The organism is Pseudomonas glycinis, assembly GCF_054871425.1.
Genome location: NZ_JBTYHF010000004.1, coordinates 510,758 through 554,975, shown reverse-complemented (window position 1 = coordinate 554,975; position 44,218 = coordinate 510,758). Strand labels below are relative to the sequence as shown.

Annotated in this window: 45 protein-coding genes (1 of these 45 only partly in view); 18 read left to right on the top strand and 27 right to left on the bottom strand. The window is 60.3% G+C overall.

Features of this window, described 5'->3' with window-relative positions:
* Positions 1 to 188: 188 nt before the first annotated feature.
* Together hrpA and aceK are read right to left on the bottom strand one after the other, a co-directional pair.
* On the bottom strand, positions 189 to 4,100 hold the full coding sequence (gene hrpA / locus ACYSTU_RS13030; RefSeq protein WP_498999088.1) for an ATP-dependent RNA helicase HrpA: 3,912 nt from the start codon (positions 4,098 to 4,100) through the stop codon (positions 189 to 191).
* Between the two features lie 139 nt (positions 4,101 to 4,239).
* Positions 4,240 to 5,961, bottom strand: a complete 1,722-nt coding sequence (gene aceK, locus ACYSTU_RS13025) for a bifunctional isocitrate dehydrogenase kinase/phosphatase (RefSeq protein WP_498999084.1) — start codon at positions 5,959 to 5,961, stop codon at positions 4,240 to 4,242.
* A 214-nt stretch (positions 5,962 to 6,175) separates the two neighbouring features.
* On the opposite strand from aceK, the gene ACYSTU_RS13020 reads away from it, so the two are divergent.
* Positions 6,176 to 7,084, top strand: a complete 909-nt coding sequence (locus ACYSTU_RS13020) for a DMT family transporter (protein WP_498999081.1) — start codon at positions 6,176 to 6,178, stop codon at positions 7,082 to 7,084.
* Between the two features lie 111 nt (positions 7,085 to 7,195).
* Here ACYSTU_RS13020 and ACYSTU_RS13015 read toward each other — a convergent pair whose 3' ends face one another.
* Complete coding sequence (locus ACYSTU_RS13015; RefSeq protein ID WP_498999078.1) at positions 7,196 to 8,059, bottom strand: DMT family transporter; 864 nt, start codon at positions 8,057 to 8,059, stop codon at positions 7,196 to 7,198.
* 551 nt (positions 8,060 to 8,610) lie between these two features.
* Between ACYSTU_RS13015 and ACYSTU_RS13010 the strand changes: the two genes are divergently transcribed.
* Together ACYSTU_RS13010 and ACYSTU_RS13005 are read left to right on the top strand one after the other, a co-directional pair.
* Positions 8,611 to 9,033 (top strand): hypothetical protein, encoded by a 423-nt coding sequence (locus ACYSTU_RS13010; RefSeq protein WP_498999075.1) that lies wholly within the window; start codon positions 8,611 to 8,613, stop codon positions 9,031 to 9,033.
* 35 nt (positions 9,034 to 9,068) lie between these two features.
* The gene (locus tag ACYSTU_RS13005) at positions 9,069 to 9,230 is read left to right on the top strand and encodes a hypothetical protein (protein WP_498999072.1); all 162 of its coding nucleotides are present in this window, start codon (positions 9,069 to 9,071) and stop codon (positions 9,228 to 9,230) included.
* 55 nt (positions 9,231 to 9,285) lie between these two features.
* On the opposite strand, the gene ACYSTU_RS13000 is transcribed toward ACYSTU_RS13005, so the two are convergent.
* On the bottom strand, positions 9,286 to 10,224 hold the full coding sequence (locus tag ACYSTU_RS13000; protein WP_041478836.1) for an aspartyl/asparaginyl beta-hydroxylase domain-containing protein: 939 nt from the start codon (positions 10,222 to 10,224) through the stop codon (positions 9,286 to 9,288).
* A 184-nt stretch (positions 10,225 to 10,408) separates the two neighbouring features.
* Positions 10,409 to 11,383 (bottom strand): cysteine synthase A, encoded by a 975-nt coding sequence (gene cysK, locus ACYSTU_RS12995; RefSeq protein ID WP_016771214.1) that lies wholly within the window; start codon positions 11,381 to 11,383, stop codon positions 10,409 to 10,411.
* A gap of 141 nt (positions 11,384 to 11,524) precedes the next feature.
* Between cysK and ACYSTU_RS12990 the strand changes: the two genes are divergently transcribed.
* The 3 genes from ACYSTU_RS12990 (at position 11,525) to ACYSTU_RS12980 (ending at position 14,820) form a co-directional block, all read left to right on the top strand.
* A complete protein-coding gene (locus ACYSTU_RS12990) occupies positions 11,525 to 12,601 on the top strand; it encodes a DUF748 domain-containing protein (RefSeq protein ID WP_498999068.1) in 1,077 nt (358 codons plus the stop codon).
* Between the two features lie 182 nt (positions 12,602 to 12,783).
* Positions 12,784 to 13,629: an AAA family ATPase gene (locus ACYSTU_RS12985; RefSeq protein WP_007911294.1), complete on the top strand. Its 846-nt coding sequence runs from the start codon at positions 12,784 to 12,786 to the stop codon at positions 13,627 to 13,629.
* A 12-nt stretch (positions 13,630 to 13,641) separates the two neighbouring features.
* Entirely contained in the window at positions 13,642 to 14,820 is a 1,179-nt protein-coding gene (locus ACYSTU_RS12980) for a vWA domain-containing protein (protein ID WP_016771218.1), read from the top strand.
* Between the two features lie 143 nt (positions 14,821 to 14,963).
* Here the strand turns inward: ACYSTU_RS12980 and ACYSTU_RS12975 are convergent, their stop codons facing one another.
* The 4 genes from ACYSTU_RS12975 to ACYSTU_RS12960 all read right to left on the bottom strand — a co-directional run bounded on the left by ACYSTU_RS12975 (position 14,964) and on the right by ACYSTU_RS12960 (position 18,686).
* Positions 14,964 to 15,887, bottom strand: a complete 924-nt coding sequence (locus ACYSTU_RS12975) for a 5-oxoprolinase subunit C family protein (RefSeq protein ID WP_498999063.1) — start codon at positions 15,885 to 15,887, stop codon at positions 14,964 to 14,966.
* Positions 15,884 to 16,588: a 5-oxoprolinase subunit PxpB gene (pxpB, locus tag ACYSTU_RS12970; protein ID WP_123442903.1), complete on the bottom strand. Its 705-nt coding sequence runs from the start codon at positions 16,586 to 16,588 to the stop codon at positions 15,884 to 15,886. Before pxpB ends, ACYSTU_RS12975 begins: the two co-directional genes overlap by 4 nt.
* Positions 16,585 to 17,337, bottom strand: a complete 753-nt coding sequence (locus tag ACYSTU_RS12965; protein ID WP_498999059.1) for a 5-oxoprolinase subunit PxpA — start codon at positions 17,335 to 17,337, stop codon at positions 16,585 to 16,587. The genes pxpB and ACYSTU_RS12965 overlap by 4 nt, the downstream gene beginning before the upstream one ends.
* Before the next feature lie 62 nt (positions 17,338 to 17,399).
* Positions 17,400 to 18,686: an MFS transporter gene (locus ACYSTU_RS12960; RefSeq protein WP_498999057.1), complete on the bottom strand. Its 1,287-nt coding sequence runs from the start codon at positions 18,684 to 18,686 to the stop codon at positions 17,400 to 17,402.
* Positions 18,687 to 18,845: 159 nt separating this feature from the next.
* On the opposite strand from ACYSTU_RS12960, the gene ACYSTU_RS12955 reads away from it, so the two are divergent.
* Positions 18,846 to 19,760: a LysR family transcriptional regulator gene (locus ACYSTU_RS12955; RefSeq protein ID WP_071174694.1), complete on the top strand. Its 915-nt coding sequence runs from the start codon at positions 18,846 to 18,848 to the stop codon at positions 19,758 to 19,760.
* Between the two features lie 233 nt (positions 19,761 to 19,993).
* Here the strand turns inward: ACYSTU_RS12955 and ACYSTU_RS12950 are convergent, their stop codons facing one another.
* From ACYSTU_RS12950 to ACYSTU_RS12940, 3 genes are read right to left on the bottom strand one after another with little or no spacing between them, the layout of a single operon-like run.
* On the bottom strand, positions 19,994 to 20,536 hold the full coding sequence (locus ACYSTU_RS12950; RefSeq protein ID WP_024012023.1) for a DUF2937 family protein: 543 nt from the start codon (positions 20,534 to 20,536) through the stop codon (positions 19,994 to 19,996).
* A 12-nt stretch (positions 20,537 to 20,548) separates the two neighbouring features.
* Positions 20,549 to 21,325 (bottom strand): class II glutamine amidotransferase, encoded by a 777-nt coding sequence (locus ACYSTU_RS12945; RefSeq protein ID WP_024012022.1) that lies wholly within the window; start codon positions 21,323 to 21,325, stop codon positions 20,549 to 20,551.
* Positions 21,326 to 21,340: 15 nt separating this feature from the next.
* The gene (locus tag ACYSTU_RS12940) at positions 21,341 to 21,838 is read right to left on the bottom strand and encodes a hypothetical protein (RefSeq protein WP_016771225.1); all 498 of its coding nucleotides are present in this window, start codon (positions 21,836 to 21,838) and stop codon (positions 21,341 to 21,343) included.
* Positions 21,839 to 22,073: 235 nt separating this feature from the next.
* Here ACYSTU_RS12940 and ACYSTU_RS12935 point away from each other — a divergent pair, with 235 nt between their 5' ends.
* The gene (locus tag ACYSTU_RS12935) at positions 22,074 to 24,128 is read left to right on the top strand and encodes a S9 family peptidase (protein WP_498999051.1); all 2,055 of its coding nucleotides are present in this window, start codon (positions 22,074 to 22,076) and stop codon (positions 24,126 to 24,128) included.
* 236 nt (positions 24,129 to 24,364) lie between these two features.
* Positions 24,365 to 24,838: a cyclic nucleotide-binding domain-containing protein gene (locus tag ACYSTU_RS12930; protein WP_016771227.1), complete on the top strand. Its 474-nt coding sequence runs from the start codon at positions 24,365 to 24,367 to the stop codon at positions 24,836 to 24,838.
* On the opposite strand, the gene ACYSTU_RS12925 is transcribed toward ACYSTU_RS12930, so the two are convergent.
* A complete protein-coding gene (locus ACYSTU_RS12925) occupies positions 24,835 to 25,119 on the bottom strand; it encodes a hypothetical protein (RefSeq protein ID WP_016771228.1) in 285 nt (94 codons plus the stop codon). The two genes, ACYSTU_RS12930 and ACYSTU_RS12925, sit on opposite strands and share 4 nt — an antisense overlap.
* A gap of 80 nt (positions 25,120 to 25,199) precedes the next feature.
* Here ACYSTU_RS12925 and ACYSTU_RS12920 point away from each other — a divergent pair, with 80 nt between their 5' ends.
* The 4 genes from ACYSTU_RS12920 (at position 25,200) to ACYSTU_RS12905 (ending at position 27,407) form a co-directional block, all read left to right on the top strand.
* The gene (locus ACYSTU_RS12920; RefSeq protein WP_498999046.1) at positions 25,200 to 25,886 is read left to right on the top strand and encodes a spermidine synthase; all 687 of its coding nucleotides are present in this window, start codon (positions 25,200 to 25,202) and stop codon (positions 25,884 to 25,886) included.
* Positions 25,887 to 25,935: 49 nt separating this feature from the next.
* Complete coding sequence (locus ACYSTU_RS12915) at positions 25,936 to 26,307, top strand: YajD family HNH nuclease (protein ID WP_003222612.1); 372 nt, start codon at positions 25,936 to 25,938, stop codon at positions 26,305 to 26,307.
* A gap of 170 nt (positions 26,308 to 26,477) precedes the next feature.
* Entirely contained in the window at positions 26,478 to 26,948 is a 471-nt protein-coding gene (locus ACYSTU_RS12910) for an RNA methyltransferase (RefSeq protein WP_007911337.1), read from the top strand.
* An 81-nt stretch (positions 26,949 to 27,029) separates the two neighbouring features.
* Positions 27,030 to 27,407 carry a YgaP family membrane protein gene (locus ACYSTU_RS12905; RefSeq protein ID WP_016771231.1) on the top strand — a complete coding sequence of 126 codons (378 nt, stop codon included), beginning with the start codon at positions 27,030 to 27,032 and terminating at the stop codon, positions 27,405 to 27,407.
* Positions 27,408 to 27,519: 112 nt separating this feature from the next.
* Here ACYSTU_RS12905 and ACYSTU_RS12900 read toward each other — a convergent pair whose 3' ends face one another.
* The 5 genes from ACYSTU_RS12900 to ACYSTU_RS12880 form a co-directional block, all read right to left on the bottom strand.
* Positions 27,520 to 27,969, bottom strand: a complete 450-nt coding sequence (locus tag ACYSTU_RS12900) for a YcgN family cysteine cluster protein (RefSeq protein WP_016771232.1) — start codon at positions 27,967 to 27,969, stop codon at positions 27,520 to 27,522.
* A 252-nt stretch (positions 27,970 to 28,221) separates the two neighbouring features.
* Positions 28,222 to 29,154 carry a D-2-hydroxyacid dehydrogenase gene (locus ACYSTU_RS12895; protein WP_073472920.1) on the bottom strand — a complete coding sequence of 311 codons (933 nt, stop codon included), beginning with the start codon at positions 29,152 to 29,154 and terminating at the stop codon, positions 28,222 to 28,224.
* A gap of 105 nt (positions 29,155 to 29,259) precedes the next feature.
* Positions 29,260 to 29,553, bottom strand: coding sequence for a YcgL domain-containing protein (locus ACYSTU_RS12890; RefSeq protein ID WP_016771234.1), 294 nt, complete (start codon positions 29,551 to 29,553; stop codon positions 29,260 to 29,262).
* Positions 29,550 to 30,683, bottom strand: coding sequence for a ribonuclease D (gene rnd, locus ACYSTU_RS12885; RefSeq protein ID WP_024012017.1), 1,134 nt, complete (start codon positions 30,681 to 30,683; stop codon positions 29,550 to 29,552). The genes ACYSTU_RS12890 and rnd overlap by 4 nt, the downstream gene beginning before the upstream one ends.
* Before the next feature lie 163 nt (positions 30,684 to 30,846).
* Entirely contained in the window at positions 30,847 to 32,496 is a 1,650-nt protein-coding gene (locus tag ACYSTU_RS12880; protein ID WP_498999029.1) for a phosphoethanolamine transferase, read from the bottom strand.
* Between the two features lie 400 nt (positions 32,497 to 32,896).
* Between ACYSTU_RS12880 and ACYSTU_RS12875 the strand changes: the two genes are divergently transcribed.
* Together ACYSTU_RS12875 and ACYSTU_RS12870 are read left to right on the top strand one after the other, a co-directional pair.
* Positions 32,897 to 34,069, top strand: coding sequence for a cyanate transporter (locus ACYSTU_RS12875; protein WP_498999025.1), 1,173 nt, complete (start codon positions 32,897 to 32,899; stop codon positions 34,067 to 34,069).
* Between the two features lie 177 nt (positions 34,070 to 34,246).
* Complete coding sequence (locus tag ACYSTU_RS12870) at positions 34,247 to 35,182, top strand: LysR family transcriptional regulator (protein WP_024012014.1); 936 nt, start codon at positions 34,247 to 34,249, stop codon at positions 35,180 to 35,182.
* Between the two features lie 3 nt (positions 35,183 to 35,185).
* On the opposite strand, the gene ACYSTU_RS12865 is transcribed toward ACYSTU_RS12870, so the two are convergent.
* The 6 genes from ACYSTU_RS12865 to ACYSTU_RS12840 form a co-directional block, all read right to left on the bottom strand.
* A complete protein-coding gene (locus ACYSTU_RS12865) occupies positions 35,186 to 35,551 on the bottom strand; it encodes a 5-carboxymethyl-2-hydroxymuconate Delta-isomerase (protein WP_498999020.1) in 366 nt (121 codons plus the stop codon).
* A 164-nt stretch (positions 35,552 to 35,715) separates the two neighbouring features.
* On the bottom strand, positions 35,716 to 36,636 hold the full coding sequence (locus ACYSTU_RS12860) for a LysR substrate-binding domain-containing protein (RefSeq protein ID WP_123442913.1): 921 nt from the start codon (positions 36,634 to 36,636) through the stop codon (positions 35,716 to 35,718).
* Between the two features lie 88 nt (positions 36,637 to 36,724).
* Positions 36,725 to 38,830 carry a DUF6311 domain-containing protein gene (locus ACYSTU_RS12855; RefSeq protein WP_498999017.1) on the bottom strand — a complete coding sequence of 702 codons (2,106 nt, stop codon included), beginning with the start codon at positions 38,828 to 38,830 and terminating at the stop codon, positions 36,725 to 36,727.
* Entirely contained in the window at positions 38,827 to 39,213 is a 387-nt protein-coding gene (locus tag ACYSTU_RS12850; RefSeq protein WP_024012011.1) for a GtrA family protein, read from the bottom strand. Before ACYSTU_RS12850 ends, ACYSTU_RS12855 begins: the two co-directional genes overlap by 4 nt.
* Positions 39,210 to 39,920, bottom strand: a complete 711-nt coding sequence (locus ACYSTU_RS12845; protein WP_498999013.1) for a class I SAM-dependent methyltransferase — start codon at positions 39,918 to 39,920, stop codon at positions 39,210 to 39,212. The genes ACYSTU_RS12850 and ACYSTU_RS12845 overlap by 4 nt, the downstream gene beginning before the upstream one ends.
* 3 nt (positions 39,921 to 39,923) lie before the next feature.
* Entirely contained in the window at positions 39,924 to 40,889 is a 966-nt protein-coding gene (locus tag ACYSTU_RS12840; protein WP_125917771.1) for a glycosyltransferase family 2 protein, read from the bottom strand.
* A gap of 275 nt (positions 40,890 to 41,164) precedes the next feature.
* Between ACYSTU_RS12840 and ACYSTU_RS12835 the strand changes: the two genes are divergently transcribed.
* The 3 genes from ACYSTU_RS12835 to ACYSTU_RS12825 all read left to right on the top strand — a co-directional run bounded on the left by ACYSTU_RS12835 (position 41,165) and on the right by ACYSTU_RS12825 (position 42,285).
* Positions 41,165 to 41,356: a YegP family protein gene (locus ACYSTU_RS12835; protein WP_016771242.1), complete on the top strand. Its 192-nt coding sequence runs from the start codon at positions 41,165 to 41,167 to the stop codon at positions 41,354 to 41,356.
* A 133-nt stretch (positions 41,357 to 41,489) separates the two neighbouring features.
* Entirely contained in the window at positions 41,490 to 41,714 is a 225-nt protein-coding gene (locus ACYSTU_RS12830) for a hypothetical protein (protein ID WP_125917770.1), read from the top strand.
* A 49-nt stretch (positions 41,715 to 41,763) separates the two neighbouring features.
* Positions 41,764 to 42,285 (top strand): DUF4142 domain-containing protein, encoded by a 522-nt coding sequence (locus ACYSTU_RS12825; protein WP_498999001.1) that lies wholly within the window; start codon positions 41,764 to 41,766, stop codon positions 42,283 to 42,285.
* Between the two features lie 14 nt (positions 42,286 to 42,299).
* On the opposite strand, the gene ACYSTU_RS12820 is transcribed toward ACYSTU_RS12825, so the two are convergent.
* From ACYSTU_RS12820 to ACYSTU_RS12810, 3 genes are all read right to left on the bottom strand, one after another.
* Positions 42,300 to 43,277: an SDR family oxidoreductase gene (locus ACYSTU_RS12820; RefSeq protein WP_498998998.1), complete on the bottom strand. Its 978-nt coding sequence runs from the start codon at positions 43,275 to 43,277 to the stop codon at positions 42,300 to 42,302.
* 19 nt (positions 43,278 to 43,296) lie between these two features.
* On the bottom strand, positions 43,297 to 43,527 hold the full coding sequence (locus tag ACYSTU_RS12815) for a hypothetical protein (RefSeq protein WP_071174678.1): 231 nt from the start codon (positions 43,525 to 43,527) through the stop codon (positions 43,297 to 43,299).
* Positions 43,528 to 43,617: 90 nt separating this feature from the next.
* Positions 43,618 to 44,218, bottom strand: the 3' end of a protein-coding gene (locus tag ACYSTU_RS12810; protein WP_260470849.1) for a histidine kinase famiy protein. Its footprint extends 983 nt past the window's final position; 601 of the gene's 1,584 nt are visible here — the last part of the coding sequence; the start codon falls outside the window, past its right edge — the gene reads right to left on this strand; its stop codon occupies positions 43,618 to 43,620.

Sequence of the window (44,218 nt, the reverse complement as noted above, 5' to 3'; positions counted from 1 at the left end):
GGGGGATTGTGTATGGCTGCGGGTCAGGGCTCGACCTGGCTCCACTGTTTGATGATCGTTCCCACGCTCTGCGTGGGAACGATCAATGAACCGAGGTTGCAGGTTTTGGGTCGGCTTCGCCACCCAGCGGGAATAAATCCCCTCGCCACAAAGCCCGCTTCCACAGGGGGATTGTGTATGGCTGCGGGTCAGGGCTCGACCTGGCTCCACTGTTTGCTCAGGCGCTTGTCGGAGATCGGCACTTTGGTGCCCAACTGTTGAGCGAACAGCGACACGCGGTATTCCTCCAGCCACCAGCGGTACAACTCCAGCTGCGGATCACGCTTGCCTTCCTGCGCATGCTTGGCCGCGCGGGTCTGGTATTGCGCCCACAGGCCAGCGAGTTCGCCGCTCCAGACCCGATCTTTCTGCACCTGTGCGCCGAGTTTCTCGAAACGTTGCTCAACCGCTTTCAGATAACGCGGCAACTCCTTGAGCCACTGCATCGGCGTTTCGCGGACGAAACCCGGATAGACCAGATTGCCGATCTGTTGCTTGATGTCGTTGAGTGCCACTGCCTGGGCAAGATCGATCTTGCCCTTGAAGCGTTTTTGCAGACCGTGCCAGATCTTGAGAATTTCCAGAGTCAGCCGCGCAACCCGCTCGGCGTGCTCCGTCCAGTTGCCGCGTTTGCGTTCGGCCAATGCCGCCAATCCGGCGCCATCGCGGGGCAACGGGTCTTCACCTTCGAGAATGCAGCTGTCGAGGCTGGCCAGCAGAATGTCTTCGACCAGCGCATCGACCCGGCCCAGTTCGCGATACAGCAGACCCAGTTCAGTCTGCCCGGGCAACTTGCCGCGGAGGAATTTCGCCGGCTCGGCCAGTTGCTGCATGAGCAAGCGCTGCAAGGCGCGACGGTGCTGGAACTCGGCTTCGGCCGGGGTAGAGAAGCGTCCCTCCTTGACCGTGCCGCCCTCTTCCACCAGCGCCGGGTACACCGTCATCGACAAACCGGCGATCTTCTGCTGGGTCTTTTCTGCTACCGGCGCGAAGACTTTCGCCTCAACCGGTTGCTGACTTTTCGCACTCTGCGGCACCGCCAGCGCGGCCTGGCTGGCTTCGGCGAAGCGTGCGGTCAGCTCAGCCAGATCGCGGCCTTCGCCAAGGAACTTGCCCTGGCCGTCGACGATTTCCAGGTTCATGCGCAGATGGCTCTCAACCTGCTGCGCCGCTTCCGCCCACGCTTCATCGCTGACCCGCGCGCCGGTCATGCGCAGCAGCTCGCGACCGAGCGCTTGCGGCAGCGAACCTTCGGCGAAAGTCATGCGCTGCAACGCGGCCTTGATGAAGTCCGGCACCGGCACGAAGTTCTTGCGCAGGGCTTTCGGCAGGTTGCGCACGAGGGCAATGCACTTGGCCTCGATCAGCCCCGGCACCAGCCATTCCAGACGCTCCGGCGGCAACATCGGCAGCAACGGCGCCGGCACGCGCAAGGTCACGCCGTCGCGCGGGTGATTGGGCTCGAAATGATAAGTCAGCGCCAGTTCCAGATCGCCAATGTGCAACGTATCCGGGTAATCACGGGCGGTGACTTCGCTGGCCTCGCGGGCCAACACGTCTTCTTCGCGCATGATCAGCAGTTGCGGATCTTTCTGGCTGTTGACCTTGTACCAACTGTCGAAGGTCGCGGTCTGGTGGATCTCCGCCGGCAGACGCGCATCGTAGAAGGCGTAGAGGGTTTCTTCGTCGGCGAGAATGTCGCGACGGCGAGCCTTGGCCTCGAGTTCGTCGAGCTGCTCGAGCAGTTTCTGATTGGCACTCAGGCATTTGGCCCGCGACTGAATCTCGCCGCGCACCAGACCTTCGCGGATAAACAGCTCACGCGACACCATCGGATCGACCGGGCCGTAATGCACCGGGCGGCGACCGACCACGATCAGGCCGAACAGGGTGATCTGCTCGTAGGCTACGACCTGGCCGCGCTTCTTCTCCCAATGCGGCTCGAAATGGTTTTTCTTGATCAGGTGCCCAGCCAGCGGTTCGATCCAGTCGGCGTCGATCTTGGCGACCATGCGCGCGTAAAGCTTGGTGGTTTCCACCAGTTCGGCGGTCATCAGCCACTGCGGGCGCTTCTTGCCGATGCCCGACGACGGGTGAATCCAGAAGCGCCGCTGCCGCGCGCCGAGGTAATCGCCGTCTTCGGTTTTCTGGCCAATCTGGCTGAGCAAGCCGACCAGCACCGCTTTGTGCAGCTTCGGATAATCCGCCGGCTCTTTGTTCAGGCTCAGCTGCATGTCGCGGCAGATCAGGCTCAACTGACGATGAGAATCACGCCATTCGCGCAGGCGCAGGTAATTGAGGAAGTTCTTCCGGCACCAGTTACGCAGCGGGTTGGCGGTCAGCGCTTGGCGTTGTTCTTCAAAACCACGCCACAAATTGACCAGCCCGGCGAAGTCGGAATCCGGATCCTTCCATTGCGCATGGGCCTGATCCGCCGCTTGCTGACGCTCCGGCGGACGCTCGCGCGGGTCCTGAATCGACATGGCGCTGGCGACGATCAGCACTTCCTGCAAGCTGCCGAGCTTGGCCGCTTCGAGGAGCATGCGGCCCATGCGCGGGTCGACCGGCAAGCGCGCCAACTGGCGACCGAGCGGCGTCAGCTGGCTATTGCGATCTACCGCCGAAAGCTCTTGCAGCAGGTTGAAACCGTCGCTGATTGCCTTGCCGTCCGGCGGTTCGATAAACGGGAACGCGGTGATTTCGCCGAGGCGCAGATGGAGCATCTGCAGGATCACGGCGGCGAGGTTGGTGCGCAGAATTTCCGGATCGGTAAATTCCGGCCGCCCAAGGAAGTCCTCTTCGCTGTACAAACGCACGCAGATACCCGGCTCGACCCGGCCGCAACGACCTTTACGCTGATTGGCGCTGGCCTGGGAAATCGCTTCGATCGGCAAACGCTGCACCTTGGCGCGGTAGCTGTAGCGGCTGATGCGCGCGGTGCCGCTGTCAATCACATAGCGAATGCCCGGTACGGTCAGCGAGGTTTCGGCGACGTTGGTCGCCAGCACCACGCGGCGGCCCGGGTGCGACTGGAAAATCCGTTGCTGTTCAGCCGGCGACAGGCGCGCGTACAGCGGCAGGATTTCGGTGTGCTTGAGCTGGGCCTTGCGCAACATGTCGGCGGCGTCGCGAATCTCGCGCTCGCCGGGCAGGAACACCAGCACATCGCCGGGGCTGCGCCGTTCGCTGCGCTCGTAGGCGGCGATTTCGTCGAGAGTGGCGAGAATCGCCTGATCGACGGTCAGGTCGTCCTCGACCCGGTTGCCCTCTTCGTCCTGCTCCAGGGTCAGCGGCCGGTACCAAGTTTCCACCGGGAAAGTACGACCCGACACTTCGACGATCGGCGCGTCATCGAAGTGCTTGGAGAAGCGCTCCAGATCGATGGTCGCCGACGTGATGATGACCTTGAGGTCGGGACGGCGTGGCAGCAGGGTTTTCAGGTAGCCGAGGAGGAAATCGATGTTGAGGCTGCGTTCGTGGGCTTCGTCGACGATGATCGTGTCATAGCGTTCCAGATAACGATCGTTCTGGGTTTCCGCCAGCAGAATGCCGTCGGTCATCAGCTTGATCAGGGTGTTGGCATCGCTCTGATCCTCGAAGCGCACCTGATAGCCGACCAGCGCACCGAGCGGCGTGCCGAGTTCTTCGGCGACACGGCTGGCGACACTGCGCGCGGCGATCCGACGCGGCTGGGTATGGCCGATCAGACCGTGCTGGCCGCGCCCGATTTCCAGGCAGATCTTCGGCAACTGGGTGGTTTTGCCCGAACCGGTTTCGCCGGCGATGATCAGCACCTGATGTTGCTCCAGGGCCTTTTTGATCTCGTCGCGCTTGGCCGCGATCGGCAAACTGTCGTCGTAACGAATCACCGGCAGGCTCGCGCGACGCGCCAGTACCTGATCACAGGACGCCTGCATCCGCGCCACCCACTGGGCCAGTTTGGCCTCGTCGGGTTTCTTGCGCAGCTCAAGCAACTGCCGCCGCAGCCGGTGACGGTCGGCGAGCATGGCGTGATCGAGGTTTTTCAGCAGTTTGTCGATGGAGGGCGATTCGTCGGTCATCGGGTAGGCAATTCGGTCGTCTATTTATGCAGGGGGCGGATTGTCGCAGAAAAGCAGCTGCAAGCGCCAAGCTACCAGCCGCAAGTCACTGCGGCTTTCAACTTGCAGCTTGAAGCTTGCCGCTTGCAGCTGCGTCTTGTTATTCGTTATCGCGGCCCTTGCGCCGGTATGGGAAGACATCGATGACCTTCCCCGCCCGAATCGCCTCCTGCAAGCCCTTCCAGTAATCGGCGTTGTACAACTCGCCATGCAATTGATCGAACAATTTCCGCTGCCCGGCATCGGCAAACAGGAACGGCGGAAACTCCTCGGGAAACACGTCCAACGGTCCGATCGAGTACCACGGCTCGGAGGCCATTTCGTCCTCCGGCGTGCGCGGTTGCGGGATGTGGCGGAAGTTGGCTTCGGTCAGGAAGCAGATTTCGTCGTAGTCGTAAAACACCACGCGCCCGTGACGGGTGACGCCGAAGTTTTTCAGCAGCATGTCGCCGGGAAAAATATTCGCCGCCGCCAATTGCTTGATCGCCAGACCGTAATCTTCCAGCGCTTCACGTACCTGGGCGTCGTTGGCATTTTCCAGATAAAGGTTGAGTGGGGTCATCCGGCGTTCGGTCCAGCAGTGGCGAATCAGCACGGTTTCGCCTTCGACCGAAACCGTCGACGGCGCGACCTCTAGCAGTTCCTCCAGACACGCCGGATCGAACTTGCTCAGCGGAAAGCGAAAGTCGGCAAATTCCTGGGTATCGGCCATGCGCCCGACCCGATCGACGCTTTTCACCAGCCGATACTTTTCGATCACCGTGGCGCGGTCGACGTTTTTCGACGGCGAAAAGCGGTCCTTGATGATTTTGAATACGGTGTTGAAACCCGGCAGGGTGAACACGCTCATGACCATGCCGCGCACGCCCGGGGCCATGATGAACTGATCGTCAGTGTTGGCCAGGTGATTGATCAGCGCGCGGTAGAACTCCGACTTGCCGTGCTTGTAGAAGCCGATCGAGGTGTACAGCTCGGCGATGTGCTTGCCCGGCAGAATGCGTCGCAGAAAACCGATGAACTCCGCCGGCACCGGTACATCGACCATGAAATACGAGCGGGTAAACGAGAAGATGATCGATACATCGGCTTCGTCGGTGATCAACGCATCGATCTGAATGCCCCTTCCTTCGCGGTGCAACAGCGGAATCACCAGCGGCCATTGCTCATCGCGGGTGTAAATGCGTCCGACCAGATACGCGCCTTTATTGCGGTAGAGCACCGAGGAAAATAGCTCGACGCTCAGCTCCGGGTCCTTGCACACCCAGTCCGGCAGGTTCTCGCGCAATTGCGCTTCGAGCCGCAGCAAGTCGCCGGGCAGATCAGCGTAATCCTCGCTGAAGCGGTAATCGGAAAAAATACTCGCGAGCATCCCGGACAACTGGCCCTGCGGCTTGTATGTGCGGGTTTGCGCGGCGCGGGCTCGGCGCAGGCTCGGGCGTGTGGTGTGGATGAACATGCAGCCGTCACTGATCAGATCGTGGCTGAACAACCCGCAGAAAATCGAGTTGTACCAGGTTTCCGAAAGCTCATCGTCGAAGCGCAGATCGATCACACTGATGTAGGCGCTTTTCACCAGCGGCCAGCAGCTGACGTTCATCAGGGTTTCTTCGTCGAAATACTCGCGCAGGCGAGCGACGGTTTCGCCAACCTTTTCTTCGTACAGACTGATCCGCGCCGCCGAGGCGACCTGCGCCTCCTGCCAGCGCGCCTGTTCGAAGCGCTCGCGCGCGCCGTCGGTGATGCGGCGGAAATGCTCGCGGTAATCGTCGAAGCCGGCGAGGATCATCCGGGCGATCTCGGTGGCTGGCCATTGCTGCGACATAAATGAAACCTCGGCGGGAAATCGATTCGTTTGAGCTTAGTCACGGAACCGTCCGCAGGAAAAGCGCAATTTCTGCCAAAATCGATACGGGGTTGACCGTTGACGGGGTTTCTCGTGCCGATGCATCGGCAAGCAGAATTAAAAGCCCGAATAGCGGTTGCCATGATCCGGACGCTCGGCAACACTCTCGTCCCGATCAAGGAAGGAGCCCGCCGTGAGCCCTGTCGATATTTTCCGTATGTTGTCGCTGGCCGCTATCTGGGGCGCGAGTTTTCTGTTCATGCGCATCATTGCCCCGGTGATCGGCACGATCCCGACCGGGTTCTTTCGCGTGTCGATCGCGGCAGTCGGGCTGCTGGTGATCCTTGGGCTGATGCGCATCAGCTGGGACTTCAAGGGCAAGCTGAAAACCGTGATGCTGCTGGGCGTAATTAACTCGGGGATTCCGGCGACGCTGTATTCGGTGGCGGCGCAAGTATTGCCGGCCGGCTATTCGGCGATCTTCAACGCCACGACGCCGCTGATGGGCGTGTTGATTGGCGGTTTGTTCTTCAGCGAAAAGCTCACGGCGGCCAAGCTCAGCGGCGTGTTCCTCGGTCTGTTCGGCGTCGGTGTGCTGACGCGTGCCGGTCCTGTAGCCTTCGATCTGCAACTGCTGATGGGCGCGGTCGCCTGTCTGCTGGCGACCACTTGCTACGGCTTTGCCGGATTCCTCGCACGGCGCTGGCTGGATCAGGCCGGTGGGCTGGACAGCCGTTTGTCGGCATTGGGCAGCATGCTCGGGGCGACGTTGTTTTTGCTGCCGCTGTTCGCCTACAGCACCATTACCGCGCCGCCGGTCAGCTGGGGCGGCTGGCAGGTCTGGCTGTCGCTGCTCGGCCTGGGTCTGGGTTGCACGGCGTTTGCCTACATCATCTATTTCCGCCTGCTCAGCTCGATCGGCCCGGTGAAATCGATGACCGTGACCTTCATGATCCCGCCGTTCGGCGTGTTGTGGGGGGCGTTGTTGCTGGATGAGCCGTTGTCGATGGCGCACATTTATGGCGGCGTGCTGATTGCGGCGGCGTTGTGGCTGGTGTTGAAGCCGGCGGTGGTGAAGCCTGCGAAGGCGTCAGTCCGTTAGATTTGCTGCCGCAGATATTCGCGAGCAGGCTCGCTCCCACAAGAGTACCCATTTCAATGTGGGAGCGAGCCTGCTCGCGAAGGCGATGGATCAACCACCGCCTGTTTTCTGCTAACTGCTTTTTCGGAACACAAACACCAATCCGACAATAATCAGCAGCATCCCCAGCACACTCAACGCCGCCAAGCGATTACCGAAAATAAGGTAATCCATCACCGCCGTCACCGCCGGCACCAGATAGAACAGGCTGGTGACATTCACCAGATTGCCCCGCGCGATCAGTCGATACAGCAACAGCGTCGCCAGCACTGAAACCACCAGGCCCATCCATAACACCGGGACGATGAAGCCCGCGCTGTGCTCGAAGTGAAACGGCTGGAACGGTACGAACACCCCGCACAGCAACAGCCCGGCCAGGTACTGCACTGGTAGCGTACCCAATGGATTTTCGGTGATGCGCTTTTGCATGATCGAGCCGAGCGTCATGCTCGCCAGCGCCAGCAAACCGAACAGCATGCCGGCCCAGGACATTCCGGCCAGACCGATGCCCTGGTAAACCACCATGATCAGCCCGGCCAGACCCAGCGCCAGGCCGAACAGGCGGCTCGCCGAACGCTGCCGTTCCATCAAGACCACGGTGAGGATCGGCTGAACGCCCATCACAGTGGCCATCACCCCCGGCGTGACTTTGCAGTCGAGCGCCAGCAGATAAAAGATCTGATAGGCCCCGAGCAACACCAGTCCCGTGGCGATCGCGAACAGCATCGGCTTGCCGCCCTTGGGCAACTTCAATTTCAGCAACGGCGCCAGCAAGACCAGCCCGCACAGGGCGATGGCGAAGCGAATCAGCAGAAAGGCAAAGGGCGAAGCATGGGCGAGGCCCCACTTGGAGAAAATCGCCCCGCTGCTCCACAGCAGAACGAACAGGCTCGTGGACGTCGCCGCGAGCGCGGATTGTTTCGAAAGGACAAACATGAATACCACCTGTAGTCAGGCAAGAAGCCAACTCAGCCGAAGCTGAAATTCAGTAGGTTGTTCTGGCGGGCGCAGGGGTCAGCAGAAACTGCCGATCAGCCCCGAACGCCAACGCCCGGCGGCGATACGACTGCGCACACCGGCGTGCTACTGACAGGTGGAGGGTAATGACTGATCTGCACAGGCTGCCGATTCCCGCACGGCACGACGCCAGCGTTGACCGCTGAATCGACTACCGCGTTGATGAGGGATGCAGGCATGAATGCTGATCTTTATTGAGGAAATGAACGCGCGAGCCAGGCGGCTCGCGGGCTGACTATAACCAGCCCGGGACATAGATTGCAATGACTTGGGCAATGGGCCGGTAGCGACAGTGCGGCGTCGGGTGATTAGGGTAAATGGCGGTGGCAACGGATTGTCAGGAGACATGGAATGCAAGAGATCACATGCCAAGGGAACGGACGTATTTGCGGTATCAGGTTTATCGGTCAGAGGCGAGGAAGCGGGCGGGTGTTGCGACTGCGCAGATGCGATGCATTTCGGGAGCCGACATGTCTGAAGTCCGCTTTGAGCCTATTGATGCTGAAGCACTCGCAGTTTATCAGTCTTGGGACGACCCGATTTTCTCGTGGGAAGACGTCGTCGTCTGGAAAGCTCGAGAACCTCTGTCTCTGGATATCGCAATCTGGTTTGAACAAGAGCTCTGCGGGCTATGCTTCGCAAATCCCAACAATAGCCGCCAGCGGATTCGCATCGTGCGACTGGAGGGCAAACCCGGAAAGGCTCACCCGCTGAAAAACCGGATAGCCGCTTTGGCATTGCTCGCCATCGATGAATTCGCCCGAATTATTGGCAGCCAAATCATCGAAGTTCAGGAACCTATGCCGGGAGCCATTCCGGTTTATCAACTACTCGGCTTCACATTTGATGTGCAAGGTCGCCTTGTTCTACCAGTGGAGAGTGAAGTATCGTGACATCTGTTCATTTATTGACCAGCGAGGGAGGGAGTATGCGCAAAGTCGTAAGAAAATCCCCAAGCAAGAAGGAATTGCGCGTGCCGGTGGTAAAGCTTGATCGACTGGAGTTATCCGCGAATCAGCGCCGTTTTCTGCAGGTCCTTGAAAACGGAACCGACGTGAACGAGCCCGACCTGCTCGCCGGCCGTCCTTGAACCCGTCAATAAAAAACCGCTCCCAAAGAGCGGTTTTCTATTGTCTGATCCAGCCTCAACCAAACAACCAATACCCCAGCAACGTCAGCACCAACACCGCCAGCACCGGGCGCATTACCCTGTAGGCCTTGGGGTGCCGGCGCTTCCACTGCTTGACCACGCCGCTGAAACGGTCGCTGAAGTTCTTGCTCCAGGCATAAGCCTGGTTGATGCCGCCAACGCGTTCATCATCAAGATTCTGCGGCGCGGTGGCGCGGCCGAGCCAGCCGCTGATGAAGCGATTGATGCGGGTCATCAGGCGGTTGCTCAGCGGGCGTTCGATGTCACAGAACAGAATCACTCGAGTCTGAGCGGTTTCATTCTTGACCCAGTGCACGTAAGTCTCGTCGAACATCACGTCATCGCCGTCGCGCCAGGCATAGACCTGACCGTCGACGAAGATCCGGCAATCATCGGAGTTGGGTGTCGACAGGCCGAGGTGATAACGCAGGGAGCCGGCGAACGGGTCACGGTGCGGATTGAGGTGACTGCCGCCCGGCAGCAGCGCGAACATTGCGCCCTTGACGTTGGGTATGGCACTGACCAGCGCCACGGTTTTCGGGCAAAGGGCTTCGGCCGACGGCAGCGGTTTGTCGTACCACTTCAGATAGAACCGCTTCCAGCCCTTCTTGAAGAACGAACCGAAACCCGCATCGTTGTTCTTCTCGGCGGCGCGAATGTAGCCTTCGTCGAACAGGTGCATAGCTTCGTCGCGAATGGTTTCCCAGTTGTCGCGCAGTACATCCAGCTCCGGAAACTTGCTGCGATCCAGATACGGTCTGGATGGCACTGCGGAAAACAGGTACATCAATGCGTTGTACGGAGCAAACAGTGCGGAGTGGTTGACGAACTGGCGCAATACCGGCAAACGCGCCTTGCCGCGCAAATGCACATAGAGCGTGCTGCCCAGAAACAGCAACAGCACAAACGCCTTGGCGGCAAACGAAACGGTCATCAACGACTCCTTGAATAAAGACAACGCTGCGCAATGCCCTTTTCCCGGCATGGCAGCCGGCCATGATAAACACTACCGGCTCCGGGAAAAACCCGCCTGACACAAGATTCAGTGTTAAGCATTACGCAACAAAGCCTTTATTAACATGCAGCGCCTGAACCCTGGCTGACTTGAATCAACAGGCTTACTGCTGGTTCTCCTGCTCGGTAAACAGGTCACTGAACAGCATGCTCGACAGATAACGCTCGCCCGAATCCGGCAGCACCACGACGATGGTTTTGCCCTGCATCTCTGGTTTCTCCGCCAGACGCACCGCCACCGCCATGGCAGCACCGCAGGAAATCCCGCACAAAATCCCCTCTTCCTGCATCAGGCGCAAAGCCATGGCCTTGGATTCTTCATCGGTCACCTGTTCGACGCGATCGACCATCGACAGATCAAGGTTCTTCGGCACAAAACCGGCGCCAATGCCCTGAATCTTGTGCGGGCTCGGCTTGATTTCGGCACCGGCCAACGCTTGCGTAATCACTGGCGAAGACGCCGGCTCGACGGCCACCGACAGAATCGGTTTACCGGCGGTGTTCTTGATATACCGCGAGACACCAGTAATGGTTCCGCCGGTACCTACGCCAGCCACCAGCACATCCACGGCACCATCGGTGTCGTTCCAGATTTCCGGGCCGGTGGTCTTCTCATGAATTGCCGGGTTGGCCGGGTTATCGAACTGCGCCGGCATGAAGTATTTGTCGGCATCGCTGGCGACGATTTCCGCAGCTTTCTCGATGGCGCCCTTCATGCCCTTGGCCGGCTCGGTCAACACCAGTTCCGCGCCCAAGGCTTTCAGAACCTTGCGGCGCTCGATGCTCATCGACGCCGGCATGGTCAGCATCAATTTATAGCCACGCGCAGCGGCAACGAAGGCCAGACCGATACCGGTGTTACCGGAAGTCGGCTCGACAATGGTCATGCCCGGCTTGAGTCTGCCGCTGCTTTCGGCGTCCCAGATCATGTTGGCGCCGATTCGGCATTTGACCGAGTAACCGGGGTTGCGCCCCTCGATCTTGGCCAGGATGGTGACCCCGCGCGGCGCGATGCGGTTGATCTGGACCAGCGGCGTATTACCGATGGAATGGGCGTTGTCAGCGTAAATACGGCTCATGGCTGGGTCCTTATGCAGCGTTGAATTCAGCCTTCCAAGGTAAGCCCGTTGCCGATCACAGTCCAGTCGGGTCGAACGTCTGCAAACGCGCGGAGTCAATCGCTTTGAATCGTCAAGCCACACTCTTGAAGGAACAATGGCATGAAACGTCGTTACAGCTGGCCGCTCTGGACCCTGACGGGTGTCGTGGTGCTGCTGGTCGCCCTGCATTTCGCCCTGCCCTATCTGGTACGCGACTACCTCAATGACAAACTTGCGGACATGGGCGATTACCGCGGCCAGATCACCGATGTCGACCTCGCGCTGTGGCGCGGCGCATACAAAATCAACGGCCTGAAGATCGTCAAGGTCGACGGCAAAGTACCGGTGCCGTTCGTCGATGCGCCGTTGATCGATCTGTCGGTGAGCTGGCATTCGTTGTGGTACGACCATGCCGTGGTCGCGCAGGTGCAATTTCTCAACCCCGAAATCAACTTTGTCGACGGCGGCCCCAACAAACAGAACTCGCAGACCGGTCAGGGCACCGACTGGCGTGAGCAGTTGGGCAAGCTGCTGCCGATCACCCTCGATGAAGTGCAGATCAACGACGGCCGTATCACCTTCCGCAACTTCAATTCCAAGCCGCCGGTGAACATGAACGCCAGCAACGTCAACGCCAGCATCTACAACCTGACCAATGTGGTCGACAAGGAAGGCAAACGCGACGCGCGTTTTGAAGGCAAGGCGTTGCTGCTGGGCCACGCGCCGCTGGAAACCACCGCCACCTTCGATCCACTGAGCAACTTCGAAGACTTCGAATTCCGCCTGCGCGCCCGTGACATCGAGCTCAAACGCATGAACGACTTCGCCTCCGCCTACGGCAAATTCGATTTCAACGCCGGCCACGGCGATGTGGTTATCGAAGCCAAGGCAGAGAAAGCCCGACTCACCGGCTACATCAAACCCCTGCTGCGCGACGTCGATGTATTCAACTGGCAGCAAGACGTCGAAAACAAGAACAAAGGCCTGTTCCGCTCAATCTGGGAAGCGCTGGTCGGCGGCACCGAGACCGTGCTGAAAAACCAGAACAAAAACCAGTTCGCCACCCGCGTTGAACTCAGCGGCAATGTTCACCAGCAGAACGTCAACGCCTTTGAAGCGTTTCTGCAGATTTTGCGCAATGGCTTCATCCAGGCATTCAATGCGCGGTACGAACGGCCGAAGCCGGATGAGGGTTAAGTTTTGCCGTTGACAAAATATTCGGCCACCCGCCGAGACTGAGTCAACATGTGACGCTCCATTCAGAGACTGAATAAGCCGTCTGCGTTCACAGTCGACCGGCGTGCGCGTTATAGTCGGGCATCCGATTATTTCGCCCCGCCCTGCCCGTAAGGTCAGCGTTACCGTTCGAGGATTTGCAGATGAAGTTCGAAGGCACCCAGGCCTACGTCGCCACCGATGACCTGAAGCTGGCGGTCAACGCCGCCATCACCCTGGAACGGCCGCTGCTGGTCAAGGGTGAACCGGGCACCGGCAAGACCATGCTCGCCGAGCAACTGGCCGAGTCGTTCGGTGCCAAGCTGATCACCTGGCATATCAAATCCACCACCAAGGCCCATCAGGGTCTGTACGAGTACGACGCGGTCAGCCGTTTGCGCGACTCGCAGCTGGGCAATGAAAAAGTCCACGATGTGCGCAATTACCTGAAGAAAGGCAAGCTTTGGGAAGCCTTCGAGTCCGAGGAGCGGGTGATTCTGCTGATCGACGAAATCGACAAGGCCGACATCGAGTTCCCTAATGACCTGTTGCAAGAACTCGACAAGATGGAGTTCTACGTTTACGAAATCGACGAGACCATCAAGGCCAAGAAACGCCCGATCATCATCATTACCTCCAACAACGAGAAAGAGCTGCCGGACGCCTTCCTGCGCCGCTGCTTCTTCCACTACATCGCTTTCCCCGACCGCACTACCCTGCAGAAAATCGTCGATGTGCATTACCCGGACATCAAGAAGGACCTGGTCAGCGAAGCGCTCGATGTGTTCTTCGACGTGCGCAAGGTACCGGGCCTGAAGAAAAAGCCTTCGACGTCCGAGCTGGTCGACTGGCTGAAGCTGTTGATGGCCGACAACATCGGCGAAGCGGTGCTGCGCGAGCGCGATCCGACCAAAGCCATTCCGCCACTGGCAGGTGCACTGGTGAAGAACGAACAGGACGTGCAACTGCTTGAGCGCCTGGCGTTCATGAGCCGGCGCGGCACCCGCTAAGAGGCCGCTGCCATGTTGCTCAACCTGTTCAACGAAATGCGTGCAGCCAAGGTACCGGTATCGGTGCGCGAGCTGCTCGACCTGATCAACGCGCTGAAACAGCGTGTGACCTTCGCCGACATGGACGAATTTTATTACTTGTCGCGGGCGATTCTGGTGAAGGATGAGCGCCATTTCGACAAGTTCGACCGCGCGTTTGGCGCCTACTTCAATGGCCTGGAGAAACTCGACGACCACTTGCAGGCGCTGATTCCCGAAGACTGGCTGCGCAAGGAATTCGAGCGCTCGCTGAGCGACGAAGAACGCGCGCAGATCCAGTCCCTTGGCGGGCTGGACAAACTCATCGAAGAGTTCAAGAAGCGTCTGGAAGAACAGAAGGAACGCCATGCCGGCGGCAACAAGTGGATCGGCACCGGCGGCACCAGCCCGTTCGGCTCCGGCGGTTTCAACCCTGAAGGCATCCGCGTTGGCGATGCCGGCAAGCGTCAGGGCAAAGCGGTCAAGGTCTGGGATCAGCGCGAGTACAAGAACCTCGACGATTCGGTGGAACTGGGCACACGCAACATCAAGGTCGCCTTGCGTCGTCTGCGCAAGTTCGCTCGCCAGGGTGCGGCGGAAGAACTCGACATCGACGGCACCATCGACCACACCGCCAAGGACGCCGGCCTGCTGAACATCCAGATGCGCCCGGAACGGCGCAACACGGTGAAGCTGCTGCTGTTGTTCGACATCGGCGGCTCGATGGACGCGCACGTGAAGATCTGTGAGGAATTGTTCTCGGCCTGCAAGACCGAGTTCAAGCACCTCGAGTACTTCTATTTCCACAACTTCATCTATGAATCAGTGTGGAAAAACAACATGCGCCGCACTTCCGAGCGCACTTCGACCCAGGATCTGCTGCATAAATACGGCGCCGACTACAAAGTGATCTTTATCGGTGACGCCGCGATGGCGCCCTACGAAATCACCCAGGCTGGCGGCAGCGTCGAGCACTGGAACGAAGAGCCGGGTTACGTGTGGATGCAGCGCTTCATGGAGAAATACAAGAAGCTCATCTGGATCAACCCGTATCCGAAGGACACGTGGGGCTATACCTCGTCGACCAACATCGTCCGCGATCTGATTGAGGATCAGATGTATCCGCTGACGCTGCGCGGGCTTGAGGAAGGGATGCGGTTTCTTTCCAAATGACGACCTGATCGTTCCCATGCTCCGCGTGGGAATGCATCAAGTCACGCTCTGCGTCACAGGGACGCGGAGCGTCCCGGGCGGCATTCCCACGCGGAGCGTGGGAACGATCAACATCTGTGGGAGCGAGCCTGCTCGCGAAGCTTTTAGCGATCTTTGAAGCGCTGCAAATACTCGACATGCTCGCGGTGCGCGACGTCCTGCACCACCGGCCTTAACCTCACCTTCGCTCCCGGCAGGCATTGCGCCAATTGTGCCAGTGCCAGCGGCGTCAACGCGCCCAAGCGCGGGTATCCGCCAATGGTCTGGCGATCGTTGAGCAACACGATCGGTTGGCCATCGGGCGGCACCTGCACCGCGCCCAGTGGAATCCCCTCGGAGATCATCGGCGCACCCTGATATTGCAACGCCGCGCCGAGCAGGCGGATGCCCATGCGGTCGGCGCGACTGTCGATGGTCCAGGTGCTGTTGAAGACATCGAACAGGCTCTGCCCGCTGAACTGGCCGATCTGAGCTCCGAGCACCAAGTCCAAAGGCGCATGCGTTTTGAAATCCGGCCGCAGCGCCGAAGGCATTTCGCGCACCGCTGACGCTTCGCCGCTGTAACCGAGCGCCGCCCCTTTGGCGAGCGGAAGGCCCATGCCATCAAGTCCGCCCAATTCTTCTCGCAGTACCGTGGCACTGCTGCCCAGTACCTTGGGCGCAGTAAAACCACCGGGTGCGGCCAGATAAACCCTGGCGCCGAGCAAAGGCTGGGTGAAGCGCAATGTCTGCCCTTTCGCCAACCGGAAACTGCGCCACGGCGCCAGCGGCTGGCCGTCGATCTGCGCGCCGAGATCCGCTCCTGCCAGCGCCAGCAGGCAATCCTCCTCAGCCACCACAGCAAACCCGCCGAGGGTGATTTCAACCACCGCCGCATTCAGTTCATTACCCAACAGCCAATTGGCCCAGCTCATCGAGCACCAATCCGCTGCGCCGCCCTGGGTCACGCCCAGATGTCGCACGCCAAACCGCCCGGCGTCCTGCAACAGGCACAGCGGCGTGCTGGCTTCGATCGTCAATCGACTCATGCCAGCGCCTCCAGTGGGGTGTCATCGCCGCCCAGACGAATGAATTCGGCGTGGTCGACCACTTCGAAGCGCACCGTGTCGCCGGGTTGCATCAGGCTGTAGCCGTCGCGATGGCGATCGAAGAGTTTCGCCGGGGTGCGACCGATCAGGTTCCAGCCACCGGGTGAGACCACCGGATAAGCCGCGGTCTGCCGCTCGGCGATACCGACGCTGCCGGCGGCGACTTTCTTGCGCGGTGTGCTCAAGCGTGGCGCGGCGAGCATTTCTTCGACCAGGCCCATGAAGGCAAAACCCGGCGCAAAGCCAAGGGCGAACACCTGATACTCCCGCGCACTGTGGCGACGAATCACCTCCTCCACCGCCAGCCCGCTGCGTTCGGCCAACAGGCTCAGTTCCGGGCCGACGCTCAAGTCGTACCAGACCGGCAAGACGTGACACTGCCCAGCGCTTCGCGCATTCGGCGCCAGATCGACCAGCGCTGCGGCGATCAATTCGCGCGCCTGCGCCGGACTTAACAGCGTCAGATTGTAATGCACCATCAACGTCGTATAGGACGGCACCAGATCGATCAGTTGTGCACCAAACGCCGTGCGCAAGCGCTCGCTGGCGGCGAGCATCCACGGCATGTTGACTTCGGCGATTTCATCGAACAGACGCAGCATCAGGCAATCGAGCGCCACCACTTCAACCCGTGGATTCATGACGCACTCGACTGCTGCAAGGCCTGACGAATACGCCGCACGGCGGCCACGGAACTGGCGTTGTCGCCGTGGACGCACAAGGTGTTGGCGCGCAGGTTCAAAGCGCTGCCATCGCTGGCGGTGAGCGCGCCGCCATTGGCGATGGTCAGCGCTTGCTCGATGATTTTTTCGGGATCGTGATGCACGGCACCGGGCAATTGCCGGGAGACCAGCCGGCCGCCACTGTCATAGGCACGGTCGGCGAACGCTTCAAACCACAGCGTTACGCCGTATTCATCGCCAATTTGCTGCGCCGCAGCGTGGTCTCGGGTCGCCATCAACATCAGCGGCAGGCTGCGGTCATACGCGGCCACGGCCTGCACCACCGCGCGCAACTGCGCCGGGTTGGCCATCATGTCGTTGTACATCGCGCCGTGGGGTTTGACGTAACTCACACGTCCGCCCTGCGCCTTGCAGATGCCGTCCAGGGCGCCGATCTGGTAATGCAGGATGTCCTGCAGCTCTTGCGCGGAATACGCCATGGAGCGCCGGCCGAATCCGACCAGATCCTGATAGGCCGGGTGCGCGCCAATCTGCACGCCGTGTTCGAGCGCCAGCGCCACGGTTTTGCGCATGGTGCTCGGGTCGCCGGCATGGAAACCACAGGCAACATTGGCGCAATCGATGAAGGGCATGACCTCGGCGTCCAGACCCATGGTCCAGCTGCCGAAGCTCTCGCCAATGTCGCAATTCAATAGCAGGCGGCTCACGGTGAACACTCCTGTAGCTGCTGGTCTTTTTATCTGTAGGAGACTTCTGCGCAGGGTATCAGTTACTGCGCGTCGAGTTGCTTGCCACGGGTTTCCGGCAGGCTCAGCGCCGCCAGAATCACCACGCCGTAAGACACCGCCGCGAAGGCGCCGATGCCCATGCTCAATGGCACTTTCTGGCTGAGCAGGCCGATCAACAGCGGGAACATCGCCGCCAGTGCGCGGCCGATGTTGTAGCAGAAACCCTGACCCGAGCCGCGAATCCGCGTAGGAAACAATTCAGTCAGAAACGCGCCCATGCCGCTGAAAATCCCCGAGGCGAAGAAGCCCAGCGGAAAGCCCAGCCAGAGCATCACGCCATTGCTGACCGGCATCTGCGTGTAGAGCAGAACGATGGTGAACGAGCCGACGGCAAACAAAATGAAGTTCTTTTTCCGCCCCAGCAGGTCGGTCAGATACGCGCTGATCACATAGCCGACGTAGGAACCGACGATTACCATCGCCAGATAACCACCGGTGCCGAGCACGCTCAAGCCACGTTCGTTCTTGAGGAAAGTCGGTAACCAGGAGGTAATTGCGTAGTAACCGCCCAGCGCACCGGTGGTCAGCAAGGAAGCGCGAAACGTGGTGAAGAGCATGCCGGGGGCAAAGATCTCGTAGAACTTCGCCGGGTTTTCGGGGGTTTGCGCAGCTTTGGCTTCGCGATAAATCTCAGGATCTTTCACCAGGCGACGGACGAAAATCACGAATATCGCCGGCACGATGCCGAGGATGAACAGCGCGCGCCAGGCATCTTCCGCAGGCAATACCGAGAACAGTAACGCGTACAGAATCGCCGTCAGGCCCCAGCCCAACGCCCAACCGGATTGCACCATGCCCACCGCTTTGCCGCGATCCTTGGCGCGGATCACTTCACCGATCAACACCGCGCCGGCGGTCCATTCACCGCCGAAACCGAAGCCCATCAAGGTGCGGGCGATCAGCAATTGTTCGTAGTTTTGCGCGAAGCCGCAGAGGAAGGTGAAGAAGGCGAACCACAGCACCGTCAGTTGCAGGGTGCGCACGCGGCCGATGCGGTCGGAGAGGATCCCGGCGACCCAACCGCCGATCGCCGAAGCGATCAGGGTACTGGTGTGAATCAGCCCCGCTTCGCCCGTGGTGATGCCCCACATCGCGATCAGCGTCGGCACGACGAAGCTGAGCATCTGCGTGTCCATGCCGTCCAGACCGTAGCCGATCTTGCAGCTCCAGAACGTGCGGCGCTCCTGCTGGTTGATGTTGCGATACCAGTCGAACGGCCCGGGGCGCGTCACAGGCTTGGATAACGGGAGGGTGTCGGGAGCACTCATGGCAAATCTCCGCAGGGCTTTTATTGGTCTTGTTCGAAGCTCCGACGACGCCTATCGTGGGAACCGGATGCGCCGATTTTTCGTCGCCCTGCCCTGCGCCGTCCAACGAATAAAAACCCGCCTTAGGCATAAGAAAAATTTGTCAGCCGAGCCTTGTCCATGAATCTGAAGTTTCTCGAGACCTTTGTCTGGGTCGCGCGCCTGAAGAGTTTTCGCCTGACCGCCGACAAGCTGTTCACCACCCAGGCGTCGATTTCCAGCCGCATTGCGGTGCTCGAAGGCGAACTGGGCGTGAAGCTGTTTCTGCGCGATTCACGCGGCGTCAGCCTGACCCCGGAAGGCTTGAAGGTGCTCGATTACGCTGAACAGATGCTCGACACCATGGCGGCGCTGAAACAATCGATCGAAACCCGTTCGAGCAAGGTCGGCCGGGTGCGTATCGGCGTGATGGACACGGTGATTCATACCTGGCTGAGCCCGCTGGTGGCGCAGATGACCGATCTGTACCCACGGGTGGAGATCGAGTTGGTCGCAGATACCGCGCTGAACCTCTGCGATCAGCTGCAAAAAGGTTTTCTCGATCTGGTGTTGCAAACCGATCTGATCCGCCACGAAAGCGTGCGCAGCCTGGAGTTGGCCAGCCATCCACTGGGCTGGATCGTCGCGAGCAATTCGATCTACAACCGCGACTACGCCGACCTCGCCGAACTGGCGCAGGAGCGGATCATCACCTATTCGAAAAACTCACGACCGCATCAGGATATCGTCGCCCTGATGCAGGCCAACGGCGTCATGGCGCCACGTTTGAATTGCGTGAATTCGGTGTCAGCGATCACCCGGCTATTGCGCGATGGCTTCGGTATCGGCGCGCTGCCGCCGGTGCTGGTGGCCGAGGAGCTGGCGCGTGGCGAATTGATCTTGCTCGACATCGAGCAGCGGCCGGCGAATCTGCCGGTGGTGGTGTCGTGGCGGGTCGGGGTTGAGTGGGTCGAGGAGATTGTGACGTTGTGTCAGCAGGTCTTGGCGGGGTATGCGCACAAGGTGGGCAAGGACTGCATCACCCTCACTGGATGATCAGTGGCGAGGGGATTTATCCCCGCTCGGCTGCGCAGCAGTCGTGATTGCGGCCAACGCGGTCTTTCAGAGGTACCGCATTTGCAGGTTTTGGGGCTGCTGCGCAGCCCAACGGGGATAAATCCCCTCGCCACAGAACCCACTCACCACAGAACTCATTCACCACAGAGCCCACTCGCCACAGAATCCCCCATGCCATAAGGCCTCTGTTGCCAGAGGGGATTGAGCAGGTTTTACAAACCGCGGACGTCGCGATCTTCGATCGGTCGGCTCTGGCGCAGGCGGCGGCCGCCGAGGACGACCCAGTCGATCAGGCGGAACAGGCATTCGACACCGAACGACAGCAGCAACGCGCCGCTCATGCCCCAGATCATCGCCTCTGGCGTCAACAGGATCTGGTAGCTGTAGCCGTTCCAGGTTTCCTTGCGAATATCCGGATCAGCAGCCAGGACCACTTGCAGGAAGCGCACATACCACGGGCCTTGCATCGCCTGGAATTGCTTGTCCAACGCGACCTGGCGGGTGAGCAAGGTGTTCAGGCTGTCGGCATCGCTGCGGAAAATCGGGTCTTCGCTGGCCCGGTAATGCGCGACCAGCGCCTGCATGTCGCCTTTGAAAAACTGATCCGCCGTGCCCTGGAAACCGCGCAGGCCGGTCTGCGCTTCGATCAGGTGCGCTTCGACACGCTGGGCGTAATCGTTGATAAACCCCGGGACCTGGACACCGATCAACAGGCCCGCCGCAAACAACACCAGCCGTAGATAACTGAGCAACATGGGTGCAAATCCTTATTCGGTCTTGCCCTGGCTGACGCATTCGCCGCGTCGCCACAGGCTCCATTGGCCCGGTTCGTAGCGGGTCCAGGTTTCGTTTTCGGTCAGAGGCTCGGTGGCAATCACCGTGACCACATCGTTGGGCGTGGTTTCGGCCTGAAAGTCGACAATCACATCGACATCCTTGAGCCGCGCCGGGCCGAACGGTGCGCGGCGGGTGATCTGAGCCAGTTTGGTCGAGCAGTAACAGAACAGCCAGTCGCCGTCGCTGAGCAAACAATTGAACACGCCCTTGCTGCGATATTCGGCGCACGCTGCGACCAGATCCGGCAGCAGCACTTCGATATCGACCGGCTCGGGGAAGGCTGCGCGTACCCGGTTGAGCAGGTCGCAGAATGCCGCTTCGCTGTCGGTATCGCCGACCGGGCGGTAGAAACTCTTGATCGGGGTGAAGTCGGCGAGCTGGCCGTTGTGCGCGAAACACCAGTTGCGCCCCCACAGTTCGCGGACGAACGGGTGGGTGTTGGACAGGCAGACCTTGCCGACGTTGGCCTGGCGGATGTGGCCGATGACCACTTCGCTCTTGATCGGATAACGCTGCACCAGGTTGGCCACTTCCGACTCGCTGCTCGCTGCCGGATCCTGAAACAGACGCAAGCCGCGCCCCTCGTAGAAGGCAATGCCCCAGCCGTCGCGGTGCGGGCCGGTGCGGCCGCCGCGCTGCATCAGGCCGGTGAAGCTGAACACGATGTCAGTCGGCACGTTGGCACTCATGCCCAGTAATTCACACATGTGCGGACTCTCGGGTTACAGACGCGGCTCGACCCGCATGCGCTGCGGATTGTTCGGCACTGGCGGGCGACCGTAGCGGTCATCACCGGCGCCGCCGAACGGTTGATCATCGTCGCGCTCTTCGGCACGGGCCGCAGCCTTGGCGGCCTCGGCGCGTTCACGCCGCGCTGTCGAGGCGCGCTCGATCGGCAGGCGGATCAAGACGAAAACCAGATACACCCCGAAGGCGATCATGCCGTACATGAACAGATCGGAAACCGCGCGCCAGGCGTTGTTGCCGACCTTGAACAGCATGTCCAGGGCGGTGATGGCGATGGCCGGTGCAACTTTGGCTTTCACCGGATCGACGATGGTCGGGCTGAACAGCAACACCGCCATCAGCACACGCAGCGGCTCGCGCAGCCAGCGCCACATCCAGGTGGTCAGGCGCATCCATACCAGCAGGCAGCCCACGGCGGCAAAGGCGTAAAGGCCCCAGGCGATCAGATAGTCGTTCTCGGTCATGGTGTCCATGGCAAGGCAGGCAAATAGGCGCTTATAGTAACGACTTTTCGCCCATGCGGCTTGTCCCAATACCAGACGGCCAGCAGCCGCCCCTGTGGGAGCGAGCCTGCTCGCGAATGCGGTGTGTCATTGCAGCAAAAGTCATCTGCCAGGACGCCTTCGCGAGCAAGCTCGCTCCCACAGGGCTCTGCGGCGGTTTCAAAATACGCGAAACCTTTATCCGAATATTGTCCGAGAGCCTCCCATGCCCGAATCCGCCAATGTCATGACTGCCCCGATTGCCCAGCGGGCGCCCGGCGCCGACCCGTATGCCTGGCTGCAGGAGCGCGACACCGACGCGGTGCTCGACTACCTCAAGGCTGAAAACGCTTATCAGGAAGCGCAAACCGCCGATCAGGCCGAACTGCGTGAAAGCCTGTTCAATGAGATCAAGGGACGGATTCTCGAGACCGATCTGTCCCTGCCCTCGCCTTGGGGCCCGTATCTGTATTACACGCGCACCACCGCCGGTGACGAATACGCCCGGCACTACCGCTGCCCGCGTCCTGCCGATGACAGCCTGACCCTCGATGAAAGCCGCGAGCAGCTGCTGCTCGACCCGAATGCGCTGGCCAACGGCGGTTTCTTCTCGCTCGGTGCTTTCAGCATCAGCCCCGATCACCAGCGCCTGGCCTACAGCGTCGATACTTCGGGCGACGAGATCTACACGCTGTTCGTCAAAGAGCTGTCCAACGACAGGGTCAGCGAACTGGAATTCGAGGACTGCGACGGCAGCATGACCTGGGCCAACGACAGCCTGACCCTGTTTTTCGGCGTGCTCGACGACACCCATCGCCCGCATAAACTGTTCCGCTATCGCCTCGATGGCACTGCCGCTGAAGAGGTTTTTCACGAGCCGGATGGGCGGTTCTTCCTGCATTGCTACCGCGCCAGCTCCGAACAGCAGTTGCTGCTGTCGCTGGGCAGCAAGACCACCAGTGAAGTCTGGGCGCTGGACGCCAATCAGCCACATCTGCCATTCAGCTGCCTGGCGCCACGGGTCGAAGATCACGAATACGACGTCGACCACGGCCTGCTCGATGGCGTCTGGACCTGGTTTATCCGCACCAACCGCGACGGCATCAACTTCGCTCTGTATCAGGCCCCGGACACTGGCGTGCCGCCAAGCGAGGCCGACTGGCAGAACCTTATCCCGCACAACGAAGAAGTGATGCTCGACGGTGTCAGCCTCAACGCAGAGGCGATGACCTTGAGCCTGCGCGAAGGTGGCCTGCCGATCATTGAGGTTCACCCGCAGGGCCAGGCGTCGTATCGCGTGCAGTTGCCCGATGCGGCCTACAGTCTGCATGTGCAAAACAGCCTGGAATTCGAGAGCGATCGCATTCGCTTGCGCTACGAAGCGTTGAATCGCCCGGCTCAGGTGCGCCAGTTGATCCTCGCCAGCGGCGAGCAAACGGTGCTCAAGGAAACCCCGGTACTCGGCCAATTTGATGCCGATGCCTATGTCAGTCAACGTCTATGGGCCACCGCGCCGGACGGCACGCAAGTGCCGATCAGTCTGGTGATGAAACGCGAGATGGTCGGTAAACCGGTGCCGCTGTATCTGTATGGTTACGGCGCTTACGGTTCCAGCCTCGATCCATGGTTTTCTCACGCCCGCCTGAGCCTGCTTGATCGTGGCATGGCCTTCGCCATCGCCCACGTGCGCGGCGGCGGTGAGCTGGGCGAAGCCTGGTATCGCGCCGGCAAGCAGGAGCACAAACACAACACCTTCAGCGACTTCATCGCCTGCGCCGAGTTTCTGATCCTCAACGGCATCACCACGGCGGAAAAACTGGCGATCAGCGGCGGCAGCGCCGGTGGCCTGCTGATCGGCGCGGTGCTCAACCAGCGCCCGGATCTGTTCGGCGTAGCGATTGCCGAAGTGCCGTTCGTCGACGTACTCAACACCATGCTCGACCCCGAGCTACCGCTGACCGTCACCGAATACGACGAATGGGGCAACCCGGAAGAACCGGACGTCTATGATCGGATCAAGGCTTACGCGCCGTACGAAAACGTCACCGCGCAGGCTTATCCGCCACTGCTGGTGATCGCCGGTTACAACGACAGCCGTGTGCAGTATTGGGAGGCGGCCAAGTGGGTGGCGAAATTGCGCGCGACCAAGACCGACGACAATGTGCTGCTGCTCAAGACTGAATTGGGTGCTGGGCATGGCGGCATGAGCGGGCGCTATCAGGGATTACGTGACGTAGCGCTCGAATATGCATTTGTGTTCAAGGTTTTGGGAATTGCCTGAGGAACTCTGTGGGTGGCTTGGGTCTTAACTGCAGACCCTTGTGGCGAGGGGATTTATCCCCGTTGGGCTGCGAAGCGGCCCCAAACCCCGCAAACTCAGTATTCCTGAAGCACCGAGTTGGCAGGATTTGCGACTGCTGCGCAGCCGAGCGGGGATAAATCCCCTCGCCACAAAAGCCCATTCCTACGGGATCCGTGTATAGCCTTGAAATGTGATAACAAAAAGACCGCATCGACATGTCCGAACCGACCTTTCTGAACAACGAAATCCGCGACTGGCTGATGGACTGTGGCCTGTTCGATCAATTGCAACTGGCCGACTTTGCGGCCGCTTCCGGCTATTTCAGTATCAGCACCGTGGCTGAGGGCGAGGCGATTTTTCGCGAGGGCGATGCCGGCAGTTTCATGTGCATCATCCACACCGGCCAGGTCGCCGTGCAGAAAACCGGCGCCGACGGCCAGGTGATCACCATGGCCACCCTGCGCAGCGGCCGGGCCTTCGGTGAAATGGCCGTGCTCGATGGCGAGCGCCGCTCGGCCACGTGTATCGCGGCGAGCAACTGTCAGTTGCTCAACCTGGGCAAGGACTCGCTGGAGAAAATGCTCAACGACGCACCGAAAATCGCCGCAAAAATCATCCGCGCCCTCGCCGTCTCGCTGTCCAAACGCCTGCGCATGGCCGACGGCCAACTCGCCGCACAACAAGTTTAACCGCCGGGGGACTTGACCTTGTTGCCGTTCGGCTCGATGCCCGGCACCGGTTGATCCTTGCTTGGCGGGCTGGGCATTTCGATCGGTACCAGCGGCGGGCTGCCGCTGCCGGCGCCCGACTTGGGCAGGGTGATCGGGGTGATCTGCGGATACGGCGTCGGCGTCGCAGTGCCGGGCGAACCGGGTTGCGGCGTCGGGCTGACTGGAACGCTCTGCTGGGCCTGCACCGCAGTAATCGCGAGCGCGGCCAGGGTAATGACCGTTAGAATGGTGCGCTTCATCAAGGGCTCCGTTTGGCCTTTAGTCTGTGCTCAGGCTACTCCCAACGCGCCTGCTTGCCTTCCCCCTTGTAGAGATTTCCATGAAACGTTTCGTTCTGCTCGACACCACCCCGATCCCTGAAAACGGCGGTGCCCTGTGCCTGTTCGAGTATGGCGAGGACTTCGTCATCAAGATCCAGGGCGGCGATGGCGGACAGTTGATGAACACGCGCATGCACGGTTCTGAAGATGCGCTGGCCGAGATTCCCTGCCGCAAGGTCACCGGCCGGCCGAATTCGCGGGTGTTGATCGGCGGCCTGGGCATGGGTTTCACCCTCGCCTCGGCACTCAAGCACCTGGGCAAGTCCGCCGAAGTGGTGGTCGCTGAGCTGGTGCCCGGGGTAGTCGAGTGGAATCGCGGCCCGCTCGGGGAGAAGTCCGGTCGGCCATTGCTCGATCCGCGAACGGTGATCCGCATGGAAGATGTGGCCAACGTGCTGCAAAGCGAGCCGAACGGTTTCGACGCGATCATGCTCGACGTCGACAACGGTCCTGAAGGTCTGACCCAGAAGGCCAACAGTTGGCTGTACTCCGCCGCTGGTCTGAATGCCTGCGCCAAGGCCCTGCGCCCCAAAGGCGTGCTCGCGGTGTGGTCGGCCAGCGCCGACCGGCAGTTTTCCGACAAATTGAAGAAGGCCGGTTTCAAAGCCGAAGAAGTCCAGGTCTTCGCCCACGGCAACAAGGGCACCCGCCACACGATCTGGATTGCCGAGAAGCTCAAGGGCTGAGCTAAACTCTGCGCATAACCGTCATCAGTCTTTCTGCAAAGGTGAACCCATGAGTTCGTCCACCCCCACCAACACGTCGAAGCTGGACCGCATCCTCGCCGACAACCAGCGCGACAAGGAAATGGGCTACCGCGACAAGGCCCTGAAAATGTACCCGCACGTTTGCGGCCGCTGCGCCCGTGAGTTTTCCGGCAAGCGCCTGAGCGAACTGACTGTGCATCACCGCGACCACAACCACGACAACAACCCGCAGGACGGCTCGAATTGGGAGCTGTTGTGCCTGTATTGCCACGACAACGAACACTCGCGTTACACCGATCAGCAGTATTTCGGCGACGGCTCGCTGAGCACACCAAAGATCGCCAAGGCCACGCATAACCCGTTTGCGGCCCTGGCTGGCTTGATGAAAAAAGAAGACTGAAGATCTTCATCGCCTGAGCTGGCCCTTTCGCGAGCAGGCTCGCTCCCACAGGGGATGTGGGAGCGAGCCTGCTCGCGAAAGCGGCCTGCCAGACACCACAAGTCTCGAATCTGCCCGCCCTCCCCCAATCCCCGTATAATCGCGCTCTTTTTCCCGAAGGCACCCCGCTCGTGGCAGACAAACGGTACAGCTGCATCGGTTTGTACAACCCCAAATCTCCGGAGAACGTCGGTTCGGTGATGCGCGCCGCAGGCTGTTACGGCGTGGCGTCGGTGTTCTACACCGGCAAGCGTTATGAACGCGCCGCCGACTTCGTCACCGACACCAAGCGGGTGCACTACGACATCCCGCTGATCGGCATTGACGACCTGAAAAAAATCCTTCCGCTCAACTGCGTGCCCGTCGCCGTGGAGCTGGTCGAAGGCGCCCGGCCGCTGCCGGAATACACCCACCCCGACCGCGCTCTGTACATCTTCGGCCCGGAAGACGGTTCGCTGGATAAGGAGATTCGCGACTGGTGCGAAGACGTCGTGTACATCCCGACCACCGGCTGCATGAACCTCGCCGCCACGGTCAACGTCGTGCTCTACGACCGCATGGCCAAAGGCCTGAACACCCGCTCCGGGCCGAAATTCCGCTGAAGCGTCGTACATTCGATGGAACAAGCTGACCGCCATGGCAGTCAGCTTATCTATCAATCGCACCCTGCCTGGAGATAGACCATGAGCGAGCTCAAACGCGTAGAACGCATCGAATCCACCCCGTTCCAGTCGCCTTCGCACAAGAATGTGCACGGTTGGGAGCGCGTCGGCTCGTTGACCGGCGGCGTACTGATGGTCGGCAAGGGCCTGCGCCGTGGCGGCGTGTTCGGCCTGATTCAAGTAGCGCTCGGCGGCATGGCCGTGGCCCGTGGCATTACCGGGCACTGCTCGGCGAAAAGCCTGCTGGAAAAAGGCCGTCAGGACATGAGCAACGTGCGGGCGAAGATCGAACGCGCCGGGGAAGAGCTGAGCAAGCTGAAGACCAATGCCGAAGTGGCCACCGAAACGGCAACCGTTACCGGCAATGATTCGCTGGTCTCGCCGAAGGCCGGGGTTTGATCCGGGATCTTCAGCGCCGCTGATGGCCTCTTCGCTGGCAAGCCAGCTCCCACAGAAAAACCTGTGGGAGCTGGCTTGCCAGCGATTGCGATATACCTGAAGCGAGAAAAGTTCAGCCCGCGCGAAAAATCAGATGATCTTCCCAGTCATCCTCCGGCACGCTGCCTTCGGCAAGCATGCGCCCGGACTGGGAAATCCGCTCATGGTGCACCGCGTCGCGGTCGCCACACACCAGGTGATGCCATAACGGCAGATCCTTGCCCTCGCTGACCAGCCGATAACCGCAGGTCGGCGGCAGCCATTTGAACTCTTCCGCCTGACCCGGCGTAAGCTGGATGCAGTCCGGGACAAACTTGATCCGGTTCGGATAATCGCTGCACTGGCAGGTTTTCAGATCCAGCAGTTTGCAGGCGATGCGCGTGTAATAGACGCTGTTGTCTTCTTCATCCTCGAGCTTTTGCAGGCAGCAAAGACCGCAGCCGTCGCACAGCGATTCCCATTCCTCGTGATCGAGTTGATCGAGGGTTTTGCGTTTCCAGAACGGTTCGACTATGGCGGCCATGGCTCAAGCATCAACATCAAGGTGGTGAAAAGGCCGCCAGTCTAGTGCCAGCGGGCGCGGGGGCCAAGCGCTGGCGACTGTCGGTAAATCCGCTTGTCAGCGCCAGCGCCGCCCGCTGAGCAAACTGGTGACTGCACTTTGAAACCATTGTGCGAGCGAGCCTGCTCGCGAAAGCGCTGTGTCAGACACGCTGTTGTCGACTGACACGCCCTCTTCGCGAGCAGGCTCGCTCCCACAGCGAAATCGGGTGAGTCAGTAACCGCGGGTGAAATCCACCTCGCCGCGCAACGCTTCACCCGCCTCATACGCTTTCAGATTCTGCACAAACAAATCCACCATCAGCGCCGGCGAGGTCGGTGCCGAGCTGTGCCCGGTCAGGAGCAAGCCCCACGCGGTCCAGAATGGATGGCGTTGCGGCAATGGTTCCTGACGGCAGACGTCGATCACCGCGCCGGCCAGATGCCCTTCCTTCAAAGCTTCAACCAGATCAGCATCGACCACTGCCACACCGCGTCCAGCGTTGATGAACAGTCCGGTCGGTTTGAATTGCTTGAACAGCGCCGCGTCGTAGATATCGTGGGTGTGTTCGGTGTTCGGCAGCAGATTGACCACGTAGTCCACCTCGCCCACCAGACGCGGCAGATCCGCCAGCGCGCCGACTTCGACAAACGGCGCCTGTTCGCGGGCGCTGCTGGCGATGCCGTACAGCTCGACGCCGAACGGCCGCAGAAACTGCGCAACGCTCTGACCGATGTCACCGGTGCCGACGATCAGCACCTTGCGCCCGACCAGACTCTGGCCGCTGCGGTTGTCCCACTTGCGCTCGACCTGACTGACCAGCCGCGCCAGCACTTCGCGTTCGTGGCCGAGGATGTAGGTCAGCACGTATTCGGCCATGACCTGACCGAAAATCCCCACGGCGCGGGTCAGGCGATAGTCGCGGCGCAGGCCGTCCGCGAGCAGCGGCGTGATGCCGGCCCAGGTCGATTGCAGCCATTGCGGTTGATGGCCCTGGCGCAGCAGGGTCGCGAGCAGATCCGGCTGGCCCAGCCACACCGGGCAATCGGCGGCCTGCCGCGCCAGTTCGGCGGAGTCGCCGCTGGTCAGGACTTCAAGCTCGGGCAGTGCCTGACGCAGCAGGCGGGCGTATATCGCGTGGTCGTGTTCAGCAATCAGAACGCGCATCTTCAAACCTTTCGCAAACCGTGCAGACAGCCGCCGGGTTGGGGCCGGCCATCGCGGTAAAAACAGTTCCAGGGTTAACCGAGGCCCAGGACAGGGCCTCGCGGGTCAGACCGGGTCGTTGCGTCGCAGCAACTCTTCGGGCAAGTGCTCGATGTACTCGTCCTCGGCCGGTGGCATCTGCAGGTGATAGCCCTGCTTGTCGAGGTTTTCCAGAACCACGGTGATGTCTTCGCTGGCCAGCTTGCGCTCGGGCGACAGCACCAGATCGAAGGAATGCTTCGCTTTGCCGAAAGCCGTCATCAGCGCATCCGGCACGCGCTCGAGCGCATCGCTCTTGAGCACGTAGAGATACATGCCGCTGCGCTTGGAGCTTTGGTAGATGGAGCAAATACGTTTCAAGGCTGTTCTCCGGCGGTGGCCAGGCTGTCGAGCAGCTTCTGGCCGAGCAATTCGCGGCGCCAGCCACGCAGCGAATCGGGCAATTGGTAAGGACCCTCGGGGAAGCCGCTTTTGACCAGGGCTTCGAGGGTTTTCTTGCGCAGCATCAGTTCCGGGGCAATACCCAGGCGTTCGGCCTCGGCCTGACCCAGCGCGCGCAGTTGTTTGATCAACGCAGCGGCTTCGATCGGCAACGGCTCGGGCACTGCCGGCGGCCATTGATCCGGCCCCACACTGCCAGAGCGCTTGATCAGATCAAGCAGAAACTGCCCGTCCTGACGTACGGTACGCGGGTGCATGTCTTCGATCTTGCCCAGCGCCGCGAGGTTATCCGGCTGCGTGCGGGCCAGGGGCCACAGCGAATGTTCCCGGACGATGCGGTTGCGCGGCAGGTCGCGGGCGCGGGCTTCTTTTTCGCGCCAGGCGCACAGTTCACGCAGCACGGCCAGTTGCGCACGGGACAGCTTCCACGCCAGTTTCGCCTCGCGATAGACCTCGTACGGATCGGTCTCGCGGCGCAGGTTGGCAACCAGTTCGGCGCCATCCTCCAGCACCCAGGCGAACTTGTCGTCGGACAGCTTGGGCCGCAACTCGACGAACACCTCGGCCAGATGCACGGCATCTTCGGCGGCATAGCTGATCTGGGTTTCGGACAGCGGACGCTGCAACCAGTCGGAGCGGGTCTCGCCCTTGGGCAGGTCGATGCCGAGCACTTCCTGCACCAGTCGCGAATAGCCCATCGAAAAACCGAGGTTCAGGTAAGCGGCGGCCAGTTGCGTGTCGAACAACGGCGCCGGCAGGCTGCCGGTCAGGCGCAACAGCACTTCGAGGTCTTCGCTGCAGGCGTGCAGGACTTTGAGCACCGCCGGGTTTTCCAGCAACGCGGCCAGCGGTTGCCAGGCGTTGATGGTCAGCGGATCGATCAGGTAGGCGCGTTTGCCGTCGCCGATCTGCAACAGGCCGGCAATCGGGTAGAAGGTGTCGACCCGCATGAATTCGGTGTCGAGGGCAACGAACGGCAGCTGCTGCCACTCGGCGCAAAACTGCGCGAGGCTTTCGTTGTCGCGAATCCAGTGAATATCGATAGCCACACGGCTCTCCCTTGAAGAATGGCGCGCAGTATATATCGCCACCGACGATTTACGCGCCTTTGAAGGGCAAGAGCTGTAAGGAAATGTCTTGCCTGTCAGCAAGAATAGTCTGACAGCAGAAACAGAAAGGCCCGTCGCATTGGCGCGACGGGCAGGAAACGCTTCACTGCTTGGCCAACACGCCGTCGATCACCGCGCCGCGACAACCGGCAAACATGTCCAGCGCCGGCTGATACACGCTGCTGCGCACTTCCAGCAGGCCGAGCATCGAGTGAAACAGATTGTCCTGGCTCAGCGGTTTGTCCCGGCTCAGTTGCAGGCAATGGGTGTCGACCGAATAGGCCTTCTGATAGCTGTCAGAGAACCACGCCAGCATCGCTACATGCTTCTGTTGCTCGGGCGCCAGCATGTACGGCGTGCCGTGCAGAAACAGGTTGTACTCGCCCAGCGACTCGCCGTGGTCCGACAGATAGAGCATGGCGGTGTCGACTTTGTCCTGATTGCTGCGCAGCACATCGATCAGGCTCGCCAGCACATGGTCGGTGTAGACCAGCGTGTTGTCGTAACCGTTGACGATACTTTCGCGGCTGCAATTGTTCAGCGCGTTACTTTCACAGACCGGAGTGAAGTGTTCGTACTCCTTGGGATAACGCTTGAAGTAGTCCGGGCCATGACTGCCCATCTGGTGCAGAACCAGCACGGTGTCCTTGTCCAGATGATCGATGAAACTTTGCAGGCCTTGCAGGAGAATTTCATCGCGACATTCGCTGTTGGCGCATAACGCAGGGTCTTGCAACTTGCTGACATCCTGCACCGTGACGCGGTCGCAAGTACCTTTACAGCCGGACTGGTTATCGCGCCAGATCACATCGATGCCGGCACGCTTGAGTACGTCGAGCAAGCCCTCTTCATTCCTGGCCTTGCTGGCGTTGTAATCCTTGCGGCCCATGTTGGAGAACATACACGGTACCGAGACTGCGGTTTCCGTGCCGCAGGAATGCACGTCAGTAAAAGCGATCAGCCCCGCTTCCTTGTCCAGTTGCGGCGTGGTGTCTCGGTCGTAACCGAGAATGCCGAAGTTCTGCGCCCGCGCACTCTCCCCCACCACCAGCACCGTGAGGGATTTGCGTGGCTGTAGCTGCAAGTCGGGATTGCGCTGGGCATCTTCGCCGATCTTGATGAACGGCTGCTGCGCCGAGACCACTTGCTCTTGCAGGTAGCCCAGGGACGCACCGACGTAATTGCTCGGCACCAGCATCAGGCGAATTTCGTGGTGATTGCGAAACAGTGATGACAAGCCTTGGTAGTTGGCCAATGCGACAACACCGATCACCGCTGCCGAGGCAACACTGACAATAACTTTGCTGAACAACTCACGATGCCAGCGCCGATAATTGACCGGTACTTTCCACAACAACAAACACGGCAAAATACCCAGCAAGAGAATATAAGCGAACAACTTCAACGAGAGCAGATCACGCACTTCCGTCACATTGGTTTCGGCAAAGTTGCGAAACATGCCGGCATCGATCATCACGCCATATTGGCTCATGAAGTAAGCCACGCCGGCGCTGACTAAAAACAACAGGGTCAACAGTGGTTTAAGCAGTGGCCGGAAAGCGAATAACGTCAGGACTATGTTGAACGCGGCAAAGATCATCACGCCAAACGCCACGCGCATGGCGACGCCCTTGCCATCGCCGGCGGTGATCTCGAACAAATGTTGCCAAAGCACCAGATTGAAACCGAGCAACAAAAAGGCGCTGGCAAACAACGTCACCCATTCCGGGTGCACGGCTTTTAACTTCAACATATGAGTGACTGTTCCTGAAAGAAGAGCCTCGTCAAGTGTGAAAATTTCATTCACCGAGGCATGCCAAACTTTAGGCGGCAGCGAATCAATTTTTCGTGAAAAAGATGCTAATGATTAGTTGCCTCGGAGTACGAACGTGAAAGTTTGCGAGTATTTGAGAATGGTTCAGGGTTTATTCAGTTTCAGGCACTTCGCAATGTCCTGTAGGAGCGAGCCTGCTCGCGAAAGCGCAGTGTCAGCAAATGAATGTCTGTCTGGAGGAACGCATTCGCGAGCAGGCTCGCTCCCACATCGGGACAGGGGTGTTATCGAGTTTTTAGGTCTGGCCCGGGGTTTTCTGATTTGCTGACGGCGGCGACGCCACGCCTAATCATCAGCCCCTGGACTCGAAGGCCCGCCGATGAATCACACCCGTCCCGCCGCTTGGCTGATGCTCGCGATCATCCTTGTCGCACTCAATCTGCGCCCCTCAATGGCCGCCATCGGGCCGCTGCTGTCGGCGATCCGTAGCGATATCCCATTGAGCTTCACGCTTGCCTCTCTGCTGACGATGCTGCCGGTGATGGCCATGGGACTGGCGATGTTTTTCGGCCTGAGCATCAGCCGGCGCCTGGGCGAACGACGCACGGTGCTGCTGTCGCTGTTGATCATCGGGCTGGCGAGCCTGTCACGGCTGTTTATCGATTCGGCGTTCGAGCTGATCGTCAGCGCGATACTGGCCGGCGTTGGCATAGCCCTGATTCAGGCATTGATGCCGGCGCTGATCAAATCGCGCTTTGCTGACAACGTGGCGTTATGCATGGGCGTCTACGTCACGTCGATCATGGGCGGCGCGGCGATTGCCGCCTCGTTCGCGCCACTGGTGATGGTGCAGGCCGGCAGCTGGCGCGTGGGGCTGGCCATCTGGGCGGCGTTGGCATTGGTCGCGTTGCTGGTCTGGTGTTTGCAGCCCGCGCAAGCCATATCAAGGGGGACCCGGCGGGAGTCCTTCATCACCCGCCCGCGCGCCTGGTTGCTGGCGATGTTCTTTGGCCTCGGTACGGCGTCCTACACCTGCGTCCTCGCCTGGCTTGCCCCGTATTACGTGGAAAAAGGCTGGAGTGAACAGAACGCCGGGCTGCTGTTGGGTTTTCTTACAGCGGTGGAGGTCATTTCCGGCCTGGCAGTGCCGGCGATCGCCAATCGCAGCCGTGACCGGCGTGGGATATTGGCGGTTCTGCTGTTGCTGATCATCGGCGGTTTCTGCGGGCTGATTCTCGCTCCGATAACTCTGGCCTTGTTATGGCCGTGTCTGTTGGGGCTGGGGATTGGCGGTCTGTTTCCGATGAGCCTGATCGTCGCGCTGGATCATTGCGACGAGCCGCAGCGTGCCGGTGGCCTGACCGCGTTTGTACAGGGGATCGGTTATCTGATCGCCAGCCTCTCGCCGCTGTTGGCAGGGATGATTCGCGATCGGCTGGGCAATTTCGAAGGCGCGTGGTGGGCGTTGACGGCGGTGATGGTGATCATGCTGCTGATGGTGATGCGCTTCGACCCTCGCCACTACGCGCGCCACTTGCCTCGCCCGGGCTAGAGGCCTCTGGCCATCTTTTGCGCACGAGATTGGCAACGTCGTGTTGCTAAAAGTTTCTGTCCCACATGTGTCCGTGAAATGTCCTACAAGGGTTTCTCCTGGCACCATCGTTCCGTTAGGATCGTACGCACACGTTTGCGCGAATTCTGCGCAAGGGGGCACAGCGAGACGGAACTCATGCTGAACAGTAATTTGCTTCGCAAGCTCGACATGCAGGACTTGATGGTATTCGTCGCCGTGTACGAGCAGAGCAGTGTCACCGATGTCTCGGAAACCCTGTTCGTCAGCCAGTCCACCGTCAGTTATTGCCTGAAGAAACTGCGCACCAGTTTCGAAGACGAACTGTTCATCAACACCCGCACCGGCATGCGCCCGACCTACAAAGCCTGCAGCATGTACGGCCATGTGCAGAAAATCCTCGAAAGCATCAACCTCTGCCACGCCGGTGCCCCGGCCTTCGACCCGAGTCGGCAGGCGGTGACTTTCAACATTTGCGCACCGGAATACTTCGAGCAATTGATTCTGCCGCGACTGTTGAAGCGCTTCGACTTCGATGACTTGCCGGTGATGGTCAACATGCACAAGTTTGAAACCGACGTTCCGGCCGAAGAGTTGCGCGACGGCAGCCTCGACCTGGTGATCAGTTTCGGCCCGCACTTTCACCGCCAGCATGCAGATCTGAAATCACGGATGCTGCTGGAAGATGATCTGGTCTGCGTCTTCGACAAACGCGCCACGCCACTGGAGCCGCGCCTGAGCCTGCAAGCATTCACCGAACGTCGGCATGTGTTCCCGACGCCATGGACATCAAGCACCAACATGGTCGACGGCTGGCTGGCGCGGCAGGCGCAGAAACGTCAGATTGTCGCGCGCTCGAACAGCTACAGCGCCGCGTTGAAGATGATCACCGGCACCGATTTCATCCTCACCCTGCCCCGGCGTATCCAGCGTTTGCTGACCAACGATGCGGTGTTCAACCACTGCGAGGCACCCAATGGCTTGCCGGGTTTCACCCTCGACATGCAGTGGAGCCAGAACGCCGATCAGGACAGCGCCAACGTCTGGCTGCGCGAGCAGGTGATTCAGGTGTGCAGCGAGCTGGAAAACGCCTGAGCGTCAGACGCCGATCGCGGCTTTGCTGTAGGACTCGCGATCGATGTCGAGCAGTTCGACACACAGTTGCACTTCGAGCCCGGCCGGCCATTCGCAGAGTTCCTGCAACACCGCCAACAGGCTTTGCGAGAGCTGCTTCTTGATCTCCGTCGAGCGCCCGCTGAGCAAGGCCAGTTTCACATGGACGAAGGCGCGCTCGCCCTGCGCCGTGCCGACCTTGAAGTTGTCGATCTTGATCGCGCGGCTCTTGATGTCGAACTCCGCGCCGAACTGACCGGAACCAACGAGCGTGTTGTTGAGCCGGATCAGGGCGATGTCAGCGTTCAACTGCGTCAGGTTGGCGGTGTATTCCATGTGCAGGTGTGGCATTGCGGATCTCCAGTCGGCGGATGCGGGGGCGTACATATAACACAATCACACAGCGTCATTTGTGGGAGCGAGCCTGCTCGCGAAAGCGTCCTTTCAGTTTGCACATCCGCGCCTGCCGAACGGCTTCGCGAGCAGGCTCGCTCCACAGGGTTGTGTGGTGCTTGTCAGGACGGAATCAGCGGCCGTTCACTCATGAACGCTTCGAGCCGCGAGCGCAGCCAGCGTTCGGCCGGGTCGCTGTCGACGTGGCTGAGCCAGACCATCGACAGGTCCAATGTCGGCGTCTTGAACGGAAACGGTTCCTGGAACAGCGCCCCGGACGCCGCCATCGCCGCTGCGGTGTAATCCGGCAGGCTGGCGATCAGGTCGGTGCCGGCCAGCAACGCCGGCAGTGCGCTGTATTGCGGCACCGACAACACCACCTGCCGCGTGCGGCCCAGTTCCGCCAGCCACTCATCGGCGTAGCCACTGACATTGGCCGTGTGCGACACCAGCACATGCGGGCGAGCGCAATATTCGTCGAGGGTCAGCGGTGTAGCAGAGGCATCGGCGCGCAGGATGCTCGGCTGGATGTGCCGCAGCAGTTTGCGTTTGGCGTTGGCCGGCAGGCCCCGGGTCTGGCTGATGCCGACGGTGATATCACCGGCGGCCAACAGGTCGGGAATGCGCCAGTAATCGACATGCTGCACCACGAACACCACGCTCGGTGCTTCCTGGCGCAGCGCGCGCAACAGCGGCGGCAGCAGGCCGAATTCGACGTCGTCGGACAGGCCGATGCGAAAGGTCATGGTGCTGGTGGCGGGATCGAAATCGCGGGTCAGGCTCAGCGCCGCCGACAGTGAATCCAGTGCCGGTTTGAGATGGCGGTAAATGTCTTCGGCGCGGGCCGTCGGTTCCATGCGATGGCCGACGCGGATGAAAAGCGGATCATTGAGCATCGTGCGCAAACGGTTGAGTGCCGAACTGATGGTCGGCTGGCCGAGGAACAGCTTCTCCGCCGCACGGGTCACGTTGCGTTCGAGCATCAGGGTCTCGAACACCACCATCAGGTTGATGTCGGCCTTGCGTAGTTCATTGCGGTTCATCCATTGCCCCTGCTCCCGGAATAGCGGCAGTGTAGAAAGGCCCATGAACCGCGTCTATGGGCCGCTGCGCCAAACTGCCACTGCCGGGTCAATGAAGCGTCAACGCCCGAATGCCAATGGCCAGCTTGCGCGGATCGAGTCCCATGCCCAGCGCTCTCGGGCTGACGGCATCGGCGTGCTGGAAACGAATCACCAGCACGCCTTCACGTTCGATGCGCTGCTGCACTTCGGCTGGCAGATCAACGCTGACAACGTTCGCTTCGGGCTTGCGCAAACGGGTGGAGAGCACCGCCACATCGTTGACGATGACCTCCAGCCCCTGTTCGGTATGTGACGGCGCAATCAACGCGTTGGCTTCCAGCACAAATGACCTTACCGGGGCCTCGGGCCGCAAAATGATTTGCGACTCACTGCCCTCGGACCACGTGCCCCACGGTTCGCTTTTCGACCATCCGCTGCCGAGGAAGAACGTCGCCAGGCTGGTAACGTTGAAGGTCACGCGCTCGTTCGACTTCAGTGGCGAAATCAGCGTAAGGGGATCAGCGGCCACGATGGGCGGGCAATCGGCGCAACGCTTCCAGCCGGGTGCCAGCACGTTCAAACCGTCGATTCTGGCGAGTACGTCAGTCTCGCGATTGAGGGTCAGCGCGGCCGGCAGCACAGTGCGGCTATCGAGTACATACAACGTATCGGCGGCGTATTGACCAGAGCTGACCATCTGGTCGGCCACAGCCTGGGCCGCCTCGGTGGCCTTGGTACTCATGCGGCCGAGGTAGACCGCATTGGTCGGCAGATGATGGCGTCCCGCATACTCGGCCAGCGTTCGCCACTGTTCCGGATAATTCTCCGGGCGCAGCCAGCGCACCGCCTGATAATGGCGGGCTGCCTGATCCCAGAACGGATCAACCAGCGGCGTCGGCCATTGTGGCGCCGGCGCGGCCATGAACAGATTGCGCGACTCTCCCCAGCCGGAACGCGTATCCGCCACTTGCAGCAACAGGGCAATGCCCAGCAGAACCCGCGCAGTGCGCGCAGCGTGCCCGCGAATCACCACGTACAGGATGGCGAAAATCGCCATGTACATGACAGGCCAGATCATCCGCCCCGAACCGCGAAAAATCGTCGCCACCGCGACCACCGCATCCGGCAGCGGGATGTGCAACTCGAATGGGCCGACACCGATGTTGTTGGAAAACGCAAACAGCGCCAGGCCGGCGAGCGCGAGCAACAGCAACGGGTAGCGACGTGGCTTGAGGTGAACATCCGTGCCGCGTTGCAGCCATACCGCGAAGGCGCAGATGAACAGGAACACCACACCCAAACCAAGGAAAGCAAAACCGTCACCGTCGCCCAACACACCGGGCATGTCGCGCAGGGCAAACGACCAGGTTCCCGGGTCGAAAAAGCTCAACACGTTGGCCCGAAACAGGCCGTAGCCCATCAGTGCCAGGCCGTCATCGCCGACGCTGAAGTAGCCCGCCTGCCAGCAACACAGACTCACCAGCAAAAACAGACCGATCAGTTCGGCCACAGCTTTGCGCGGCGCCAGATGTCGCCGCAGGGTGTGTGCTGCGAGATCGGCGAGCCAGATCAGCGCAATCATCGCCAGCAAATAGGCGTGAATCAGCGCGGCCGCCGCCAGCAACGTTCCCCAGGCCAGAGAGCGCTTGGGCGTGAATGGCCGTAGCGCCAGATAAAGCGCAGCCAACAACATGAAATGCCCGCCCAGGGACAGGTGCACGCTCATGCGGATCAGCATGGCCGGAACGAATAAAAACAGCCCGGTGCCGAGCAACCGCACAACCGCGTCGCGGGTCACCAGGCCGAGCAGTTTCCAGGCAAACCAGCTCTGCAGAATGAAGCAGGTCAGTAACCACAGTCCGAAATACTGAAACGGCTCCGGCAACAGCGCCGAGAACGGCTTGAACAAAAAGGCGAACAGAGGATTGGAATCGGAAAAGATCAAGCCGTTGGACAACTCCAGTCCGTAAGACGGATTGAGCCCCAGCGGAAAGCTCCATGGCGAGTGCCGGAAAAATACCCAACCCTGGTAGTGGGTGGCCGGGTCGCCGTCGCCCAGCCAGGCAATGTTCATCGGGTTCAACGCCCGAGGGCCGACCACGATAAAAAACGCCAGAATGCCTAGCAGCACAGGCAACAGCGCAGCGGCCCGAGAGGTTGAGCAAAGCTTCATCGATACGTCCAGAAATTATGCAAAACGAAAGTAAATGCCGGCACCGTCAGGGCCACGGCGCCGATTCCGAGCAAATAATGCAACCCAGCCATTTGCGCCGCCCAGGCAACCAGCATCGCCAATAGAAAACCGCCCGCCGAGACCGACACAAAGCGCAGTAACGTGCGCCCGTGCAGGCGAGCTGAAAAGCTCCAGGTGGTGTTGATCACATAAGACACAACGGTCGCCACGGCAAAGGCGAAACCATTGGCCAGCGGCGGTTCGGGCGCGATGAAGCGGATGAACAGCACAGCCACCAGCGCATGCAGCGCAGTGACAAACAGCCCGGTCAGGGCAAAGCGCAGACCACGGCGGACCAACGCTGAACGCTCACTGCCGATCACGGTTTCTGCGCCAGCACGAAGACGCTCAAACCGGCCAGCCGGTTTCTGCCCATCAACGGCAACTCCAGTCGGCACAGGGTCTTGAGCACGCTGTTGACCCACGGGTGATGACGTTTGAGTTGCGACTGTGGCTGTGCGGTCGGCGAACCTTGAGGCATCAGGCGCAACGCAGCGGCGATAGGAAACACCGCACCGAAATAGTAGGCGCCGCGCTGCACGGTCAAACCGGCATCGCCCGCCACGGTTTCGAATTGCGCGAGGGTGTAGCGGCGCTTGTGCTCGAGAAAATCATCATGACCGCTCCAGAGAAACTGGAACGCCGGCACCGTCAGCAGAAAACGACTGCCCGAAGGCACTTTATCGACGTAGCTTTTGAGCAGGCCGAGGTCGTCGTCGACATGCTCGAGCACATCCATCAGTAACACCAGATCGGCATCAATGCTGTCGATGTTGCGTCGGTAATGCACCGGTTTGCCCGCGGTGGTGGCGCTTGAATCGGCGGGGTAACTGATGTCGACGCACCACGCCTCATGCGCGTCGGTGTGGGTCAGCAGATGATGCGAGAAAAACCCCGAGCCGGCACCGACATCGAGTATTCGTCGGATCGGCATGTCACCCAGCAATTGCCGGATCGCCGCCGCTTTCGAGCAGTAATACCAATGCTCATCGATGCTGTCGCCGAGGATGTCGGTTTCCTTGAGATCCATCTGTCAGTCCTTGGGGTCGTAGACGCGACGCACCAGAAAAACCGGCCGGCGTTTGGATTCGATATAAGTGCGGCCGAGGTATTCGCCAAGTACGCCGATGCCGATCAATTGCAGACCGCCGAGAAACGTGACCGCGACCATTAAAGACGCATAACCGGGCAGATCGATACCGTGGATCAGCGTGCGCAAGACAATGAACATCGCGAAGGCAAACGACACCAGCGAAACCGTCGCTCCCAGGTAAGTCCAGACCCGCAGCGGTTCGGTGCTGAAACTGGTGATGCCCTCCAGAGCGAAATTCCACAGGCGCCAGCCATTGAACTTGCTCTGTCCGGCCACGCGCTCGGGGCGCTCGTAGTCGACATGCGTGGTGCGGAAACCGACCCAGGCGAACAGACCTTTCATGAAGCGGCGCGACTCGGGCAGGGTCAGCAAGGCATCGACCACGCAGCGATCCATCAGGCGGAAGTCGCCAACGTTTTCCGGTAACGGCTGTTCGGCGATGCGGTTGTGCAGACGATAGAACCAGTGGGCCGAGGTCGACTTGGCCCACGTGTCGCTGCGGCGGCTGACGCGATGCCCCAGCACCACTTCGTAACCTTCGCGCCAGCGCTCGATCATCTGCAAGATGACTTCCGGCGGGTCCTGCAGATCGGCGTCGATCGGTACCACGATCTGCCCGCCGGCCATTTGCAGACCGGCCGACAACGCCGCTTCTTTACCAAAGTTTCGACTCAGGTCGACGATGCGCAGACGCGAGTCTTGCCGCTGCCGTTCAAGCAAACGCTCAAGGGTCGTGTCGGTGCTGCCATCGTTGATGAAGACCAGTTCAAGATCGATCAGCGCCTGCGCCTGAAAGACCTCGTCGATGCGCGAAAGAAAGCTGTCGAGGCTGTCGGCCTCGTTGAAAACGGGGATCACCAGCGACAACGCCACCTGCCCGGCCTGTTGCGTTCCGTGCTCAGTCAAAGGAGTGCTCTTTTTATAGTTTGTCGGTCATCGAAAGTTTTTCGAGGCCATGAGCCGTCCCGTATTAAGCAGTAGCAGGCACGCACGTGCAAGCATGACACGGCGTCATATCGGCCAATTCGCCGGGCAGTCGCGGCGCTCTGGGCAGGGTCTTTCAGAAACATCCGCGAACGATTGGAAACAAATCCGCGATAGCCAAAAAAACCCGCTGCGCTAGGCTTGCGTCGATGCGCCACACAGGTTGGCGCGCACATCCATCGCAGGGAGCGAACCCCATGTATTTCGAAATCTACCGACAAACCCGAGGCACCCCGAGCACTGGCAAAGGCCAATGGCGCTGGCGGCTGCGTGCGCGTAACCACGAGACCGTGGCCAGTGGCGAATCGTATGTGAACAAGGCTGATTGCCTGCACGTGATCAATCTGATCAAAGCCGTACAGGGCGAGACGCCGATCAAGGAAATTTGAGCGACGTCCTGTTCATCTGCAAAGCGGCACCATCTGTCGCCCTTCAAAGGGTTTATTTGAATGCTTGTCAGCGGTGTTCATCAAAGGTGCATGTACTGCAATTTTTGCTGCCATGCACCCAAGGATTTCAGCCATGTCCCATGAGCACCGCTACCTCGTCAGTTTCATCGTCGACAACCAGCCGCAAAGCCGCACGCTGATCCACGATGGCGACACCCTTGATCCGGGTCTCGCTGAAACCCTGGTCAAGACCGCTTTCCCCGAATTGAAGACCGCTTCACTGAGCGACGTCCAGGTGCAGAAACGCACCAGGCCCGACGAAGGCGACAACGTCCCCGGCCACTATCAGCAGCCATGAGCCGATCCCGGGCCGCCACCATCCATCGATGCTGCGGAGGTTACGCGCCATGAAATCACTCGCCGCGATCTGCCTTGCGGTCTTGGCTGTGAGCGTCCAGCCAGGCCATGCAGACACCATCGACGCCTTCATCGAAGAGGCGGCACAGCAAAGCCTGTTCCAGCACAATAGTTCGCGCATCGCCTTGGAAAAGGCAACCTTGCCCGAAGTCAAAGCGTTCGCCAGACAAATGATCGCCGACCATGAGCACTTCGATAAACAAATCAGGCAGCTGGGGCAAAGCCAGCATATGGTGGTTCCCGCCGAACCCTCGGTGGCATCCAAAGCCAAGCAGCTACGCCTTGAATCAAGGGATGACTCGTTCGACCGCATTTACATCGACAGCCAGGCCGAAACCCTTGAGCAAAAGCTGATGCTGTTCAAGAAAGAAGCGCTGTCATCACAAAATCCGCAGCTCAAGGCTTTCGCCCAATCCGCGTTGCCGGACATCGAGAAACAGGCAAAAACTGCCCGCGACCTGCAGGAAAAACTCAAGCCCTCCGCTGGCGCACTGAAATCCGTCAACCCCTGACTAACGGGAAACAATCAAAGCTGTAATAGAACCACGCCCACCAGTACGGCAATCACTGCCGATACCGCCAGCACTTGAGTCGAAGTCAAGGCCAGCGCCGCGTCCTTTGAGCGGCCGATAAAGCGGCCACGGGTCTGATGCCGATCCGGCTGCGCTTCGAACAGGTTGTCCGGGTGCTCGTTGTCTTCAGGCTCATTGGTCTGCTGACCGGACCATGCACTTCGCGCCATCAAACGGTCGAGCAGACCGGGCATGACCGATTGGCCGACAACCGCTTTGATCGTCGACCACCCCAGCCACAACTCTCGCGGCGGACGCTTTACCACACTGAAAATTGCTCGTGCTGCCACATCGGGGTCGTGAATCGGTGGCACCGGTTGGGGACGCTTGGGCAATTTGTTACGTGCCCAATCGAACTGCGGGGTATTGATCGCCGGCAATTGCACCATGCACACGCGAATATGGCTGCGCTCATGCAGCAACTCACAGCGCAATGAATCAGTAAAACCGCGCACAGCGAACTTCGCCCCGCAATAGGCGGCCTGCAACGGAATGGCGCGATAGGCCAGTGCCGAGCCGACCTGGATGATCAGGCCCTTGTTGCGCGGACGCATCAACGACAGCGCCGCCAAGGTGCCATGAACCGTACCGAGATAGGTCACCTGAGTGACGCGCTCGATCTCGGCGGCGGACAATTGTTCTATCGGCGAGAGCACCGTGACCATCGCCGCGTTGACCCACACCGCCAGCGGCCCAAGCGTGGCTTCCAGTTGCTGCGCGGCCTCTTGCACGGCGAGCGCATCGGCGACATCGACGCTAACCGTTTCAACCTGAACGCCATACGCTTGCAGCTCCTCCTGCGTGGCGGCCAGCCCCGCCGGATCACGCGCCAACAGGCCGATGCGGTAGCCCCCAGCGGCAAACCGGTGGGCCACCGCGCGACCCACGCCAGCACTGGCGCCGCTTATCACCACCAAAGGTTGCTCCTGCATGAACCGTTCTCCCTGATGCTCAGTCGATCGGCCCGATATTGATCATCAGGTCATCGCCCAGCCCTTGCACCTTGGCCAGTACGTCCACCGGCGTCTCGCTGGAAAAATGCACGACGTAGCCCATGCCGCTGCCGTCCTCTTCGATTGCACTGACCCACGACTCCACCTCGTCAGCATCCAGCCCCAGCGCCTGACCGAACTGGCGGTTGCGGTGATCGGAATCGGTTTCGTCCATCGGATAATCACTCATAGCAAACATCTCCTCGGGGATCGTCCCCTCACTGGTTGCTCAATGTGGTCTTAAGGATGGACGCCGAACGTTCACTGACAGTTCGTTTTTTCAGCCGAGCATCGAGCGCAGCTTGCGCAACAGATCCACCGGCGCGTAGGGCTTGGCGATCAATTCGAACTCATTGTCAGCCAGCTCATTGGGCGTCGAATCGTCCGCGCAGTAGCCGGTCGTCAGCAGGATCTGCATGGCCGGATAGCGCTGGCTGATTTCCCGCGCCAGTGCCAGCCCGTTCATCTCACCGGGCATGACCAGATCGGTGAAGACCAGCTCAAAGTCGCTACTCTGCAACATCGCCACTGCCTCGCTCGCGTCTGCAGCGATGGTGGTGCGGTAACCCTGTTCGGACAGTACGAAGCGCGCCAGTTCAGCAACGTCGGCGCGATCCTCGACGATCAGGATGCGCTCCGTGCCCTTGAGATTTTCTGCGGTTTCAGCGGAGCCAGGTGCCGATAGCTGACTGTCATCCGCCGGGAAGAACAGGCGCACCGTGGTACCGAGCCCCGGCGTCGATTCGATTTTGACCACACCGCCGGATTGCTTGACGAAGCCATAGACCATCGACAAACCGAGTCCGGCACCGTTGCCCTCCTCCTTGGTGGTGAAAAACGGTTCCATCACTTTGTCGAGATCGTCAGCGGCAATGCCCACG

Coding starts and splice junctions, on each gene's coding strand:
- ACYSTU_RS12870 (WP_024012014.1), top strand. CDS start 34,247: ATGCTGAACAGTAATTTGCTTCGCAAGCTCGACATGCAGGACTTGATG.
- ACYSTU_RS12905 (WP_016771231.1), top strand. CDS start 27,030: ATGAGCGAGCTCAAACGCGTAGAACGCATCGAATCCACCCCGTTCCAG.
- ACYSTU_RS12875 (WP_498999025.1), top strand. CDS start 32,897: ATGAATCACACCCGTCCCGCCGCTTGGCTGATGCTCGCGATCATCCTT.
- ACYSTU_RS12935 (WP_498999051.1), top strand. CDS start 22,074: ATGCCCGAATCCGCCAATGTCATGACTGCCCCGATTGCCCAGCGGGCG.
- ACYSTU_RS12825 (WP_498999001.1), top strand. CDS start 41,764: ATGAAATCACTCGCCGCGATCTGCCTTGCGGTCTTGGCTGTGAGCGTC.
- ACYSTU_RS12945 (WP_024012022.1), bottom strand. CDS start 21,325: ATGTGTGAATTACTGGGCATGAGTGCCAACGTGCCGACTGACATCGTG.
- ACYSTU_RS12930 (WP_016771227.1), top strand. CDS start 24,365: ATGTCCGAACCGACCTTTCTGAACAACGAAATCCGCGACTGGCTGATG.
- pxpB (WP_123442903.1), bottom strand. CDS start 16,588: ATGAATCCACGGGTTGAAGTGGTGGCGCTCGATTGCCTGATGCTGCGT.
- ACYSTU_RS12990 (WP_498999068.1), top strand. CDS start 11,525: ATGAAACGTCGTTACAGCTGGCCGCTCTGGACCCTGACGGGTGTCGTG.
- ACYSTU_RS12980 (WP_016771218.1), top strand. CDS start 13,642: ATGTTGCTCAACCTGTTCAACGAAATGCGTGCAGCCAAGGTACCGGTA.
- ACYSTU_RS12895 (WP_073472920.1), bottom strand. CDS start 29,154: ATGCGCGTTCTGATTGCTGAACACGACCACGCGATATACGCCCGCCTG.
- ACYSTU_RS12835 (WP_016771242.1), top strand. CDS start 41,165: ATGTATTTCGAAATCTACCGACAAACCCGAGGCACCCCGAGCACTGGC.
- hrpA (WP_498999088.1), bottom strand. CDS start 4,100: ATGACCGACGAATCGCCCTCCATCGACAAACTGCTGAAAAACCTCGAT.
- ACYSTU_RS12900 (WP_016771232.1), bottom strand. CDS start 27,969: ATGGCCGCCATAGTCGAACCGTTCTGGAAACGCAAAACCCTCGATCAA.
- ACYSTU_RS12860 (WP_123442913.1), bottom strand. CDS start 36,636: ATGAACCGCAATGAACTACGCAAGGCCGACATCAACCTGATGGTGGTG.
- ACYSTU_RS12830 (WP_125917770.1), top strand. CDS start 41,490: ATGTCCCATGAGCACCGCTACCTCGTCAGTTTCATCGTCGACAACCAG.
- ACYSTU_RS13005 (WP_498999072.1), top strand. CDS start 9,069: ATGCGCAAAGTCGTAAGAAAATCCCCAAGCAAGAAGGAATTGCGCGTG.
- ACYSTU_RS12820 (WP_498998998.1), bottom strand. CDS start 43,277: ATGCAGGAGCAACCTTTGGTGGTGATAAGCGGCGCCAGTGCTGGCGTG.
- ACYSTU_RS12915 (WP_003222612.1), top strand. CDS start 25,936: ATGAGTTCGTCCACCCCCACCAACACGTCGAAGCTGGACCGCATCCTC.
- ACYSTU_RS12855 (WP_498999017.1), bottom strand. CDS start 38,830: ATGAAGCTTTGCTCAACCTCTCGGGCCGCTGCGCTGTTGCCTGTGCTG.
- ACYSTU_RS13000 (WP_041478836.1), bottom strand. CDS start 10,224: ATGACCGTTTCGTTTGCCGCCAAGGCGTTTGTGCTGTTGCTGTTTCTG.
- ACYSTU_RS12845 (WP_498999013.1), bottom strand. CDS start 39,920: ATGGATCTCAAGGAAACCGACATCCTCGGCGACAGCATCGATGAGCAT.
- aceK (WP_498999084.1), bottom strand. CDS start 5,961: ATGTCGCAGCAATGGCCAGCCACCGAGATCGCCCGGATGATCCTCGCC.
- ACYSTU_RS12865 (WP_498999020.1), bottom strand. CDS start 35,551: ATGCCACACCTGCACATGGAATACACCGCCAACCTGACGCAGTTGAAC.
- ACYSTU_RS12975 (WP_498999063.1), bottom strand. CDS start 15,887: ATGAGTCGATTGACGATCGAAGCCAGCACGCCGCTGTGCCTGTTGCAG.
- ACYSTU_RS13010 (WP_498999075.1), top strand. CDS start 8,611: ATGTCTGAAGTCCGCTTTGAGCCTATTGATGCTGAAGCACTCGCAGTT.
- ACYSTU_RS12925 (WP_016771228.1), bottom strand. CDS start 25,119: ATGAAGCGCACCATTCTAACGGTCATTACCCTGGCCGCGCTCGCGATT.
- ACYSTU_RS12950 (WP_024012023.1), bottom strand. CDS start 20,536: ATGTTGCTCAGTTATCTACGGCTGGTGTTGTTTGCGGCGGGCCTGTTG.
- ACYSTU_RS13015 (WP_498999078.1), bottom strand. CDS start 8,059: ATGTTTGTCCTTTCGAAACAATCCGCGCTCGCGGCGACGTCCACGAGC.
- ACYSTU_RS12940 (WP_016771225.1), bottom strand. CDS start 21,838: ATGGACACCATGACCGAGAACGACTATCTGATCGCCTGGGGCCTTTAC.
- cysK (WP_016771214.1), bottom strand. CDS start 11,383: ATGAGCCGTATTTACGCTGACAACGCCCATTCCATCGGTAATACGCCG.
- ACYSTU_RS12880 (WP_498999029.1), bottom strand. CDS start 32,496: ATGTTGAAGTTAAAAGCCGTGCACCCGGAATGGGTGACGTTGTTTGCC.
- ACYSTU_RS12960 (WP_498999057.1), bottom strand. CDS start 18,686: ATGAGTGCTCCCGACACCCTCCCGTTATCCAAGCCTGTGACGCGCCCC.
- ACYSTU_RS12815 (WP_071174678.1), bottom strand. CDS start 43,527: ATGAGTGATTATCCGATGGACGAAACCGATTCCGATCACCGCAACCGC.
- ACYSTU_RS12985 (WP_007911294.1), top strand. CDS start 12,784: ATGAAGTTCGAAGGCACCCAGGCCTACGTCGCCACCGATGACCTGAAG.
- ACYSTU_RS12920 (WP_498999046.1), top strand. CDS start 25,200: ATGAAACGTTTCGTTCTGCTCGACACCACCCCGATCCCTGAAAACGGC.
- ACYSTU_RS12955 (WP_071174694.1), top strand. CDS start 18,846: ATGAATCTGAAGTTTCTCGAGACCTTTGTCTGGGTCGCGCGCCTGAAG.